We start from the raw sequence: 51,783 nt of genomic DNA, 5'->3' as shown, positions 1-51,783 counted from the left end.
CAGACTTATTTACACACTCGTTTACTTTAGAAAAACACTAGTTTTACAGGTGGTCTAAATTTGATAAATATTCAAGTGAAGTGGCACTATTGTACTTTGTACATTCCTTTACTTTCCATATATTTAAATATGGCTTCACCATGTTGTTGCTCTTCTTTTTGTATGTGATTTAATACATCACGAACCTGAGGATCTCTAAATTCAAAAATAGCAGTATTATATGCTCCTGATACATATTTTTCTGTCATTAATAAATCTGTACACATATCAGAATCAGTTAAATTAATTCCATTTGATTGAGTATTATTCATAACTTGATTTGAACTTTGGTTTCCTGTATTTTGTTGAGAACTTTGACTTTGCTGAGAGTTTTGATTTTGTTGTTGGTTCATTTGTGGAATCGTACCATTCAATAGTTGATTAATGCTATTAAGATGAGTTTTCTCAGCATTACCATTAGTATTAAATATTTCTTTTAACTGAGGATCTGTAGCTTGATTTGCATAGTTTGAATATTTTTCAATACAAATTTGTTCATGTGTTTTTTGGTCCTCTAATAACATTCTTTCTTTTTGCGATAGTGTTAAGCTCATAATAAATACCTCCAATAGAATTTTTATAATATAAATTTTAAAATACTATAAAATTAGCATGTGTAATATATTCAAATTTATACTTATAGTGGAATAAAGCTAATTTATTTATAAAATTATCATAAAAATTGTAACGAAACTAAAATTTTAGAGACTAATGATTTGGAAGGGGGAGAAGAATTGAAGGAATTTGATGCATTGTACAAACTTCATTCAAAGGAAATATTTAAATATCTATTCTATCTAACAAATGATAGTTCCTTAGCCGAGGAGTTAGTGCAAGAAACCTTTTTTCAGGCTTTTAAATCCATTCATCTATTTCAAGGTAAATCGAAAGTAAAAACCTGGTTATATCAAATAGCAAAGCATGTACATTATAAATATATTAAAAAGAATCCTTACACTAAGAGTGAAGAATTTAGTGAGAAGGGTGAATATGCAATAAATTACAAAACCCCTGAAATGATTTTAGAAAAGAAGGAGGAAGAAAAACTTTTGCGTAGCTTAATTATGAAGTTGAAAGAGCCCTATAAACAAGTGGTTATTCTTAGAGGTTTAAATGAACTAAGTTTTAAAGAAATAGGGGTAATTTTATCACAAAGTGAGAACTGGGCAAGGATTACCTTCTTCAGGGGAAAACAAAAACTTCAGGAAATTTTAAGAGGGGAGGAAGTAAAATGGCTATAAAATGTGATGTAATAGGAGACTTACTGCCATTATATATCGATAACCTGACAAGTGAAGGTAGCAATGAATTAATAGAAGAACATCTAAATAAATGTGAGCTATGTAAGGATTTATATGATGATATGATAATGGAACTACCACATGAATGCCAAAATAATAAAGATATTTCAGATATCAGTGAAATTAAACTGATGAAAAAAATAAAAAGTAAAATTTGTACGGTTATTACTACTATTATAGTAATTTTCTCTGTATTAGGATTTATTCTAGGGGTTTATGGAAGGGTTATATTCCAAGAAGGAAATCCGATACCTTTGATATCATCCATAATAAAGCTTGAATTTAGCAATGCCAAATACGTGAAATACTCTAATACACCTGATAGATACATTTCAGAAGTTAAATCAGATGTAGAAAGCTATAAAGTTATGAAAGAATTTATGAAGGAAAAAGGATGGACTTTTAAGGAACAAATGGGTTCAACCTTTAGTTTTGAAAAAGATGGAGAACTAATGACTATTGATACAAGACAATATACAAAAAAATATTTTCTTTGGCACATTCCTAAGGAAGAGAGCAACGTAAAGAAAACTGACAGGTAGGTTTTTATTGTAAATAAATCATGTATTATATATAAAAAATAACCTATAGCGTTTTGTAAAGCAGTAGACAAGGTAAAGACACATGAGAAGTTAATTGAAATTTTAATATGTTATAATTAAGAATGTTGTACAAATAATATATTAGGAGTTATAAATATGGATATAAGCACATTGAAGCGTAATCAATTTTTAAGAAGTGTTGAACTTAAAAGAGATAATGTAGAATCCTTTTCAAGGTACCCTTACTGTTTACCAGTAATAAAGAATCTAACAAGGTTAGAGTTTCATCCTAAAGTTACTTTTATTGTAGGGGAAAATGGAACAGGAAAGTCCACTATTTTAGAGGCTGTAGCCACTGCCTATGGATTCAATCCAGAAGGGGGAACCATTAATTTTAACTTCGCATCTATGGATACCCATTCAGAATTATATAATAATATAAAGTTAATTAAAGGGGTAAAAAAGCCTGAAAATGGATTCTTTCTAAGGGCGGAGAGTTTCTATAATCTTGCAACTAATATTGATGAACTTGATAGAGAAGTGCCGGGACTGATTTCTTCTTATGGAGGAAAGTCTCTTCATAACCAATCCCATGGAGAGTCCTTTTTTTCAGTTCTTATGAATAGATTTGGTAGCAAGGGTTTGTACATTCTAGACGAGCCAGAGGCAGCACTATCTCCTGCAAGACAGATGGCTATGATATCAAGGATACATAAATTAGTAGAAGAAAAATCTCAATTTATTATTACAACCCATTCTCCAATTATAATGGCTTATCCTGATTCAATTATATATGAAATTAAAGATAATATAGAAGTGAGAGAATATGAAGACACAGAACACTATCAGCTAATGAAGAGTTTTATTAATAATACAGATAAGATGATTGATATACTTATTAGTGATGAGGACTAGTATAAAACCTTTTATATAAGCGTAACAGAGTGTATTGTTAATTACATTTGTTGAAGGGTATAAAAGTTAAAATATTTAATAATAAATATAGTGTTATATAAATCCATTTAGAATATGACGCAACGGCATATTCTAAAATTTAAATATGAAATTAAAAAAACCTCCAAAGATTTAATTTTTATAAATCTTTGGAGGTTATGATATTTGTAGACTTTATGTTGTAATTTTATTTTACTTGGATTTGTCCATCTTCTATAAGTTCATTAGCAATCCATCTAGCAACTCTTCCAGTGATTGCAATACAATGTCTCTTTCTTTCAGGACTTGCAAAGTTATCGCCAGCCCATTCTTTTGTGATTACTCTACAGCAAGTTGATTTATACTCAGTTTTTATGTAATCATGAAGACCTTTAGCTTTTTCAAACATTTTGGCTTGCATAGGCTCTCCTTGAACTCTACCATATACCATACCTAAAGCCATTTGACCACCTGAAACTGCTCCACATAGACATCCAGCTTTACCCATTCCTATTGGAAAACCGCTAGCTAATTTAACTATATTCTCATCATAAGGTTTACCTAATAATTCGTTGATAGTTTGTACTACTGCTTCACTACAAAAAAATGTACCGCTTCTGAAAAGCTCCTCTGCATTAGCTTGAACTTTTTCAAGGATTTCTTCTTTTGTAAAGTCTTTTGTATTTATTAAATCCATTATTTATTCCCCCACTTTTAAAATTATCTTAAACTCATACATCTGTAATTATAATTTATAAGACTTAAGGATACAAATAGACAAATCCTATGATTGGAAGGTTATCTATCAGAAAAAACAATAAAATAATAGCAATTACATATGTTATACTATTGACGGAGTTTATGAAAACTTTGAAAACTTTTATTATAGGGGGAAGGCTTTAATGGGTCAAGTTTTAAAAAAATGTCCAGTTCCAATAGTGGGACTAATGCTAGGATTGGCAGCTACAGGCAACCTTGTACAATCCTATGGAGAAGTATATCGTAATATATTTGGACTAATATCAGCAATACTACTTATTTTAATCCTCGCAAAGATGATAAAGTATCCTAAGGGGGTAGCAGAAGCCATAGATAATCCAGTGGTTGGAAGTGTATTTCCGACTTTTTCAATGGCTATCATGATATTATCAACTTATGTTAAACCTTATGCTCTACAATTTGCTTTTGTTGTATGGATTATAGGATTAGCAATACATGTTATATTAATTTTATGGTTTACAAAGAAATTTGTACTAAGTTTTAAAGTTAAACAAGTATTTCCATCTTGGTTCATAGTTTATGTAGGTATAGTGGTAGCCAGTGTAACTGGCCCCGCATATGGTATGGCAACTGTAGGCAAATTATCCTTTTGGTTTGGATTTATAACTTATTTAGTACTTTTACCAATAGTTATTTATAGGGTTTTAAAAGTTAAAGAAATGCCAGAACCAACTTTACCTACCCTTGCTATATTTGCAGCACCAGCAAGTTTATTATTAGCTGGGTATATGAATTCTTTTCAAACTAAAACTATGGCATTGGTTTGGTTTTTAATGGTATTATCAATTTTCATGTACGTAGTAGTTATTGTTAAAATGTTTAGCCTTTTAAAATTAAAATTCTATCCAAGTTATTCTGGGTTTACATTTCCACTTATAATAAGTGGTATTGCAATGAAGTTAACTAATGGGTTTTTAAATAAGTCTGGCCAAGGCATTGGCTTTTTACAATATCTAATAAAGTTTCAAGAGGTAGTGGGAGTTATCATAGTATTGTATGTTTTACTTAGATACGTTCAATTTCTTCTACCAGAAAAAGTGGTTGTATCAGATTCAGCAAAAATTTCAAAGTAATTTCTATTTATAAATGCTCTAATAAGATTTGTAAATTTATAGTTAAGATTTTATTTAGATTAACTTATATCATGCTGAATATTAAATAATAAATCATATATACATTAAAAAACTAAAATGAAAAGAAGGAAGTTTCTTTCTCAGTTATTTTATGAAAATAGTAAGTTAAAAAAGCCGTGGTTAATGAGCCACGACTTTTTATTTACATTAAAAGGAATTATGTAGGTTTTTGTTATAAAAGGAGGAAAATAATACATTATGTGGAATACAATAACTATAAGTTAAAAATTAATAATCTATGAGAAGGTGAGAGTACAGTTTTTGGAATTTTTAAAAAACATTATATTTTGCACTAGGGAAGTAGTGCAATCCATAGAAAATGAAAATACAAAATTAAATAATGCATAAATAAAGAGGTGTAATCTAGCACAGGAATTTAATAGTTCTGTTAATATATTTGTAAAAAATGGGGGAAAGAGAATATGGGAGATGTTATAAGTTTTTACGATAGGTATGATGAGGATAATAGACTAGTTTTGGATAGTTCAAGGAAAATTGAGTTTCATGTTACAACAACTGTTTTAAATCAGTATATTTCTAAAGGCCATAAGATTCTTGAACTAGGTGCAGGGACGGGTGCTTATTCCTTTTATTATGGGGAAAGAGGAAATACCGTAGTTGCCACAGACTTAACACCAAAACATGTAGATATTATTGAGGAAAAAATTAAAGCAAGGAATTCTAAATTGGACATATTAACTGCTGTAGTGGATGCTACTGATTTAAGCAGATATGAATCGGAAACTTTTGATGTAGTAACTTGTCTTGGACCAATGTATCATCTTACAAATGAAGAGCAAAGAATAAAATGTATTGAGGAATCTTTAAGATCATTAAAACCAGGTGGAACTTTAGCAATTGCATATATTAATAAGCACTATATAGTTCATGTGGTAATGGCTTACCAAAGAGAATATTTTAGTTCTACTTTTGTGGAAGAAATATTGAGTAAGGGATATTGTAAAGAAGGTGGGGACCAATGTTTTTACACCGTAGGCTTTTTTACAACTCCTACAGAAATGGAGGAGTTTATGGGGAGGTTTAATGTTGATATTATAGATCATGTAGCTACTGATGGTATAAGCTCTTTATTAAGAAATTCTATTAATGAGCTCAGTGATGAAAATTATAAATTATGGAATGACTATAGTGTAACTATGAGCAGAGAAAAAAGCCTGTTAGGAATTAGTAATCATGGATTATTGATTTGTAGAAAGAAATAAACTATTTATATCTTTCATGCAATTCAATTTATAGGTGAATAGCTAAGTAACCTGTGATCTTTGTGGAGTGACATAAAAACAAACAATTAATGGGGAAGATTATGGTGATGATTAATTAAAACTCCTAACATAACTAATAGAGCTTAGTTAGGTAACTGGGGGAGAAAAAATGATTAAAGGTATATTTCTTGCTACTGGAAGCATTCCAACCAAGGAAAGAAGTTGTCAGGGAATTCTTTTAGAATTTGGAGATACTTCTGTGCTTGTGGATTGTGGAGAAGGAATCCAGTATCAACTTTTAAAATCAAATGCTGATTTATCCAAAGTAAGTTCAATTTTTCTTACACATGAACACATAGATCATATTTATGGTGTGGGTGGAGTGTTGGCTTTGTTGCTTAATAAATATAAAGAAAAAATTATTACAGTTTATGGTCCTAAGGAGGTAATATTAATCCTTAGGACCATAGTAAAACTGTTTATGCTTAAAAGTAGTTCTCGTATTGAATATGTGGAATTAAAGGAGGAACAAATTATAAAAAGGGATTCATATGTGTGTTCTACATTCAAAACTTATCATACGGAGTCCTCTTTGGGTTATTGCTTTCAGTTTGATGACAAAAAGCTTGTATTATTAGGGGATATGGCTTTACCAGACGATAAGGCACGAGAAAAAATTGTAAGTAAAGTTTCAGATGCTGATTTTGCAGTTATTGATGGGGTTCATATTGCTGCAGAACAGGCCGCAACAATAGTACGGGATGCTAATATTAAAAATCCTTATCTAATGCCTATATTGCTTAGCAAGACTGAAGAAGTAGTACTAAATGAAATATCATCAATTTTTTCAGGAGTTCGTATTCCTAGGGATTTGGAGGTATTTCAAGTTAAATAATATTATTTACTGAAAAGATTTTTCTCTTTCTCAATATATAATTTAAACTTTAGAAATGTAAGTCATACATAATTTAAATCAATACATTATATGTAAAAATAGTAAAATTATATTTATAATGTATATGGATTATGTTACAATTTAAATATAGTATCAATTGAAATTTCTAAGGGTATTAAGAGAATATTAAAAGGGAAGAGGTGAACAGTACTATGGATATAGGACTAATGGTTATCCTAATTGTTTTAATTTTGTACAATGGGTATCAATATGCAAAAAATAAGAAACAGATATATTTAATCAACATGTTATTTTTTAGTGCATGTGCTATCTATGGAACTAAGTACCCAATCTATAACTACTTACAGAAACCTGAGCAAAGAATTATAGATATAAGTTTTGGAATATTTATAATAACTTTATTTTCCATAGGTTTTGCAAATAGATTCAAGAAAAAGAATAAAGTAAAATTATAAAACTGATTAAGTTAAAAAGACTCAAGGATAGAACCTTGAGTTTTTCATTTTTGCATATTTAAGTAATTTCATTATAAAATTATCAATCAGATTAACTTATAATTTTTTAATAAAAGGTTAAAATTTTATCCATTAATGCAATATATTGTATAAGTAACCAGTATTTTATACAAAAATTTTGCATATAATAGAAAAATTAGACAAAATATGATAATATATTACTTAGTGTTATGGGAGGTGAGAGGTTTATGGGTAATAGAATAGAGGGCAGCAAAAAAGCAGAAATAAATATGAGATTTTCAGAATTTGAAATGCCGCCAATGCAGGATGTACTACTAGTTGGCAATAGAGCACCTATAGGACCAGAAGCAGTAAGAAGGATGGTAGATGTACTTTCACCAGAGCAATATGAGATAATTAAAGTTGAACATGAATTTATTGAAGCCATTGTTGTAAGAAAATCTTTACTAAATATGTTATCACAAGATACACTTGTTCCTATAATTATGGAAGAAGGAGGCATTATTGCTAACGAGTCAATGATTATAAGAGCTCAAGTAAATATAACTCTTAATGTTATCAAATCAATCGACTTATGATAAAAAAGGTTTTTGATATAATAGAAAAAAAATTAATGAAGATTGATGTGTTGAATGGAACTAAAAAAATTCAGGACATTTTTCATCAAGAATCTATAGAATGCTTTACTGTTTATGATGAATATATAATGGTAGGTGTAATTACAAAAGATGAATTAGTTGGCGCCCACCCAAATAGAATAGCAGAAGATGTAATGTCTCATAAATATATAGTAGTTAATTATGATATGTGCATATGGGAAGTAAAGCAAATCTTCGATTACAACAAAAAAGTTAGTATTGTACTAGTAGAAAAAGAAGGTCAGGTTATAGGGTATGTAACAAGATCAATTTTGGATATTGAATTAGGAAAACATTTAGATTCGCTTACTGGACTGTATAAGAAAGAATATATGTTTTATCATGCCTTTAATTTTATAAGACAAGGAAAGAATGCTACAATAATTTTTTTAGACCTAAATAATTTCGGATGCATTGATAAAAAGTATGGCCATATAGTTGGTGACATGATATTAAAAGGCGTAGCAGATATACTAAAGAATTGTCTAGAAGATGATAGTTATTTATGTAGGTACGCTGGAGATGAGTTTGCCATAGTATCATCTAACTCTTCAAATGATTGTAAACTATTAGCTGAGAACATAGTAAAAACTATAGAGGAATATCCTTTTTTCAATAATATTCCTGTTTCAGCTGCAGTGGGGATTACAGGAGGTAGAATGAAGTTTAAAGAGGTTGAAGAAATATTTGTATTTCTAAATGACTTAGTGAATGTTGCAAGTTTAGCATCTACAAAGGCTAAAAAAGACATTACTACTCCAGTTGTTATTAAAAACATAGATGAGACTGCATAGTTACAAGAATTAAACCCGGGTATGAATGCTTTTTAGCTACTGAGCTGAACCCATGAAAATTAAATACCATATAAACATTTAATTTCTTCAAAAATTAATATAGTTTATTATGAAAGAAAGACTCAAGGATAAAACCTTGAGTCTTTTTTTACTAATTATCATTACTCATCAATTAAGTAAGGTATTGTTACCATAGCTATATTACGTTTTTTAAGGAGCCTAGCCTTTATAAATAGGGAAGTTTGATTATGAAGCAGTTGATGCCACCATTTATCTACTACAAACTGGGGTAGTACTACAGTAATCATAGTATTTTTTCCTAGTTGTTTTTCTAAGGCACAAATATGCTTAAATAGTGTGCTTGTCAAAACTCTATAAGGAGATTTTTCTATAACAAGCAGGTTATTTAAATTAGCCGTTTTAAATTTATCCTGTAGTTTTTCGGTTTTTTCATCATCAATGGAGATGTGATAAGCCTCTATATGATCACTAATAGTTTTTCCATAGTTTAATGACTTTATAAAAGCTTTATTAAAGGTATCCACTGGAACTACTACATAGTTTTCTATTGGTTTATTGTTTAAACAAGGTGGCAAGCTATCAATACGTAATTGCTCTGCTACGCTGTTATAATGGAGTTTTACTCTGTACATTATAAGTACAAATAAAGGTATTAGGATAAAAACTATCCATGCTCCATGAAAAAACTTAGTTGAACCAATTATTGTAGCTGTAATAGCTGTAATTAAAGCACCAGTTCCATTGATTACTGCCTTGTGTTTCCAACCTTCAGATTTGGATGTTGTCCATCTTCTAAACATTCCAAACTGAGATAAAGTGAAGGAAATAAACACTCCAATAGCATATAGAGGCATTAGCAAATGTGTATTTCCGTGAAAACCTATAACTAGAAAAGAAGAAGCTAATGCTAAAAGAATTATTCCGTTAGAAAAGCTAAGCCTACTTCCGCGCTTTGATAGTTGTCTTGGTAAAAAGCCATCTCTAGCTATAAAGGAAAGTAGTAGTGGAAAATCTGCAAAAGCCGTATTGGCTGCCATAATTAGAATTAAGGCAGTAGTAAATTGAACCACCATAAACATAATTGAACCCTTACCAAAGACTTGCATAGCAATTTGAGCAATAACTGTAACCTCATGATTTGGTATAGCCTTATATAAGGTAGCTAGATAAGATAACCCACCAAAAATCATAAGAACTATTAAAGAAAGTAAAATTAAAACAGTTTTTGCTCTCTTTTGTGCTGGCGCCTTAAAGTTAGGAATTCCATCACTAACAGCTTCAACTCCTGTTAAAGCTGTACATCCAGAAGCAAAGGCTCTTAAAAATAGTAAAAGAGTGATATTTCCAGTAGCTTGTGGAATATCAATGACACTTGAAGGTGTTACTCCAAACACAAGAGTTTTTATAAGTCCGGTTACTATCATGATTAGGATAGTAAAAATAAATAAATAAGTTGGAATACCAAAAAGTTTAGAAGAATCTTTGATACCTCTTAAATTACCAATAGTTAAAATAACAATAAAAAATAGAGTTATTAAAACTTTATAGGGTAGCAGTGATGGGAATGCTGAAGTTATGGCTGATGAACCAGCACTAGTGCTAACTGCAACAGTAAGTATATAGTCAATAGTTAAAGCTGACGCTGCAACTAAAGAAGGAACAGTTCCTAGATTATCCTTTGAGACTATATAAGAACCACCACCATTTGGGTAGCTATTTATTGTTTGCATGTAAGAAAATACTAATATAAATAATAGAAGTACAATTGCTAATGCAGCATAGAACATATTCTTATAAGCTGCTAGTCCTAATATCGGCACTAACACCCACAATATTTCTTCCCCAGCATAAGCTACAGAAGATATAGCATCGCTTGAGAGTATAGGGAGTCCCCATAGTACGTTAAACTTTTCATGACTTAATTCTTCAGTTTTTAATGCTTTACCTATTAATAAAGCTTTTAATGCTTTAAGCATTTCAATCACCTCAATCTATATAAAAACCTAAAAGTTAAATTACATAGATGCTATTATATACAGTTGTTAAGGTATATTCAATTTCAGTTTATGGCTTATAAAGACAGTTTTAAGTGACAATTGGTAGTGGCACAATTATAGCTTTAATTATATAAGAGTTGCTCTTGTTTTCTCGAAAAAGATGCAGGAATTGCAGTTTTAAATTTCATATGAAGTTATTATTACCTTTTAATCTTATATGAAAAACTCATTTGATTTGTGAGAATATTTAGCTTTAGTGAAACTGGTTTATAAAAATCGAATTTTAAAAATGGAATTAAGTGAAATATTTAAAGTTTTTAATTGCAAAATAGAGAAAGGGAATTTAACTGTTTTAGCAATGCTATCACATAAAAGTGTTAAATAAAAAAATACTAACTACATATGTTTTTAGATTAGTTAATAGATACAACATTTTTTTATAAGTAAAATCCTAAATAATAGTTTAAGTTATGTGATACTATATAGTAAGATAGTGAATATTTAGAAGGGATTGCCCCTGTTTATTCAAGTATAATTTAAATAAATTAAGTAGGGTTAAAGAAACAAAGGATAAAGATAATTTAAGAAGTAGTAGTTATTAATATAAGTTAATGAGGAGAAAGAGCAATGAATATTGATTCAATTATTTTTGATTTAGACGGAACACTATGGGATTCCACTGAAGTAATCATGAAGGCTTGGAACAAGGTGGTTTCAACTAATGGACAATTTAGAGAACCAATAACCTTAAAAGAACTACAAGGCACCATGGGGCTTTTAATTAAGGATATTGGAAGGAAACTACTTCCACATGTAGATGAGTCAACTACAGAAGGTATTATGGAGCTTTGCTGTAAGGAAGAAAAGGAATTACTTCTTAAGGAAGGTGGGACACTTTATCCTAACCTTGAGGATACTTTAAAAGTCTTATCACAAAAGTATTCTTTATTTATAGTAAGCAATTGTCAGTGTGGATATATAGAAACTTTTTTAGAATACCACAATATGGGCAAGTATTTTAAAGATATTGAGTGTGCTGGCAACACTGGACTTGTAAAAGGAGAAAATATAAAAAAGATTATAGAGAGAAATAACCTGAAAGCTTCAGTGTATGTAGGAGATACTCAGGGAGATTGTGATGGAGCAGCACTGGCAAATATTCCTTTTGTGTATGCTAGTTATGGATTCGGAGAAGTTACAAATTATGATTATATCCTTGAAGAAGTAGCTGACTTAGTTAGTATATTTTAATTTTCATAAAAAACATTATTTATAGCTTTAATTAAAATTTAATCGAAAGCTGTATTAAATTAATTCCTCTTTACACAGGGATAGTTGAATAACTAGTGTGAGGAGGGATTTTTTTAATTATTATGTTTAAATATTATAAAAATTTTAATTTAAGTAAATTTTTCTAATAATTACCCCACAAACTGAAGCTATATATCCGTATATTTATATCAATAAAGTACAATAAAAATTAATATGTGGAGGATTTGAAATGAAAAAGAAAATAGTCGCATTATTACTAGCAACTTACGTAACGAGTATAGGGGGTAAGGTGTATGCAAGTGAAGCTACAAATATAAATACTAATGAGCAATCTAGTAATGAAGTAGTTACACAAACAGAAACTACTGAACCTTTAAATGCAGTTGTTACGGAAACAACTACACCGGAAACTAAGGTAGCTACAGAAGAGCAAGAGTCTATACCTATAAATGGACAAGCTACACAAACCCCTGCCCCAGTAAATGAAGAAGAAATTGAAGATTCAGCAGGAGTATTGCCAACTTCTATATTTTATAGATTAGAAGTTGCCCTAGAAAACCTTCAAATTGCAATTACCCAAAGCGAAGAAAAGTTAGCAGCTCTTCAAGCAAAATTAGCTACAGAAAGAGCAGCAGAGGCAGCAGTAATGATTAGCGAAGGTGAAGATGAGCTTGCAAATGAAGCAGCAACTGATTATATGGAGACATTAGCTGCAGCAGCACAGCATATAAATAATGCAATTGAAGCTAAAGATGAAGCTGTGAAGACCCTTGAAACTCTTAATGAAGCCTATAGTAAAAGTGAAGAAATACTAAAATCAATTCTTGAAAAAGCTCCAGAGGAGTCCAAAGCAGCTATAGAAAATGCACTGAATGAGCAAGATAAAACAATTACAGCTATTAATGGATTTTATGCAGCAAAAACAGCTTTCTTTGATGCGAAGGAACAATTTAAACTAGCGCAGGCAGAACTACAAGCTGCAAGAAAAAGTGGAGATGCTGAAGCAATTAGATTAGCGGAAGAAAAGGTAAAGGCTGCAGAAGCTTTAAAAAATGAGCTTGAAGAGTTAAAGGATCTTGCTGAGGCTGCAAAAGAAGAAGTAAAGCAGCTAGTTGAACAAGCGGAAAACTACATTAAGTCAGGTATGAAGCAGGTTGAACAGGCAAATGAAAGAATAGAAAAAGTAGAAGAAAAAGCTTTACAAGGCGAAGAAGCAACAAATACAGAGGAAACAAAAGTAGAAGAGAAGGCTAAGGACGAAACTAAAATTAAAGATGAAGTTAAAAATATAGAAAAGGAAGCAAAAGAAGAATATAAGGCATCTCAAGAGAAGGAAAGAGAAGAAGCAAAAAAAGAGGCCGAAAAAGCTAGGGAAGCAGAAAAGAAAGCTAAAGAAGAAGTTAAAAAAGCAGAAGAGAAGGCAAAAGAAGAGTCTAAAAAGGCTCAAGAGAAAGCCAAGGAAGATGCTAAAAAGTCAGAAGAAAAGAATAAAGATAAGGATAAAACAAGACCTTAAACATATAGCAAAGAGCAGCAATAAGTTATGTAAATTAACTATATTGCTGTTTTTTTTATTAAGTTGTTTAGTTGATGATTTTAGTAGAATGACACATGAGCTAAAAGAACTGAATATTTAAAAAAGTAAGTTTAATTATATTGACTTGTGGTAATATAATCAATATAATTAAATTATTGGAAGTGAAAGAGAGGGAAAGTAATGATTATGATGTTATTATTCTAGTAATTTTTAAAATCATATAAAATTTATAGCAGTATATTTTTAACCTTATTTTAAAATAGGTTTATTTGCTATGGATTTAAGATTTTAGTTATAAGGATGAACAACATCAATTACAATTCCTTGATTTTCAGTATATTAAAGTGAATTATAGTTTTAACAATAAATACTATAGGTTTTAATTTTCAAATATCATTTAAAAGTATAAAAGGTAACTCACTCAATGATATAACCTAAATTTATTACTATTTTACTATAGCTTACTTCAAAATAATTGAAATTGGAGCTGTGTTGGTTCGCATCACAGCTTTTTATTATATATTTTTAATGCAATGATTTCTAAACTTATCATGTAAACTGTGGTATAGTTTATGTAAAGCTATGGATTTTAAGGGCTAAATAGACTAAGATGTAAACTTATAAGTTATAGAACATGCTATACTTTTAGGTTACCCATAGATTTTATTAAAGTATATTTCACCTGTGAATTTATAATATGAGTTTATGGAATAAGTTTATTTACCATGCATTAAGTTTGTATAAATAAAAAAGGGTGTAGATGAAGAGTTGTTCATCTGCATCCTTAATTTTTTTGTGAAAGTGGTGGTGTATGGCTATAGGGGAAGAAGTTGTACCCATATGAATTTAGGGAAATAATTTTTTTAAGATAGGGGGAATTAAAATGAATACTGTAAAAGTAGAGAGTTCAAGGTTAAGAAAATTATATGAGGATATAAAAGTTAATAAAGAAGAATCACTTCAGTTATTTTGGGAGGAAGTTAAAGAAAAAGGTGCACCTCTTATAGAAAAAATAGAAGGGGATAATGAAAATTGCCTAGTTACTTTACTTTGGAGAGAGGTAGAGCCCATAGACAACATTAGAGTTATTGGTGAGATTTTTGGCATGGATCCTGATTTTACAAAATTCTATAAGATGGAGGGCACTGACCTGCACTTTAGATCATGGAAAGTAAATAAAGGGGCTCATGCAGTATATATTTTTGTACTCAATGGTGAAGATAACCAGGATTGGAGTGAGTTCAATTTTGTCATAGATCCTCTAAATCCACAAAAATATGTGTGCCTAGACTATGACAAGGATTCTGAACCTTACTTAATATGTAAGGAAGAGTCTTATATAGCATTGCCAGATTTCAAAGAAAATAGTTGGACAGTTGAAGAACCACAGGTAACCAAGGGGAAAGTAGCAGTTATTGAGGAGTTTGAAAGTAGCATTTTAAACAATAAAAGAAGAATATGGATGTATACACCAGCAGGTTATGATAAAAGTTCTAGCCCATGTCCATTAGCTATATTTACTGATGGGTGGCACTATGTTCACGTAACAAAAATCACAACAATTCTTGACAACTTAATTTCCAAAGAGGAAATTTCACCAGTATGTGTTGCCTTTATTGAAGCAGTAGATAGGGATACAGAGCTTACCTGCTGTCAGAAGTTTTCAGACCTTGTAGCGAAAGAGTTATTACCATTCATATATGAAAATTACAATGTAACTAGGAAGGCTGAAAACACACTTATTGGTGGCTTTAGTTATGGGGGACTTAATGCTTCATTTATAGGGGTAAAATATCCAGATATATTTGGAAAAGTATTTTGCCAATCAGGAGCAATGTATTGGACTTCTAAAGAAGGAGAAAACCAAAAGGGTGAAATCATAGAAATGTACCAACAGGCTGAAAAGTTACCATTAGACTTTTATATGACTTTTGGAGAGTATGAAAAAGATGCACAGATTCATTATAATGCAAACAAGGAATTTGCAAAATTGTTAGAAGATAAAGGATATACCTATAAGTATCAGGAGTTTTTGGGTTCACATACTTATATGGATCTTGATATGGAATTAGCAAATGGATTTAAATTTCTTTTAGGTAATAATATCATTTAAAGACATTCTGGAAGGAAAATTCTCTTATCTTCTTTAGGTAGGAGTTAACCCTCTTCCAAAGTCGCTCCACAGAATGAGGTTGATACTTATATAATCTATGGAAAAATAAGATGTAAAAAATATAAGGAGAAAATAAATAAAATAGTAAATAGGGGGAACTATCATGGAAAGTAAAAACAAGATTGTAGAAAACTTAGATAAAGTTATAAAGGATTTCATGGACAATGAGACAATTCCAGGGTTAGCAATAGGGGTAGTTTATAAGAATGAAGTGATTTACACAAAGGGCTTTGGTGTTAAAAATGTGGAAACAAAGGAGCTAGTTACAGAAAAGTCACTTTTCCACATGGCATCAGTATCAAAAACCTTTGTAGCCATTGGAATAATGCAGTTAGTTCAAAGGGGAAAAATAAACCTAGATGCACCTTTGGTGGATTATTTACCATACTTTAAGCTTCAAGATGAAAGATATAAGGAAATAACTATAAGACAATTGTTAAATCACATATCTGGAATGCCAGATGAACCAGATTATGAGTGGGATAAGCCTCAATATGATGAAGGGTCTTTAGAGAGATATGTTAGAGCACAAAAGGATAAAGCCCTTATGTGGAATCCAGGAGAAAAGTTTGCCTACAGTAACATTGCTTTTGAAATACTAGGAGATGTTATTGCAAAGATTTCAGGGGTGTCCTTTGAAGATTACATGAAAAAGAACATTTTAGATGTTTTAGATATGAAGGAAAGTGATTTTAATAAGCCACTAGTTTCAAGGGAATTAATAACAACTCCTCATGTTTTGGGAATTGAAGGAGGCTTTGGACCTAAAGTTAGTAAAATCTATCCTTATAACCGCTGTCATGGACCAAGTTCCACTCTTTGTTCAAATGTATTGGAAATGTGTAATTATGCTATTGCAAACATGAATTACGGAGAGTTTAACGGGAAAAGGATTTTAGAAAAGGAAAGTTATTTAGAACTTTGGAGAGAGCAAGCAGTTACTGGCTGGGAAGGTCATACTACAAAGGTTGGACTTTCGTGGTTTTTAGGAGAGCATAAAGGACATAAAGTTAAATCACATAGTGGTGGTGATACTGGATACTTGAGTAATTTAATACTTTTCCCTGAGAATAATTCAGCCTTAGTAGTTATGTCAAATTCAGATTATATGTCAATGAATAGCTTAACTACTGCACTTATGGATGTGGTTGTGGGGCTTAAACCTGAAAGAGTAAAAACTTCTCTTCCACAGCATATAACAAGGTTAATTATTGAACAAGGCTACCAGGGAGCATTAAAAGAATATTACTTAATAAAAGAACAGTCTATAGAAACATATCTTAGTAGTGAAAGAGGCTTTAATTCTATAGCTTATGGACTTTTAGCAGCAAAGGCAATTAAAGAAGCAATAGAAATATTAGAAATAGGTATTATAGAGTTTCCAGAGGCTTCAAATCTTTATGATAGTTTAGGGGAAATGTATTTAGCTCATGGAGATAAGAGAAAAGCCCTAGAAAATTATAAAAAATCAGTAGAATTAAATTCTAATAACTTAAGTGGAAAGAAAGTATTAGAAGAATTAGAAAAGGAATAAAATATTAAGCTATATTGGTTTGAGGAATTAAGATACTAAAAAAGTATATAAGGGGATAAAAATATGGGGATTGTAGAATTAACAAGTAAAAATCATGAAGAGGTTGTGGATCTCTTTGGGGAGGAAATCACAAATTATTATTTCATTGTCGAAGATTTAGTAAGAAATAATTATAGAAGAGAAGGCTTTCGTGTGTTTGGAGAGTATGAAGAAGGTGTATTGAAATCTATATTATTAAATAACTTTAACAACGTAACTTACTACTGCCAGAGGATAGAAGTATTGATGTTTATGAAGATGTATTGTGGAAATTAACCTTTTCAAAACTATCAGGTCCAGGTGATCTTATGAAAAAGTTTTTACCTTATGTGAAGGTTGAAGAAGATACCATATCTTATATGGGAGTTATAAAAAATATTAAAGCTAAAAGAAGATATGAGGATTTACCAATAGGTATTATTAAAACAGAAAAGGAAGTTGCAATGCAATATGACTTGCTTATGTCAACAGAGGAATACACGGACGTACTTCCAAGTGATAAAAGAGAATATATTGAAGCGGAGATTAATAGACTTAAAGACACCACTGACCGTACTGCTTATTTATCCATTAATGGGGAAATGGTTTCTTCCTGTTCAACGGTTAGGGAAGGAGAGAAAAGTGCTATAGTCATAGGGGTTGTAACTAATCCTAAACATAGAAACAAAGGCTATGGCAGCGAAGCTTTAGTAGGACTCTTTGAAATGATATTAAAAGAAGGAAAGTACCCATACTTATTTTATAATAATCCAATAGCTCGTGAGGTTTATAAAAAAATAGGCATTACAGAGGTATGTCCCTGGAGAGTCACCTATGTTAAGTAGGCAAAGTGGCTGAAATCTGAAGAAACACTATATCTTCTTATCTTCTAGGGTAAGCAGAAGTAGTAGATTTAAAAATCCATTATAGATAGTAAACATACATGATGTATAAGAAGTAGGATAAAAGATATGAAGCTTGAAAGTGATTTTAAAGGTATGCATTTTTCAAGTAGCAACAACATGGAGGGATATATAATGAAAGTTGAAGAAAGAATTAAACAAATAGTTGAAAGGTATGCAGTTGAGAAAGATTTTTCAGGAGCAATACTAGTCAAAAAAGCCAATGATATATTATTTAGTGGTGCATATGGATATGCCCATAAGGGATGGAAAATAAAAAATACAGTGGATACAAAGTTTGATACTGCTTCTGTAACTAAATTATTTACCACAGTTGGAGTACTACTATTAATTGAAAAAGGTGTTTTAAACTTTGAAGATAAAGTTTTAGAAATACTAGATATAAAGGACACATCAATTTCAAAGGAAGTTACTATTTATCAGCTGTTGACTCACACCTCAGGAATTGGTGATGATGCAGATGAAGAAGCAGGAGAAAGCTATGAGGATATTTGGAAGGTTAAACCAAACTATTCCATAAGAGAACTAGTTGATTTTTTACCTCAATTTATTCACAAAGCACCTAATTTTGCCCCAGGGGAAGGCTGTAGGTATAATAATGTGGCATTTATACTTCTTGGCTTAGTTATAGAAAAAGTTACAGGAAAGAAATATAGAGATTATATAAAAGAGGAAGTTTTTGAAAAAATAGGAATGGCAAACTCAGGGTTTTACAGTATGGATGGCATTAATGAAAAGGTAGCAGAAGGCTATGCTATGGTTTGTGATGACAAGGATGAATTCATTGAGTGGAGAAAAAATATATATTCTTATCCACCGATAGGATCTCCAGATGGAGGGGCTTTCACAACAGTTGAAGATTTAGATGTGTTTATCCGTAAGCTTTATAATGGGGAAGTTTTATCAAGGGAATTAACTGGGGATCTATTTACACCAAAGGAGGTTTATAGAGAATATGAAAAAGCCACTGTTAAAATGGGTTATGGTTTTGAATTCATCTTCAGAAAAGCTGAAGATGACATACTATTAATTACCAAGGATGGAGTAAATTCAGGAGTAGCTTGTAAATTTAATTACTATCCATCTGTGGATGCAACAGTTATAGTACTTGCTAACCAAGATTGTAATGTTTGGGCAATGGCAAGGGAAATTCAAGAATTACTAGTAGGTAAATTATAAGAGTAATGATTGTAAAGAAAAAAACCTATAGGTTAGACTTTTTTAATTGTCTACCCTATAGGGTGCATTTTATTTTGGTCTGTGAACGTTTTTTCAATAGAAAAGTTTCAGTTTAGGTGAAAAATTATTTTAGTAACTATAAACTCAACAAGTTGTGAGTAATTTTCATAAGATATGTGGATAGGTGCTTACTATTATAACTTTAAAAAGTTATAATATCCGTCTCTGTAATAACCCCATCAATTCTAACATCAAACTCATCCGTTGGCACTTTTTCATAAAGTTGAAAATCATATGCCAGTGCAATTTTAGGAACCTGCCTTTTAAGCTGAGAAAGAAACCTATCATAAAAACCAGCGCCATAGCCAATTCTATTCCCTTGTTTATCAAAAGCAACTCCTGGCATTAGGATAAAATCAATTTCCTCTGCAGAGGCTTTAATACAGCCTTCCAAAGGTTCGAGAATGTCAAAGTAACCTTTTTTTAAATCCTCAAAGCTATTTATAAAATAAACTTCCATGCCCTGCTTTTTGGAAGGAACTTTAGGTACACAAATTTTCTTGTCATCCTTTAAGGCATATTCAATAAACCTGTGGGTATCCACTTCATCCTTAAAGGATACAAAGGTAAAAATCACAGAGGACTTTTTATAGTAATCGCTACTGATTAATTTATTAAAAATAATTTCATTCCATTGTTCTCTAATTTCATTGGAAGTATCTGAACGCCTAGTTAGAACTTCTTCTCTATATTCTTTTTTTGAAGCAAAGATCATTGGTTTCACTCCTCATTGACATTATATAATATGATTATATAATATTTTTAATTAGGTTCATATAAAAAAATAACTTTAACATTTTAATTACTACCTATTGGAAAGTTGTTTAACTCTATGTATAGACAATTTATTTTCAGTGTAGTAAAATCGAATTACAAGTTAAAAGGTGATGGAGTTCACCAAAACCGCATTGTATCTGAAGATAAATAATGAGTCACTTTACTAACTTATTTATTTTTTGAAGATGCCTTATGCTAATGACTCCTACAGGTGATATTTTACGGTATACCTGTAGGATTTTTTGCGTTTAATGAAGAAGGAACTTTACAAAAAGGAAATTTTAATTAATTAATATTAAAGACAAGAGGGGAGATAAAACATGGCAACGAGTTTAGGAATTATAATAATGTTAGGACTTTTAGCTAATTTAATTTTTACAAAGATGAAACTACCAGGACTTTTAGGAATGTTAATTTTAGGGGTTATACTAGGGCCCTATGGGTTTAATTTACTGGAACCATCACTTTTAAGTGCTTCTGCTGATTTTCGTAAAATTGCACTTATAATCATTTTATTAAGAGCAGGTATTGGAATTAGTAGGGAAGATTTAAATAAGGTAGGAAAAACAGCAATTAAAATGAGTTGTATTCCTGGACTTGTAGAAGGATTTTTTATTGCTTTTGCTTCAATAAAGTTTCTAGGATTTACATTTATTCAAGGAGGAATATTAGGCTTTATCCTTGCAGCTGTATCTCCAGCAGTGGTAGTGCCACAAATGTTAAGTTTTATGGAGCGAAGAATAGGAACTAATAAGGGAATACCAACATTAATTTTAGCAGGAGCGTCAATTGATGATGTGTTTGCAATTACGATATTTAGTACTTTTTTAGGTTTATACAGTGGAAGTCATGTAAACATTGGGATAAAGTTACTTGGAATTCCAATTTCTATTGTACTAGGTATTGGAGCAGGAGCTGTTATAGGGTTCTTTATGGTTAGGGTATTTAAAAAGTATCATATAAGAGATACTAAAAAGGTATTACTCATCATAGGTGCTTCCATCTTACTCACTGCTTTAGAAAATTTATTAAAAAATAAAATTGAAATTGCAGGACTTTTAGGAGTTATGACTATAGGATTTATAATTTTAGAAAAAATGCCACAAGTAGGGAAAAGGCTAGGCTTGAAGCTAAATAAAATATGGATTTTTGCAGAAATACTTTTGTTTGTATTGGTAGGTGCACAGGTTAACATAGGTGTAGCCATTAATGCAGGGGTAGTAGGTATAGCAGTTATTCTTATTGGACTTATAGGAAGAAGTATAGGGGTTTTAATTTCCCTAGTAGGAACAAAGTTAAATTGGAGAGAAAGGGTGTTTTGTATTATTGCCTACCTTCCAAAGGCCACGGTGCAAGCAGCTATAGGAGCAATTCCACTATCTTTAGGGGTAGCTTCAGGAGAAATTATATTAGCTATAGCAGTGTTATCAATTTTAATTACAGCGCCACTTGGAGCAATAGCTATTAGTTTTTCTTCTACTAGATTATTAAAGATTGGAGAATAGTTGTAAATTTATAGATAATTAAAAAAAATTATACTAGGTAGTATTAAAATTAAAACTGTGGTATTATAATATAGGATTTTATGTCTATAAGATTTCAAAGATGAGTTTTACACTAATTATTACTAAAACCTTCAAGGAATTAAGAGTAGCTTTTGTAAATTAGGATTTAACTTTGGTTTCTTATATTATAATTTGGAGTGATAAAAATGAATAAAACAAAAAAGGTTATATTTGAAGCTGCTATAAAAACTTTTTCAAACTTTGGCTATAATGGAACTACCATGGACCAAGTTGCAGAGGCTGCAGGAGTAGCAAAAGGAACTTTATATTACCATTATAAGAGTAAGGAAGAAATTTTTAATTTCATCATAGAAGAAGGGCTTGGGTTAATGGTAGAGGAGCTAAAGGAACATATCAAAACAGTGACAAATCCTTTAGAAAAACTTAAAATAATATGCAAGGCACAACTTTCTATACTTTACAGAAATAAGGATTTTTTCAAAGTATTAATGAGTCAGTTATGGGGTCAAGAGATTAGGCAGGTAGAACTTAGAAATAAGTTAGGAACTTACATAGAAGAAATTAAAGACTTTTTTCAGGAAGCTATGGAAGCTGGAATTATAAGAAAAGGCAATGCTTACTTCATGGCTTATGCATTTTTCGGAACTCTATGTTCAGCAGCAGTTTATGAGGTTATTAACATAGATAGTATAAATTTGGATGATGTAGTGGATGAATTAATTGAATATAGCTTAAGAGGTCTAAAAGCATAATAAAAACTCTTTATAAATTGTAATTCTACGGGATTATAAGTTATAAAGAGTTTTTTTCGGTAATTATATAAAATTATTTTTAATCATATTTTTCTACGGAAGATTGCTTAAAGCTGTTAAGTGGGGATACTTTTATTAAAGGCGCAGCTTTAGTGTAATAATGTGAACTTTTATCACTTATATTAATTTCCGAAATTTTTAGAATAAATGAACTTATTTATTATTAAATAGCTAAAGAATATGAGACTTCAGGATATTCCTAAAAACTAAAAAATTCACAATTAAAAGTATCAAAAAATATATTGACTTCACTTTAAAAAAGGAGTATAACTAAACTGACCAGTCAGTACAAAAATAAATGAGGTGAGGATTATGAAATTTGCCAAGATTGCCTGGAAAGATATTTCAAGTATCTTTAGGAACAGGTTTATCAGAGTCTCAGTTGTAGCAATAATAATTGTACCGCTGCTGTACAGCTTACTTTATTTAGCTGCTTTCTGGGATCCTTACTCAAGACTTAATCAGCTACCTGTAGCTTTTGTAAATCTTGATAAGGGCGGAACAAAGGATGGAGAAGCAGTTAACTATGGACAGGATATAGTAAAAAACCTGAAGGAAAATACAGAAGTGAAGTGGCAATTTGTTAGTCTTGAAGAAGCAAATCAGGGATTAGATAAGGATGGATATTACTCCATGTTTGTAATTCCAGAAGATTTTTCACAGAAAGTTATGAGTGCTAAGGATGGAAAGCCACAGCAGCCATCTATAACTTACTCTTCTAATGACAAGAAAAACTTTCTTGCAGCACAAATAGGGGGAAGAGTTGAGGATAAGCTAAAAGCAGAGATAATAGAAAACATCAGCGAAGAATATACTAAAGTAACCTTTGACAGTTTGTATGAAGTTAAGGATGGTATGAGAAAAGCAGCTGATGGAAGTAAGGAACTTTCAGAGGGAATAAGCACTTTAAATGATAAAGTACCACAGCTAGCAGATGGTGTGACCAAGCTTTATGATGGCTCTACAAAACTATCTGAGGGACTTGGAAAACTAAAGGGCAGTTCTCCACAAATGGCAGATGGAGTAAATAAACTTTATGATGGTTCCTTACAGCTTAAGGATGGACTAAGTTCCTTAAATCAAAATACTCCTGCTTTGACTTCAGGAGTGAATTCTCTTTATGATGGAGCTAGTTCTATAGCTAATGGAATTAACTCTAAAGAGATAGATACTAATGGTAACCCAAAGGGATTAAAGGAAGCCGTGAACAGTATAAATGGAGGAATGACCCAAATTACTGAAAAGGTTCCTGAGTTATCAAAAGGAGCAACAGCTCTTTATGAGGGTGCAGATAAGTTAGCGCAGGGTATAAATACTACCGCAGTAGATGCTAATGGAAAGCCTTTAGGATTACAATATGGATTAAAAGGCTTACTACAAGGTATTAAACAAACTAAGGGTGGGGTAGACCAATTAGGCGCTTCACTAGAAGGTTTAAACAATGCAGTTAATGTAGGCACTAGTACTACACCAAGCTTAGTACAAGGTGTAGGAGGCATAAATAAAGGAGTTTCTTCTTTATCAACAGCATTAAGCACTTTTAATAATGTAGTAAATGGTGGAGCAGTACCTTCAGGAAATGGTATGACTCCAGAACAAGTAGTTGCAGCTTTAACTCAGCAGTATAATGCAGCAACTAATGATACACAAAGAGCTCAAATATTAGCTCAAATGGTTGGAGTTTTAAATGCTTCTGTTAACGTAGATAAGAGCGCGACCCAGCCATCACTTAAAACAGCAGTGTCTGCTTTAAATAACAGTGTTTCTGTAGATACTAAGGATAAGCCAAGCTTAAAGACAGCTGTGGCTGGATTAAATGCAGCAGTTAATACTGGTTATGATGGAAAACCAAGTTTAAAATCCGGTATGGATGCACTAGTTTCAGGAACTGAGGGATTAGTAAATGGAGCTGATAAATTAGGTCAAGGAGCTAATGAGCTAAAAGCAGGACTTGGATCACTAAATTCCAATATACCAACTTTAGCTAATGGAATATCAGCTCTTGAGCAAGGAACAGGCAAGGTTTATAAAGGTATAGATGCCTTAGGAACAGGTTCTATACAGTTAAGAGTAGGCTTAGAACAACTAAGAGAAAAAGTGCCACAACTAGCTGAAGGAACTAATAAACTTGCTGTAGGTTCAAATGCCTTAAATGGTGGGTTAGGAGAACTTAAAGGAAAGATGCCAGAACTTGTTTCAGGAGTTAATCAGTTAGCAGATGGTTCAGTTGCCTTAAATGATGGACTAAAAGAATTAAATGGAAAAATTCCAGAATTAACAGATGGAACTCAAAAGTTAAATGATGGTTCTAAGGAATTAGCAGAAAAGTTAAATGAAGGTGCAGATAAGTTAGATAAGAATCTTATAAATACCAGTGAAGATATGGCTAGCTTTGTATCTAAACCTGTAGTTATGAATGATGCAGCAGTAAATGCAGTTAAGGATTACGGAACAGGATTTACACCTTATTTTATCCCATTATCTTTATGGGTTGGAGCAATAATGATGTTCTTTGTAATATCTTCAAAGGTTGAAGATAGCATGGATGCAGGTCCAATTTCAACGGTTTTTGGTAAATACTTATCCTATGGATTTATAGGAACCCTACAAGCACTTCTTGTTAGTGCAGTAGTTCTAACTTTAGGTTTAAAACCACAAAACCTTCCACTATATTTCTTATTTAATGTATTAATGTCTTTATCTTTCATTGCAATAATTCAATGTTTAATCTTTATTCTAGGTGATGCGGGAAGATTACTTGCTATAGTTTTATTAATTCTACAGCTAACTTCTTGTGCAGGAACTTTCCCACTAGAAGTAGTACCAGATTTATTTAAAGTATTAAATCCTTATATGCCATTCACTTATTGCGTATCAGCTTTAAGAGAAATCATATCTGGAAGTAACCTAGGACTAATAGGACATGATATGTTTATTTTAACTTCAATTTTAGTAGTATTCCTTGCAATATCAATGATATTAAAGGAAAGAGGAGATTTACTACAGGCTAAAATGGAAGAAAGAAAAGAAATAGGAGCATAGTAAAAAGGCAAGAAAACTTAAGTTTTCTTGCCTTTGTTTTTTTATTAATCATTATTAATAGGCTTTATTCATCTAATTCTTCATCAGCAAGACAAGGTAGAAGAATGGTAAAGGTAGTACCTTCTTCCACTTGGCTTTCTACAAGAATTCTTCCTTTATGACTTTTTATAATTTGATAAGAAATATTTAACCCTAGGCCTGTACCAGTTTCCTTTGTGGTATAGAACATGGTTCCTATTTTTTCTAATTGTTCTTTAGACATCCCTTTTCCATTATCAGTAATCTCCATATACATTTCATTACTTTCTTCCATATAACCGGTTTTTATCTTTAGTGCCCGTTGAGGAACTCCATTCATAGCTTCTACTGCATTCTTGCAGATATTTAATACCACTTGCTTTATTTGGACTTCATCACAAAGTAAGTATCTTTCATGGTTAGAAATGTCTAATTCCAAATCTATACCTTTAGTTATTGAGGTATTTTCAATTGTGCTTATAATTGACTCAAATAGATCTATCATAGATATTTCTTCTAGTAGCACGTCTCTAGGTTTGGATAGGAATAAAAATTCACCTATTATTCTATTTACTTCATCAACATCCTTATTGATTTTTAATGCGTGATCCTTGATTTTTTCATCCTCTGCATTTACTTCAATTAATTGACAACGGCCTTTTATAGTAGTAAGGAAATTTCTTGTTTCGTGAACTATACCGGCTCCCATCTGACCTAATAAGGCTAGCTTTTCCTGTTGCTGTATAGCTTGTTCATGTTTTTTAATTTCTGTTACATCTGTATCTACACTTATTCCACCAATGATTTCACCATCAATATTCTTAATAGGTGCGGAGTAAATAATTAACTCAATGTTGTTTCCTTTATTAGTTTTAAGGGAAGCTTCGCATACATCAAAATCCTTTTTGCCAGACAAAATTTCATAAGGATTCTCCTTCTTCTGGAAGGTAAGTAACTCATTTAGCTTATCTATATCCATGCCTATAAGTTCTGATTTATCTATTTCGAAGATTCTTTCTGCAGCCTTATTACAAAGCACTATTTTTTTATCCATATCTATCATAATTATTGCATTATTAACAGCATTTAAGATGGTCTCTGTTTGAAGATGAAGATTCTTAATTTCCTGTTCTTCCTTTGCATCTCTTAGTAAAGATATAACCCCATTGTTAATTCTACTATTTTTTACTGATAGTTTTTTATATTCTCCATTTCCAACTCTATATGTATGAACAACACTTAATGCTGATTTATCTCCCGATAAAACCATGTCTGAAAGGAGCCTTTCATCCTCTTCAAGTCTTGGGAACTTATGAAGAAACTCCTTTGTTGAAAGCCCTAGTACTTCACTTCTATCACAGATGAAGATTTCTTCAAATTTTTTATTTAGATAATTTATCTTACTATTTTCATCATACATAAAAACACCAAGAGGTAATGAATCTAGTACATCGCTTAAAGTTTTAGAAAGACCAGTTATTTCTTCATTTGCTTTTGTTAGATTTTCATAGGCGTGTTCTAATTGTTTATGCTTATTTTCTAAGCTATCATATGGGTAAACAACTGCACTAGCGAAGACCCCTTTATAAATAAAGTAATAGGATACTGCCTTTAGAATATGGGCGAAAAGCCAAAAAATACCTTTTAAATCACCTGTAGTTAATAAAATCACTTCAGTAGTTATAATAGCTAACAAGGATAAAAAGATATATTGGTAGTTTAGCTCATCTTTTTTCTCAAACATATATGTTAGGTTTAGTGAAGTAAGAATTGCAAGATTAATTACGGCTGCTTTAATTGCTGTAAGTATATAGGTTGACCCAATGTAGGGTAAGGTTAAAGTAAGAAGCTGAGGAATTAAAACTGATACGCCTCCAAGCACTAACACGGTGATCCCTAACATAAGGGAATTAGCTATTTTAGTAATCTTAACTTTAAAGTTAAAAGTACCTATTAATATAACTGAAACTTGCATAAGCAATCCTATTTGATCTAAGAAGGTGGAAAGATTTAAGTGAACTGAATTTAAGAGGTTTGGACAAAAAAGATAATAGGTATGAACTAAATTGTAGATACCTATTAGTAGAAATCCAAAACCTAGTACAGAGAAGCTCATAGAATAATGGGTATAATTATGCCAATATAGGGAAAATATACCTAAGGCAAAAAAAATGCAAAATCCTTCAAATATTATATGGTAAGTAACTAAATTATTTTCCCAATGGTTTTGAGTTATATATATAAATATTACAGATGGTAGCAGAAATAATAAATATTTAATTAGAACCTTTACAATTAAGGATTTGGATAATTTTTTATTTTCTATAGCTACTTCCATGTTTAGCCTCCCTAAAGTTAATTCAAGTTTAATATAACATATATTTACAAAATGTTGGATAGTTTCACATAACAATTTTATACAAGTATAAGTATTTAATAATACAAGATATCAGGTGCTATATATTGTTGGATAATAATGCCTTTTGACTATATTATACCCTATAATTAGAAAGCAAGTATAGTGTTATATTTCTTTCTATATTGTTGACTTAATCAAAAGTTAAAGTTATAATCATAATGAAAACTAAATATCCAATTTAGGTGCTTTTGAAGATAGTTCAAAAGTGAAAAGGGAATGTGGTTAGATTCCACAGCAGCCCCCGCTACTGTAAATGAGGACGAACCTTGTAAACCACTCGCAAGAGGAAGGTAAGGTGTAGAAAGATTCATGAGCCAGGAGACCTGCCTGAGTTATAAAACAAGCTTTCGGAGGGAAAGAACTATTGTTATGGGAAATATAAATATTTTTGTATTTGTAATAGTAGGGTAAGTCCTTGGACTTACCTTTTTTATTTTTATAACCTTAAGAAAACTAGGTAATATGGTTAAATGAAATTTTTAAAGTCACTTTGAGAGATTCTAAAATTAAGCTACAATAGGGTATAAGTTAAGTTTCCTATAAAATAATATTGAAAGAGGGTTTACATAATGGCAAAGATTATGGTACAAGGTACTGCATCTTCAGTGGGAAAAAGTATTTTAGTTACAGCACTTTGTAGAATATTTAAACAGGATGGATACTCGGTTTGTCCTTATAAATCACAAAACATGTCACTTAATTCATATATAACACTAGATGGAAAGGAAATGGGTAGAGCACAAGTTCTTCAAGCCTATGCAGCAGGACTTGAACCACAGGTGTTTATGAATCCAATACTTTTAAAACCTACCTCTGATAAGAAGTGTCAAATTGTTTTTAATGGAGAAGTGTATAGAAATAGCGATGCAAAAGAATATCATAATTTAAAGGTTGAATTTAAGGAGGAACTGAAAAATCAATTTCAGGATCTTGAAAATAACTTTGATATTATTGTTATGGAAGGGGCAGGAAGCCCAGCAGAAATCAATTTAAGAGAAAATGACATTGTAAACATGGGAATGGCTGAGCTAGTAGATGCTCCAGTAATTCTAGTTGGAGATATAGATAAAGGAGGAGTATTTGCTTCTCTAGTTGGAACATTAATGCTTTTAAGTGAGGCTGAAAGAGAAAGAGTAAAAGGTACAATAATAAATAAATTTAGAGGAGATATAGGTCTTTTAGAGCCAGGAATTAAAATGCTTGAGGATATCTCTAAAAAGCAGTGTTTGGGGGTAGTACCCCATTTCACCTTAGCTTTAGAGGATGAAGATGGTGCAGTAGAGCTTAATAAACAGGTTACAAATAAAATTGATATTGCAGTAATAAAACTTCCTCATATATCAAATTTTACAGATTTTGATGCCTTAAGCTGTGAAGAAGATGTTTCACTTAGATATATAACAAATATAACAGAATTTAAAAATCCAGATCTACTTATAATTCCGGGAACTAAAAATACTCTAGGAGATCTAAGTGCTTTAAAAACCTCAGGTCTCTATGAAAAAGTTTTAGAGTATAGCACTGAGGGTGAAATTATAGGTATTTGTGGAGGTTATCAAATTCTTGGAAAAACTTTAGAAGATCCTCTAGGGGTGGAAACTGATTTAAAAGTTATGGAAGGGTTAGGCCTTTTAGATACTAAAACAGTATTTGAAGAAAAGAAGGTTACTACTAGGGTTGAAGGAACTATAGGTAGTAAAGTGCTTCCAGGGATAGAGAGAAGTATAGATCTTTATGGCTATGAAATTCATATGGGGAAAACAACCTTAGGTGAAGGAGCAACTCCTTTAGTTAAGATAAATAAGAAAAACAATGATTTTGAAGATTATTTTGATGGAGCAATTAACGAAAGAGGAAACATCCTGGGGACCTATATCCATGGAATTTTTGATGGAGTTAATTTTAGACAATATATAGTAAATAAGCTTAGAGCGAAAAAAGGTATAGAGAGTAAAAAATCTATGGAATACGAAAGTCTAAGGGATAAAGAATTAGATAGACTTGCAGATATTGTTAGAAAGTCTTTGGATATGAATAAAATATATGAGGCAATGGGGTTTAGAAAATAGCAAGTTTTGTTACTAAGGTATAAGGAGTATAGCATGTTTAACTTTAATATTAAACTCAATATAATTTATATGTTTTTTGCTGCCATTATAGATTTTATAATGGGTGACCCTTTATGGTTACCGCACCCTATAATTTATATTGGAAAGTTGATTAGCAAATTAGAAAAGATTTTTAGAGGAAAATGCAAGTCAGAAAAAATGCTTAAGCTTTGTGGGGGATTTATTGTGATTATTGTGGCAGTGAGTACCTACTTAATTCCTTACATGCTTCTTTATGTAGCTAGAATTAATATCTATGTTTTTCATGGATTAAATATATTACTGCTTTGGACAACTCTTGCTGCTAAGTCCTTATATAATGCAGGGGTTGATGTATATCGCCCTTTAATAAAGGGTGATATTGAAGAGGCTAGAGTTAAATTATCTTATATTGTAGGAAGAGATACAAAGGAGCTTAGTGAACATGAGATCATAAGAGCTACTGTTGAAACCATTAGCGAAAATACCTCCGATGGGATAATAGCACCTATTATTTATGGAATTGTTGGGGGAGCTCCTTTGGCTATGATGTATAAGGGCATAAATACCATGGACTCAATGCTAGGTTATATGAATGAAAAGTTCAGATATATTGGTTTCTTTCCAGCAAAGACTGATGATGTGTTTAACTTTATACCTGCTAGAATTACAGGAGTTTTAATGTGTATAGTGGCACCTTTATTAGGTGGAAATATAATAGGGACCTTTAAAATAATGATAAGGGATAGAAAAAATCATAAAAGCCCAAATTGTGCTTATCCTGAAGCAGCTACAGCAGGTGCTTTGAAAATACAACTTGGAGGAACTAACTCTTACTTTGGTGAAGTTATGTATAAACCAACCATAGGAGAACATATTAAGGAACTAGCAGTGGATCATATTTTTCAGACAGGAAAACTAATGTATTTAACGGAAGTACTACTATTAATATTGGCAATGTTATGGGTAATATAATTTTAGATTCCCAAATTAATTAATTTATTTAATAACATTTTTAAAGCTTAATGATTAACGGCTTCTATAGGTGATAGCTATCTTCCTAAAGAGTTACTTTGGTAGTAGTCCAAATCTGCTTCCAAAGTTGTTAAACAAAATGAACTTGTTCATTATTTAATAAACTATAAGGGAACTAAGATAAACTTATATAAGTTTATCTTAGTTCCCTATTAATATTAAGATATTATTAATATGATTGTCATGGGAGATAAAAGATTAGATTAACAAGTAGCTCCACCAACTAAATGATACTCACTATTTATTATTTCGTCTTTTCTATCTAAGAGGTCATTAGCAAGTAATTGGGCTTCAATATTTTTAAAGCCAATCCTTTCAATGGTTTGAGATAAACGTTCTCCAGTTTTTCCTTGTTCTCTATATAAAAGTATAACCTTTTCAATTAGATTAATAGCATCTTCTCTATTAGTGAATACCTTACTAAGAGGAATACCATGAGCTACACGCTTTCCCCATCTACCCCCAATATAGATTTTATAGCCTACTGTACCATTTTCAATAGCATCAAAGTGACATTTCCCAATGCAACGACCGCAGTTATTACATTCCTCTTCATTAATCTCTAATAATCCATCTACAACTTTAGCAGCATTTACTGGACAGACCTCTTCAATAGAGCACTTCTTACAGCCATTACAATAAGCTTCATCAAAGTTAGGAATTAACTGACCAATAATTCCTAAATCATTCAAATCAGGTTTAACACAGTTGTTTGGGCATCCGCCTACGGCAATTTTAAATTTATGAGGTAATTTAACACTAGCATATTCTTCATAGAATTTGTGATGAATTTCCTCAGATAAATCAAAGGTATCAATTAGACCATATTGACAGGTTGTACCTTTGCAAGAAACTATTGGTCGCACTTTAGAACCAGTTCCACCAGTAACAAGACCTTCTTTAGCAATATATGTTCTAAAATCTTCAATTTTATCGTAAGGAATACCTTGACATTCTATTGTTAGTCTTGTAGTTAAGGTTACAATACCATTTCCATAAAGTTCAGCAGCCTCTGCAATACATTTAAATTGAGCTGCTGTAATTTTACCATTAACAGTGATAACTCTTCCTGAAAAATTATCAGTTCCCTTATTGCTAAGAAAACCTAGAGCTTTTACTCTTTTTTCATCATTAGAATTAATAGTTAAAGTTGCCATAATTTTAGACCTCCTATTAAGCATTTTTAAAAGAAAATTTCTAGCATAATTGAACTATTTTTAAAAGTTTAAAAGGTAAAGTGACTTTTTAAAGTATAATTTCATTAAAAGTACTACCGCCTTCCAGAACTAAGGTATTAGTGTAACCAAAGTATTTCAAGCGATTCTGTAACATATATGCACGCTTACCTTTTGCACATACTAAAAGCAATTTTTCATGTCTCTTTAAATCAGGTAACTCTCCATTTACTTTTGTAAGATCTATATAGGAAGCACCATCTATACTTGGGTTAATAGATGCATCAACAATTTTATACCCTGTAGCGCCACCCTCTAGGTACTCCTTAGGAGTAAGGCTATTGAGTTCTCCACGGATCTTATTTAGTAGAATATTTACAGTATGGGTAAAGGGATGAATTGCAGTAGAAAATGGAGGGGCATATGCTAAGTCCATATTTTCAATATCTTCTAAAGTAGCATTCATAGATAGTGCGGTTACAGCAATATCTACTATTTTATCTACTGCTCCTTTTCCAAGAACCTGAAGACCTAGAAATTTTTTAGTTAACTTATCAGCTATCATCTTTATTATAAAAATTGAGGCATCAGGATAATAGTGAGCTTTATCATCTACTACTGTTACAACAGTTTCAATATTAAAACCTAAGGCCTTAGCAGCATTTTCTGTTAAACCAGTTCTTCCTATGTTAAGTTCAGGAAGTTTTGCCACTGCTGTCCCTAAAACTCCTTTGTAACTTATCTTTTTACCGTTGATGTTTTGGGCTAAAATACGACCTTCAATATTAGCGGAAGAGCCCATTGGAGACCAGGTAGGTGTTTGTGTAATTCTATTGGTTATGCAAGCACAATCTCCAACAGCATAAATATCAACTATGTTAGTTTGTAAGAATTCATTTACTTTAATGGTTCCATTAGGCATTAACTCAATGTCAGTATCATTCAGAAAAGCTGTATTAGCACGAATACCTAGAGAAAGGATAACAGCATCTGCTTTTATAGCACGCTTATCAGTTATAACTTTTTCAACTTTTTCTTCTCCAAGAATAGCTTGAAGTTTTGTTCCTGTTAATGTAATTATGCCATGATTAGCTAAGTGATTTTCAGTATAATGCGCAAATTCACTATCAAAGCCAGGCAATATATGATCTGCCATGTCAATTACAGAAACCTTAACACCCTGAGCAAGCAAGTTTTCAGCAACTTCAAGGCCAATAAAGCCACCACCAACTACCACAGCCCGTTTAGTTTCACCAGCTTCAATTGAGGAACGTAAGGAAATGGCATCTTCAGGAGTTCTCATAAAGAATACCCCTTTTAAACTTGCTCCTTCAATAGGTGGTTTCATTGGATCTGCACCAGAAGCAATAACTAACTTATCATACTCATGTGTATAAGTATCCTTTGTTTTTAAATTTAGTGCTTCAACAGTCTTATTCTTTGTGTTAACCCTTAATACTTCCACTTCTGTCAACACTTCAACTCCAGTTAAATTGGAAAAGCTTTCTGGTGTATTAACTATTAGTTTATTCTTTTCTTGAATTACATTACCCACATAATAAGGTAGTCCACACCCCGCATAGGAAATATCCTTACTTTTTGTGAGTATAGTAACCTGACAGCTACGATTTTCACGTTTTAGCTTTGCTGCTACCTTTGTACCAGCAGCTACACCACCAATAATAAGAACTTTCATGATTTCACACCCTTTGTACTTTTTTAACATTGTCATAATATTAGCATAACACTTGTTTAATTAATAAGAAAGTGATAATATCTTATGAAAGTCATAGGTAAAACCTATCAATAATTTCTATAAAGTTTAGATTTTTATAAAAAGGATGTGAAAGAAAATATGACAATAAGGCATCTAAGAATATTTGTTGAAGTAGCAGAAAGTGGGAAAATGAGTATAGCTGCATCAAAGTTTTTCATTTCTCAGCCTACAGTAAGTCAAGCAGTAAGGGAGTTGGAAGAACATTATGGAGTCCTTTTATTTGAACGCCTTTCTAAGAAACTTTATATAACAGAACAAGGTAAGAAACTGCTTTCTTATGCTAGGCAGGTCATAAACCAATTTGATGATTTAGAGGAAAGGATGTTTGAGGCAAAGCATAAAGAGAAAATTAGGCTTGGAGCAACAATTACAGTGGGAAATTGTATTCTTACTGATGTTATTAACGACTTTAAAGCTAGTAACCCTGAAGTTGAAACCTATGCCTATGTAAATAACACTCAGATAATAGAAGATAAACTACTAAAATCTGAACTTGATATTGGTATTGTAGAAGGAAATATAAAAAGTTCTGAACTTGTATGCATTCCTGCAGTAGATGATTATCTAGTTCTTGTTTGCAGTACTAAGCACCCTTTTGCTAAAAAGGTTAAAGTCACATTGAAAGAACTTCTTAATGTGAACTTTGTAATGAGGGAACAGGGAAGTGGAACTAGAGAGCTATTTGAAAATTATATGGCAGAGCATGGGTTAACAGTAAAAACCATATGGGAAAGCAATTGCCCAGGAGCCATTAAGCATGCAGTAATAGAAAATCAATGTTTAGCGGTTATATCAATTCGCTTAGTTGAGGATGAAATAAAAAATGGAGAAATTCATGTTATCCAAAATTCTCAGCGGGCATGGAACAGACATTTTAACATAGTATATCATAAGAATAAATTTATAAGTGATTCCATGGAAAGTCTTATAGAAGTAGTGAAGAATCATAAACATACAGATATTTTAATAGGAGCTAATCCAAGTCAATTAATAAATGATTGATATAAATCTACAATAAGGCCTGAGAAGAAATACTTTTAGCATATATAAGTTTTTTCACACCTACAAATTATAAGGGTGAAGTATGAAAGCACTTAGGTCATATAAGTATTAACCTATAAATTCCAAAACTAAAATTGTTGACTAAATTTTGCTTTAGGGCTATAATTACCTTGAAAACTAAATACAGTATTTTTAGGTGCTTTTAAATAAGTGAAAAGGGAATGTGGTTAAATTCCACAGCAGCCCCCGCTACTGTAAATGAGGACGAACCTTAATAGCCACTCGTAAGAGGAAGGTAAGGTGTAGATAGAGTCATAAGCCAGGAGACCTGCCTAAATTATAAACAATCTTTCGGAGGGAAAGAACTATTGTTATATAAAAAATTACTTTTTAGAATTTGTAATAGTAGGTGGACCTTTCAGGTTCACCTTTTTTATTTTTAACTCACATCACACTATTAGTGGAGTAATTTATGGTGTGAAGTATACAGTGACTTACAAGACAAAAAGTCATAATAAATAAATTATAACTATTGTAATTTATTTTATTGTGGTTATAGGGGGAATTGAGATTCTGGCACATATAGTAAGGTAAGGAAGTGAAGCTATGAAACATGGTGGAGATATATATAGTGATGGCTTATTAAAGGGAACAAAATTGTTAGACTATAGTTCAAATATAAATCCGCTGCCTATATCTAAAGCGTTTTCATCTCATATAGATGAAGCTTTAAATAATGTTATGTTATATCCAGATGTAAAATATAGAACTTTAAAGGATAATATAATTACATATCTTCAAGCTAGTGAAGAATATTTCTCTAAAGAAAATAAAGGAAACCATGAAAAGAATTATTTAGCTAATATAAGCAGAAGTAATATTCTTGTAGGAAATGGTGCCTCAGAAGTTCTAGATTTAATAATAAGTAGTTTAAAATCTATAACTATTGTAGTTCCTTCCTTTGTGGAGTATGAGGATTTTAGTAAAAAACATGGGGTGAAAATTAACTATGCTTATGTTAATGAAAATATGGAGTATAATTACAAGGAAATTCTTTTGGCTATAGAAAATACTGAGGCACTGATTATAGGTAATCCCAATAATCCCAATGGGTGCATTATTAATTTTAAAAACTTCGAAACTATATTGAGGAAGTGTGAAGAGCAACATAAGCTTGTTATTATAGATGAAGCCTTCATAGAGTTTGTATTAGATTATGATAAAAGTCTTATTAAATATATAGACAAATATAGCTCTTTAGTGATTATAAGAGCAATTACTAAGTTTTATGGTATGCCAGGAATAAGATTTGGATACGGTATAACTAGGAATAAAAATATACTTGAGTATTTTGAAAACAATCAAAATCCTTGGTCAGTAAATTGTTTTGCAGAGTTAGCTGTTAAGTATGCTCTAAAGGATAAAGGGTTTATAGAAGAATCTAAGCTATGGATAGAAGACGAAAGAAATTTTATGTACAATGCCCTTTCTACCATAGAATTTATTGAAAAAGTGTACATAAGTTACGGAAACTATTTTCTTTGTAAGTTAAAATATATTAGCAGTAGTGAATTTTATGAAAATATGCTAAGAAGAGGAATACTAATAAGAAACTGTAATAACTACGTAGGTTTAGATAATTCATATGTAAGGCTTGCAATAAAGGATAGAAAAGCTAATGAAATTTTAATTGAGGAATTAAAAGATATTGAAAGATCACTATAGTTTTAATTCATAAAAATCTGTAACAAGAAAGAAATATTAGCAGTGAGGAAGTACTATGAATAAAGAGAATAATTCTGAAGATTTTACTTTTCTTTGTTTAAATTCTGAGAAGGTAAAGGTACTAATAGTAGGTGGTGGAACATCAGCCTTAGTTAAAGCTAAATCCTTTTTAAAAAAGGGGTTTACAGTACACTGTATTGCACCAATCTTTAAGGAAGAACTTTTCAGTTTAAAGTCTGAAAAGTTAAAGATCACAATAGGGAATTTTGAGGATTATCTTATTAACACTTGCCACTTAGTTGTGATTTGCACTAGTGACAACAGGATAAATAAGCACATTAGAGAATTATGTGATAGCAATTGCAAGGTTTATATTGATACAACAATACCAGAAGAATCAATGGCAACCCTATGTGCAATGACCTCAAGTAAGGAAGTTAGGATAGGAGTAAGGCTTAAAGGTAAGAGTCCTAAAACTTCACAATTTTTAGCTAATAAAATAAAGGAGTACGTAGCTACCTATGATGCTTATGTTTCCTTTGTAACTGAGCTGAGAAGGAGTATGAAGGACTTTCCTAAAAGGTTAGAAGTTTTAAATTTTGTTTCTTCCGAAGACTTTTTATTTTTCTTTCAAAAGAGTTACGGTGAGCAGGTATTAGATTTATTTTACGGGGGTGAGAGTATTGAATTTGAAGATAGCTACAAGAAAGAGTAAGTTAGCCTTAGTGCAAACAGAGTATGTTATAGAGCTTGTTAAGAAGTTTCATAATATTACTTGCGAAAAAGTCTTAACAGATACTTTGGGAGATCAAAGATTAGATGTGACTCTTGATAAAATAGGTGGTAAGGGCTTATTTATTAAGGAACTAGAAAAAGCAATACTAGAAGGTCATGCTGATGCAGGAGTTCATAGCATGAAGGATGTGCCCTATGAAATGCCAGAGGGCTTTGAAATTGCAGCCATGCCTGTAAGGGAAGATGTGAGAGATGCTTTTGTTTCTATGAAGGGTGTAAAATTTAAGGATTTAAAACAAGGAGCAAGAGTAGGAACTAGTAGTAAAAGAAGAGCATCGCAACTTCAACTACTAAGACCAGATATTGAAATTGTTCCAATTAGAGGAAATGTACAAACTAGGATCGATAAGATAGAACGTGAGAATCTAGATGGAATTATTCTAGCAGCTGCAGGACTAAAAAGACTTGGTATGGAAAGCATCATTACAGATTATTTTGAGCCAAATGAAATGGTGCCAGCTATTGGTCAAGGAGCTCTTGGAATAGAAATTCATGAGAATTGCAAAAATAGTGAAGCTTTCAAGACTTTAGATAATCCAATAGTAAGGCTTTGTGTTGAAGCTGAAAGAAGCTTTATGAGAGAACTTAAGGGAGATTGCAATTGCACTATTGGAGCTTATGCAACTCTTCACGGGAATACACTAAATGTAGTAGGCATTTATGAGGTAGAAGGAAAGCTTATTAAGGATAGTGTAAGTGGGAATAAAGAAGACTATATAAATTTAGGTAAGGAACTTGCTGATAAAATACTTACCAGTGGGAGGAACTAATGGGTAAAGTATATTTAATTGGAGGTGGCCCTGGTAATGAAGACCTCATTACCTTAAAGGCAATAAAAGTGCTGAAAAAATGTACAGCCATAATGTATGATAGGCTTTCAGGGGAAGGTATTCTTAAGTATGTAAATAAAGATGCAGTTATTTATTATTGTGGTAAGGAACCAGGAAGCCACTATAAAACTCAAGATGAAATTAATGAAATGCTTATAACTCTAGCAAAACAAGGTCATACAGTAGGCAGGGTAAAAGGTGGGGATCCTTACATTTTTGGCCGTGGAGGAGAAGAAGCCTTAGCTCTTTTAGAAGAAAATATAGATTTTGAAGTAGTTCCAGGCATAACCTCACCAATTTCAGTTTTAAACTATGGTGGTATTCCTGTGACCCACAGAAAAATAGCTCAAGGTTTTCATGTGTTTACTGGAAAGAGTGTAGACAAACTGAATTTGGATTTTTCTATAATAGCGAAGCTTAAAGGCACTTTAATATTTATGATGAGCTTTGAAAGCTTAGAAAGAATAACCACAGAGCTAATTAGCAATGGAATGGATGAAAGTACTCCAGCTGCTGTAGTAATGAGAGGAACTACTTCTAAGCAAAAAAAGGCTACAGGAACTATAAAGGATATAGGAACTTTAGCTAAAGCTAAGGGCCTAGCAAATCCAGCTATTATTGTTATTGGGGAAGTAGTGAAATTTCATGATAAGCTTAACTGGTTTGAAAGGAAAGCTCTCTTTGGAAGAAATATTTGTATTACTAGAACAAAGGAACAAAGTGAGGAAATCAGTGAAAAGCTAAAGGAGTTAGGTGCTGAAGTTACTGAGATAAACTCAATTAAAATCAGTGAAACTAAATCTAATATAGAACCTTTTCTACATAAGTTAGAAGACTATCATTATATAGTTATAACCAGCGTTAATGCTGCAAATATATTTTTCGATGCATTAATGGAAAAAAATATAGACACAAGAACTATAAGGGCAAAGTTTGTAACCATAGGACCTTCCAGTGATAAGGCAGTAAGAATAAGAGGAATAGTACCTTACTTAACAGCTAATGAATATGTGAGTGAAAAGTTGTTTGAAGTCATGGAACCAATTTTAAAACTTGGAGATAAAGTGTTATTACCACGTTCTAAAAATGGAAGACCTTACATGGTAGAAGCATTAACTAAAGCAGGTTGTGAAGTTGATGATTGTCACATATATGAAACTGTTCTTGGAGAGAATAATAATCTTGGTCAGTTTAAAGAAGTTGATACCGTAATTTTCACTAGCCCTAGCACTGTAAAAAATATGATAACTTTAGTTGGCATAGAAGCCATAAAAGAAAAGAAGGTTATATCCATTGGACCTATAACCTCTAAAGAGTTAGACAAACAGGGAATACACTATGGACAGTGCAAGGAAAGCAGTCATGAAGGAGTTATAAAACACCTTTTAAATAATGAATAAGTTCAGTTTGTTCATAGACTTCTAAAGAAAATTAAATCTTCAAGCAAGTTTAATTTTATGAAGAGTTGCATCTTTGGCTGAAAAGCATTTTAACAATCTAAAGTGCTATTAAAGAGTGACAGTTATTCTAAAAGTTACAAAATTTATGCTGATATAAAATTAAATTATTGAAATAAAGGTGAAAACCAGATAAAGCAAATTATTTAGAAAAAAAGTTATTGTAGGAGGAAATATTATGTACAAAAGACATAGAAGATTAAGAGAGAATGCAGCAATAAGAAGTTTAGTGAGAGAAACTATACTAAACCCAAATGATTTTATATTACCAATTTTTGTGGTGGAAGGAGAAAATATTAAAGAAGAAATATCTTCTCTTAAAGGACAATATCATTGGTCAGTGGATAGATTAGGAGAATTAGTAGAGGAAGTTAAAAGAGCTAAGGTTAAAGGAATAATGGTTTTTGGACTACCAGATCATAAGGATGAAGTTGGAACTTCTGCTTTTGAAGAAATGGGTATAGTTCAAAGAGCAGTTAGAAAGATAAAAGAGCTAGACAAAGATATGTATGTAGTTACTGATGTTTGTTTGTGTCAATATACAAGCCATGGACATTGTGGAATTATAGTTGATGGAAAAGTTCACAATGATGAAAGCTTAAAATATATTGCAAAGGTTGCACTATCCCATGTAAAAGCTGGAGCAGATATGGTAGCACCTTCTGACATGATGGATGGAAGAGTAAGTGTTATAAGAGAAGTATTAGATGAAAATGGCTTTGAAAGTATACCTATTATGAGTTACAGTGCTAAATATAGCTCTGCAATGTATGGTCCATTTAGAGCAGCAGCGGATTCTGCACCACAATTTGGTGATAGAAAAACTTATCAAATGGATCCAGCAAACTATATGGAAGCTTTAAGAGAAGTTGAGTCAGATATAGAAGAAGGTGCAGATATTGTTATGGTAAAACCTGCAATATTCTACTTAGATATCATAAGAGCAGTTAAGGATAGATTCAATATGCCAATTGCAGCTTATAACGTAAGTGGAGAATATGCAATGCTTAAAGCCGCTGTAGAAAATGGGCTTTTAGATGAGAGAAATGCAACTCTTGAAATGCTTACCTCAATTAAGAGAGCAGGGGCAGACATTATAATAACTTATTGTGCCATTGATGCATGTAAATGGCTTAATGAAATGTAAGGAATGCAATATGAGAAGTATTATTGTTGCTTCTAACAGCAGTGGTGGTGGAAAAACCACCATAGCTGTTGGATTAATGAGAGCCCTTATAAAAATGGGCTATGAGGTACAAGGCTATAAGGTTGGTCCAGACTATATTGACCCGGCTTTTCATGGGGTTATAACTAAAAAACCTTCACGAAATTTGGATTTGTTTCTAATGGGAAAACAGGGGGTTTTAGAAGCCTACTCCAGAGGACAATGCACCTTAGGGGTAGTTGAAGGAGTAATGGGACTTTATGATGGTAAGGGAATTGACTCTCAGTACTCTACAGCTCATGTAGCAAAGGTCTTGAACTTACCAGTGATTTTAGTTCTAAGCCCCAAAGCACAAAGTGCAACTTTAGCTGCTGAGCTTCAAGGAATGATAAATTACTGTGATGAACATGTGAAAGATTCTCAGATTAAAGGGGTAATACTAAATAATATTTCAGGGGCTTATTATAAGCTTTTGAAAACTATTATAGAAAAAGCTACTTCCTTAAAGGTTTATGGATATATTCCAAAGGATGAAGCTTTAGCACTTGAGTCAAGACATTTAGGATTAGTACAAGCTTCTGAAATTGAGGATTTAGAGAAGAAGATAGAGCTTTGTAGTGAATATATTAGGGAAAATGTAGATATGGAAGCTCTTATAAAAGACTTTTCTAAAGAATCCAATGAAGGCACAAGAGGCACAGAGCAAAACAGTGAACAGAGTTTTATAAACTCCTCAAGTAATTTCTTTAACCATGGAAGTTCATTAGAATGCAAGGTTAATGATAATAAAGACAAGTTTACTATGGATAACCATAACCTTAAGATTGGTGTGGCAAGGGATAAAGCCTTTAGTTTTTATTATAAGGAAAATTTAGAGTTACTGGCTCAAACAGGAGAAATAGTTTACTTTAGCCCTCTAAAGGATAAGGAAATTCCAGAAGATTTGGACTTTTTATATATTGGAGGGGGATATCCAGAGGTTTTTGTAGAGGAGCTTAGTAAAAATAAGTCAATGATTAACTCAATAAAGAAAGCATTAGAGGAAGGATTACCTTGTTATGCAGAGTGTGGAGGACTTATGTATCTAACAGAAGGAATAATACCTTTTGATAAAGATAGCAAGTATGACACTGTAGGATTTTTTAAAGGTCACTCCTATTTGACAAAAACTTTGCAAAACTTTGGATATGCAAAGATAAAGGTTGAAAAAGAAAATCCATTAATAAAGCTTGGCACTAGTATTCATTGCCATGAATTTCATAAATCTAAAGTAAAGGTAGAAGAAAAGGAAGTCTATACACTAGAAAAAACTACTTATACTAATGAAGTTAAGCAGTGGAATTGTGGCTATGTTAAGAAAAATACCCTAGGGGCTTATGGACATGTGCATTTTTTTAATAATATAGATTTTTTACAACAGCTGATTAATAAGGCTATTGAATATAAGAAAAAGAAATAATTTAGTTATAAGGATTGATGATTATGGAATATATTAAAAACCCTATGGACATAGAAAGAGGAAGTTTTGAAATCATTGGGAAAGAAATGGCTCCACATAATTTCAGTGAGGAAGAGCTTTTAATTGTTAAAAGAACTATACATACAACAGGAGATTTTGATTATCAAAACATAGTCTATATAAGTGAGGATGCCATTGAAAGCGCAAAAACCTTACTTAAGGGTGGAATAACAATTTATACAGATACCAATATGGCTCTTTCTGGCATTAACAAAGCTGCACTAAAGAAGCTAGGGTGTGAAGTAAAGTGTTATGTTGCTCATGAAGAAGTTGCAAAAATAGCAAAGGAAAGAGGAATTACCCGGTCTATGGCTGGAGTTGAAAAAGCTGTGGAAGAGGGCGTAGAGTTATTTGTTTTTGGAAATGCACCAACAGCTATATTCAAGTTATTAGATTTAGTAAGAGAAGGAAAGGCAACTCCTAAATTTGTAGTAGGAGCTCCAGTTGGTTTTGTTGGAGCTAAGGAAAGTAAGGAAGAACTTTTAAAATATAATATACCAAACATAACTATAAGAGGTCGTAAAGGTGGAAGTAATGTGGCAGCAGCCATTGTGAACGCTATTATGTATATGTTAGTTCAAAGAGATTAAACATTGTTAAAGGAAGAGTAGGGCTAGTATAGGGGTACCTGGTAGAACTTTGGATTTAAAATAGAGATTTTTAAGTAAAATCTAAGGAAAGCAATGTAAAAAGTTGGTGAGAAAAATGCTAGATTTATATGTTGAAGCAAATGGAAAAAAATTAAGGTGTGGATTTACTACTGGGTCAGCAGCTACTGGTGCTGCAAAAGCAGCTACCATGATGCTTTATACAAATTTATTAGGAAAAAAAATAACGGACAAATACAATGGAGAACAGGTTTACAGCTTAAGAGATAGTAAACAGGTAATTACGAGTATAACCTTTAATACTCCAAAGAATATAGTATTAACCCTTTCAATAATTAATGTGGTATTTGGTGAGGATTATGTAGAATGCTCAATAATTAAAGATGGGGGCGATGACCCAGATAACACTCATGGATTAGAAATTAAAGCAAGAGCTACCCTTGGTAAAGAAGGATATGTACTAAAAGGGGGAACAGGAGTAGGAGTAGTTTGTGGAGAAGGCCTTTATATTAAAAAAGGAGAACCAGCTATAAATCCTGTTCCTAGAATAATGATAGAAAAAGGTGTTAGAGAAGTATTACCAAGGGGATATGGGGTAGAGATTACAATTATGGTACCTAAAGGAGAAGAGGTTGCAAAAAAGACTTTCAACCCAAGATTAAATATTTTAGGTGGAATTTCTATTTTAGGTACTACAGGAATTGTAATGCCCATGTCTGAGGAGTCTTTGACAGAATCTATTAAACTAGAAATAAGTCAAAAACTTGCCAGTGGACACAAGGAGTTAACCTTGCTTTTTGGAAACATGGGAGAGAATATGGCTAAGGAGCTAAGCCTAAAGGAAGAAAACATGGTAATCATATCAAATTACGTAGGTTTTGCCTTAGATACTTTAATGGCTAGAAAAGTTAAGAAAATTACTCTGGTAGGTCATATTGGTAAGGTTTGTAAAATTGCTAGTGGAGCCTTTAACACCCATAGTAGAGTTTGTGATGTAAGACTAGAAACCTTAGCTTTAGAGTTAGCACTTCTTGGATATCCAAATGATTTAGTTAGAAGAGTCTATGAAGAAAAAACCACAGAGGGTGCAGTTAACTTTCTTGGGGAGGGCTATGAAGAGTTATATGAATCCATTGGGAAAAAAGTAAAAAGGAAAATGGAACAATATTCTTATGAAAGCATTCAGGTTGAGGTCATAATGTACTCTATGAAGAAGGGAGTTCTATATGACTCAAGAAAGTGAGGAGTTACATGGTATACATAGTAGGTCTTGGACCAGGGCACAGAGATTATATCTTGCCCAAAGCCATAGAGGTAATGAAAAACTGTGATTTAATCCTTGGATTTAAAAGAGCATTGGAAAGCTTAGAGTTTATCGATAATAAAAAAGAAGCTAAAGCCACACTGAAGGATATCATAGAGATTTTAGAGAAAGACTCTAATAAGATCATAGCTCTTGTAGCCTCAGGGGACCCTAATTTTTATGGAATTACAGATTACATAAATAGAAATTATTCAGGAGAAGTTCAAGTTATTCCTGGAATTAGCTCTTACCAATATTTAATGAGTAAGATAAATAAAAGTTGGCAAAATGCTTACTTATCCAGTGTTCATGGTCGCGAAGAAGATTTTGTTACCAAGGTAAGAGAATATAAAAAATCTATTTGGCTTACGGATAAAGAGAGAAATCCAAAAGCACTATGCAAGCTTTTGATAGAAAATCAAGTAAGCTGTGAAGTAGTGGTGGGAGAAAATCTTTCCTACGAAAATGAAAAAATAACAGCGGGATGTCCTAAGGATATTGTTGAGGGTGATTATAGTAATTTATCTGTAATCTATATTGAAAGACACTAAATGGTAATTTTATTAATATATAAGCTCTAATTAACTTTCTACATCCAAGCAGTTGTCAAATACAGCTGACTCTAAAGGTTATAATGTAGGTTATTTATAGAACATATATATAAAGATTTAGTATAAAAGTGGAGTGATATTGTGAAGTTTATAAAAGATGAAGAATTCATTAGGGGCAATTGCCCTATGACTAAAGAAGAGGTTAGAATTTTAACCATTACAAAATTAGAGCTAGAAGAGAATTTTAACCTTCTTGATATAGGTGCTGGTACAGGTAGTGTTTCTATTCAAATGGCAAAGTGCTGCCCAGAGGGACTAGTTACTGCTATTGAAATGGATAGTGAAGCACTAGAGGTTATAAAGGTTAATAAGGAAAAGTTCAAGGCACAAAATGTAGAAATAATTCAAGGGGAAGCCTTAGAGGTATTACCCAAAATTAAAGGTGAGTTTCATGGAATATTCATAGGGGGTAGCGGTGGAAATATTGAAGCTATTATCAAGGAATATGGACGTATGTTAATGCCAGGAAGAAAAATGATTCTCAATTTTATAACTATTGATAATTTATACAAAGCTATGAATACCTTAAAAACACTGGGATATTCAGTAGAATGTATGCAAGTTGCAGTATCAAAAACCGTTGGAAGCAGCTATATGCTGAAGGCACAAAATCCTATTTTTATAGTTACGGCTACGAAGGCAAATTAAGGCATCTTCTTTGATTTGTTATTTATTATCAGATGCTTAGATATTGGAGGAAGAATATGAGTAAATTAGGAACATTATATGGAATTGGAGTTGGACCAGGGGGAGAGGATTTACTTACCCTTAAAGCAATAAAAGTAATAGAAAACTGTGAAATAATCATAGCACCAAGTGCCATGGGTGGGGGAGCAAGTATTGCCTATGAAACAGCAAAAAACTTTATAAAGCCACATCAAAAGGTGATAATAAGTCATTTCCCAATGGGAAAGCCTGATAAAGAAGAAAAGGTTTATGAAGCTTTTAAAACCATTGAAGAATATTTGCAACAAGGAAAAAATGTAGGGTTCTTAACAATAGGAGATCCATTTATTTATAGTACCTATATTTATCTTTTAAAATACATAAGAGAACAAAATTATACTACAGAAACAGTGCCAGGAATCACCTCTTTCTGTGCAAGTGCTAGCCTTGCAGGAGAGATTCTTGTAATTGGAGATGAACCACTTCTTATTGTACCAGGAAACCAAATAGAGAGAGTAAAAGATGAGAAGTATATAGTAGTTATGAAGTTTTATAACCAAGAAGAAAAAGTTTTAAACTACTTAGATAAAGAAGGTTTTAAATACTTTGCAGTAAAAAGAGCTTATAGAGAAGGGCAGGAAATCTTCCATACTAGAGAAGAAATACTAAACAATAAAGACTATATGACTTTAATAATAGCTCATAGGAATGAGGAAATATAAGAAGTAGCAACATAAGAATATAACAATATAAAAATATAAAAATATAAAAATATAAGAATACAGCAATGCAACAAGATAACATGATGACAATATAAGAAGATAAGAATATAAAAATAGCACGTATATAGGAAAGAGGTACAGAGATGGATAGTGGTAAGGTATATTTTATTGGTGCAGGACCTGGGGATCCAGATTTAATAACCGTAAAGGGAAGAAAACTTCTTGAAGAGGCGGAAGTAATTATTTATGCAGGATCCTTAGTTAGTAGAGAGCATTTTCAGGGTTGTAGGGAAGATGTAAAGCTTCATGATTCTGCTGCAATGACCTTGAATCAGGTTATAGAAACTATAGTTGAAGCAAAAGGGAAAAATAAAAAAATTGTAAGGCTACATACTGGAGATCCAGCTATATATGGGGCAATTAAAGAGCAAATGGATGAGTTAGATAAACTAAGCATTAACTATGAGGTAGTTCCAGGAGTAAGTTCCTTTACTGCAGCAGCAGCCTCTATTAATAGAGAGTTTACTCTTCCAAGTGTATCTCAAACTGTAATTTTAACTAGAATGGAAGGAAGAACTCCTGTCCCTGAAAAGGAAAACTTAGAAAGGTTAGCTTCAATAGGAGCATCCATGGCACTTTTCCTATCAGTTGGAATGATAGAAAAGGTAGTGGGGAAGTTAAGAAAGGGTTATGGAAGAAATGTACCTGTAGCTGTTATTCAAAGAGCTACTTGGAAAGATGAAAAGGTAGTAATAGGAACTTTAGATGATATAGCTGAAAAAGTTAAAGAAGCAAATATCACAAAGCAAGCTCAAATATTAGTTGGTGATTTTATAGATTGCAACTATGAAAAAAGCTTATTATACGATGAAAACTTCACCCATATGTTTAGGACGGGCAAAAATGAAAATAGCCATAATTAGTGTAACAGCATTAGGGGACAAAATAATAAACAGGCTTTCTTTGCAATTTGCAAATCAGTTTAAAAACCTAAGTCTTACGGTATTTAATAGTAAGGATAAAGAGTTTAATTTTAAACAGTGTTGTAAAGTTGCCTTCGAAAACAATGATGCAGTGATTTTCATTAGTTCTACAGGGATTGCAGTAAGGGGAATAGCTCCCCATGTGGTTAGTAAGAAAAGTGATCCTGCAGTAATAGTAATTGATAGCTGCTCTAAATACGCAATTTCTTTACTCAGTGGTCACCTTGGTGGAGCCAATAACCTTACAAAAGTAATTAGTGAAATATTAGGTTGTGAGGCAATTATAACTACAGCTACAGACAATTTAGATGTGGTGGCTCCAGATATGATAGCAGTGAACAATAATCTTTATATTGAGAATATGGATAAGGCCAAAGAAATTGCAGCACTGTTGGTAGAAGGTAAGGCAGTTGGATTTATAGATGAAGAAGAAGCAATAGGTTGCCCGAAAGGCTACTTAAGTATTCATAAGAATATTTTAGATCAGGAAAATACTTTGCAAGGAAATAAGGAAGTAAAGCAGGTAGAACTAGGGACACAAGGGGAGATTAGCAAAGGCAGTATTGAAGAGATACAAGGGCTTGTAGTTGTAACTTCAAAAAAAGTATTGCCCCTTGAAAAGGAAGTAAGAAATATGCCAGTTTTAAAACTTATAAGAAAACACATTATTCTAGGTATAGGGTGCAAGAAAAATTTTTCACCTGAAGAAATGAAACTGGCAGTTAAAACTTCCCTTGATGAAAAAAATATAAGTGAGAAAGCAGTAGCAGGTATTGCTACGGTTTCTATTAAAAAAGAAGAGGTTGCAATTTTAAACCTCAGCAAAAGTTTAGGGGTAGAAATAAGTACTTTTGCTCCAGAAGAAATTAGACCAATAGAACATAAATATAAAACTAGCGATTTTGTAAGAAAAACCCTTGGAGTTGGAGCGGTTTGTGAACCTGTTATTGAACTTGCACAGGGTAAGGTTATTCATGAAAAAGAAAGCTTTAAGGGGATGACCTTAGCAATTGGGAAAATAGATTAAGTTAGATATAAGCTAAGGCACTTTAACGTGATTCTTCAGGTTGGAACATGTTGGTAAGAAGAAAAGCGCTAAGTAAAAACTATTACTTATAATCATAATAGATGATAGATGTTATAAAGAAAATCGAATTAAAATCAATATAAAAAGGAGCAAGTTATGGGAAAGCTTTATGTAATTGGAATTGGTCCGGGTGGACAAGAACATATGACTTTAAGAGCTGTAGAATCTATAAAAGAGAGCAATATTATTGTTGGATATAGCAAATACATTGCTTATATCGAACATTTAATTGAAGGAAAAGAAGTTGTTTCTACTGGAATGAAGGGTGAAGAAGAAAGATGCAGACAAGCACTTCAGTTATGCAAAGATAACACTGTAGCAATTATCAGCACTGGTGAAGCAGGCATATATGGTATGGCAGGGTTAATTCTTGAAATGGCTAAGGGAGAGGATGTAGAAGTAGTACCAGGAGTAACGGCATCTTCAGCAGCAGCATCAGTTCTCGGAGCACCATTAATGCACGATAATTGCAACATAAGTCTTAGTGATTTATTAACTCCTTATGAATTAATAAAAAAACGTGTAAGGATGGCAGCAGATGGGGATTTTGTAATTTCTCTTTATAATCCGAAGAGTATTGGAAGACCTCATTACTTAATGGAATGTATAAATATCATAAAAGAATATAGAAATGAAAATACACCAGTTTCAGTAGTGAAAAATGCCTTAAGACCTGGACAAGAAGTACATAACTTTACATTGGAAACCTTTGATGATTCAGTGGTTGATATGATGTCCATAGTTATTATAGGAAATAGCAGCAGTTATTATAAAGAGGATAAATTTGTTACTCCAAGGGGTTACAAACTGTGATTGGATTAATTCTAGGAACTAGTGAGGGAAAATTAATACTAAATATGCTAAACAAATATACAGAGGATATTTTAGTATCAACTTCTAGTTCCTATGGGGGAAGCTTATTAAAGGATTATAAATTTAAATATCTTAATGATAAGCCTCTTGCAAAAGAAGAATTAAGGGCTTTGCTAAAAGAAAAGGGAGTACATACTCTTATTGATGGGTCTCATCCCTATGCAAAGGAAATAACTAAAAATGCATTAGAGGTTTGCAAAGACCTTTCTATTAAGTATATAAGATATGAAAGACCTTCTGTGGTGGAGGAATTTTTACAACATGAAAATCTTTATTATATAGAGGACTATAGTGATCTTCCTAAAGTGGTTTCCTTTAAGGGCAATTTGTTGAATACTACAGGAAGTAGAAATATTAAAACTCTAATAGGTTTAAACCTAGAAAATAGAATTATTCATAGAATACTGCCTACAGCCCAAGTGCTAAAGGAATGTGAAGAATTAGCAGTCCCAGTTGAGGATATTATTGCAATGAAGGGTCCTTTTTCAAAGGAATTAAACAAAGCAATTATATTAGATTATGATATTGAAGGGATTCTACTTAAGGATAGCGGAGTTGAAGGTGGAACATTAGAAAAGCTTCAAGGAGCTATTGAATGTAATATAAAGATAATTGTCATTGGAAGACCAAAGATAGAGTATCCTTTAATATTTAAGGATTTGAATTTACTAGAACAGTATGTTTTATCAGCTTTGTTTTAAACAAAACTTGAAATGTTAATGTATTGTGGATATCTACCATCTAAAAAAATAATGTGTGAGTAAAAAATTATTAGGGGGAAAAAATGAAATCTAATTTTAATATAAAAAAACTTGTGCTTTTATCACTTTTTGTTGCGTTGAGCTTTGTAGGAGCTAATATAAAAATTTTTGGAAGCATAGCTTTTGATGCAATGCCAGCATATTTTGCAACAATATTTATGGGACCTATAAGTGGAGCTATTGTAGCAGTAATAGGACATTTGTTTACTGCACTTTTAAGTGGTTTTCCTTTATCCCTACCAGTACACTTAATTATTTCAGTAAATATGGCAATAACTATGGTAGCAACTTTTTATGCTTATAAGTTGTTAAGAAAAAATAATTTCCTTATTGCAGCCTTTGTAGCTATAATTGTAGGAACATTATTTAATGGACCTATATCAACTTTAGTATTACTACCAATCTTAGGAGATATGGTTTACGGATTAATTCCAATTTTAACAGTGGTTTCAGCAATCAATGTACTATTAGCTTTTATGGTTTATTACTTTATACCAAAAGCAATAAAGGAAAAATATAAGGGCAATTTATAAGTGAAAAGAACTAAGGCTAAAGTTTAGTTTATTTGAAAAATACAATGTTGAGGAGAAAAACCTATGAATAAGAAAGCTATATTAGTAGTAAGTTTTGGAACATCCTATGAGGAGGCTTTGAAAAACTCTATCGAAGCAACAGAAAATGCAATTAAAGAAACCTTTATAGAATTTGAAGTAAGAAGAGCCTTCACTTCAAATATGATTATAAAAAAGCTTAAAAATAGGGACAATTATCATGTCGATAATGTGACAGAAGCACTTGAAAAATTGCGTAAGGATGGCTATGAAGAGGTTTATGTTCAGCCATTACACATTATATTTGGAGAAGAATATGATAAAATTCAACATGCAGTAAATGCCATGAAAGAGTTAAATTACTTTAAAGTTTTAGAACTTTCTACTCCACTACTTTACAAAAATGAGGATTATATTAATGCCTTTGAAGCTCTAAGAAAAGAAATAGCTCACTATAGTCAAGGGGAGGGAGTCATATTAATGGCTCATGGCACAGCTCATCAGGCTAATGCTTGCTATTTCCAATTACAAACTGTAGCACAAAATATGGGAGCTACCAATGTCCACATAGCTACAGTTGAAGGATATCCTACTATTGAAGAGATAATACCACTATTAAAGAGAAATAATTATACAATTTTAAACCTAATACCTTTTATGTTAGTTTGTGGTGATCACGCAAGAAATGATATGGCTTCAGATGAAGAAGATTCTTGGAAATCTATCTTAGAAGGAGAAGGCTTTAAGGTAAATTGTATTCTTAAAGGGCTTGGAGAGATAAAAGGTTTTCAACAGCTTTACGTTAAATTATTAGAGAAGATTATTAGTAATTAATGCATTAAGCATAAGGCATCTTCAAAAAATAATTAAGTCAGTATGAGTGTCTATTTTGCGTTATACTTCGTCAACAAAGCTTCCTAGATAGCTCTACTATCTAAGGAACCTTTTTGTGTAACGAATACCACGGG

46 protein-coding genes and 3 riboswitches are annotated in these 51,783 nt (G+C 31.9%); of the genes, 39 read left to right on the top strand and 7 right to left on the bottom strand.

Translation table 11 applies throughout. From position 1 onward, the window contains the following. Positions 1-86 precede the first annotated feature (86 nt). Positions 87-593, bottom strand: coding sequence for a spore coat protein (locus tag B3040_RS04055; protein WP_291570482.1), 507 nt, complete (start codon positions 591-593; stop codon positions 87-89). Positions 594-773: 180 nt separating this feature from the next. Between B3040_RS04055 and B3040_RS04050 the strand changes: the two genes are divergently transcribed. From B3040_RS04050 to B3040_RS04040, 3 genes are all read left to right on the top strand, one after another. Then, complete coding sequence (locus B3040_RS04050; protein ID WP_291570480.1) at positions 774-1,280, top strand: RNA polymerase sigma factor; 507 nt, start codon at positions 774-776, stop codon at positions 1,278-1,280. Further along, on the top strand, positions 1,271-1,882 hold the full coding sequence (locus tag B3040_RS04045) for a zf-HC2 domain-containing protein (RefSeq protein WP_291570479.1): 612 nt from the start codon (positions 1,271-1,273) through the stop codon (positions 1,880-1,882). The genes B3040_RS04050 and B3040_RS04045 overlap by 10 nt, the downstream gene beginning before the upstream one ends. A gap of 156 nt (positions 1,883-2,038) precedes the next feature. Then, entirely contained in the window at positions 2,039-2,797 is a 759-nt protein-coding gene (locus tag B3040_RS04040) for an AAA family ATPase (RefSeq protein WP_291570477.1), read from the top strand. A gap of 226 nt (positions 2,798-3,023) precedes the next feature. Here B3040_RS04040 and B3040_RS04035 read toward each other — a convergent pair whose 3' ends face one another. Then, the gene (locus B3040_RS04035) at positions 3,024-3,512 is read right to left on the bottom strand and encodes a C-GCAxxG-C-C family protein (protein ID WP_291570475.1); all 489 of its coding nucleotides are present in this window, start codon (positions 3,510-3,512) and stop codon (positions 3,024-3,026) included. 205 nt (positions 3,513-3,717) lie between these two features. Between B3040_RS04035 and B3040_RS04030 the strand changes: the two genes are divergently transcribed. The 6 genes from B3040_RS04030 (at position 3,718) to B3040_RS04005 (ending at position 8,775) form a co-directional block, all read left to right on the top strand. Then, positions 3,718-4,668 carry a TDT family transporter gene (locus tag B3040_RS04030; protein ID WP_291570473.1) on the top strand — a complete coding sequence of 317 codons (951 nt, stop codon included), beginning with the start codon at positions 3,718-3,720 and terminating at the stop codon, positions 4,666-4,668. Positions 4,669-5,150: 482 nt separating this feature from the next. Continuing rightward, the gene (locus B3040_RS04025; protein WP_291570471.1) at positions 5,151-5,951 is read left to right on the top strand and encodes a class I SAM-dependent methyltransferase; all 801 of its coding nucleotides are present in this window, start codon (positions 5,151-5,153) and stop codon (positions 5,949-5,951) included. Positions 5,952-6,120: 169 nt separating this feature from the next. Beyond that, the gene (locus B3040_RS04020; RefSeq protein ID WP_291570469.1) at positions 6,121-6,846 is read left to right on the top strand and encodes an MBL fold metallo-hydrolase; all 726 of its coding nucleotides are present in this window, start codon (positions 6,121-6,123) and stop codon (positions 6,844-6,846) included. A gap of 212 nt (positions 6,847-7,058) precedes the next feature. Next, positions 7,059-7,322 carry a hypothetical protein gene (locus B3040_RS04015; protein ID WP_291570467.1) on the top strand — a complete coding sequence of 88 codons (264 nt, stop codon included), beginning with the start codon at positions 7,059-7,061 and terminating at the stop codon, positions 7,320-7,322. Between the two features lie 248 nt (positions 7,323-7,570). After that, positions 7,571-7,921, top strand: a complete 351-nt coding sequence (locus B3040_RS04010) for a hypothetical protein (protein ID WP_291570464.1) — start codon at positions 7,571-7,573, stop codon at positions 7,919-7,921. Further along, positions 7,918-8,775 carry a GGDEF domain-containing protein gene (locus tag B3040_RS04005; protein WP_291570463.1) on the top strand — a complete coding sequence of 286 codons (858 nt, stop codon included), beginning with the start codon at positions 7,918-7,920 and terminating at the stop codon, positions 8,773-8,775. Before B3040_RS04010 ends, B3040_RS04005 begins: the two co-directional genes overlap by 4 nt. Positions 8,776-8,936: 161 nt before the next feature. On the opposite strand, the gene B3040_RS04000 is transcribed toward B3040_RS04005, so the two are convergent. Next, positions 8,937-10,772: an APC family permease gene (locus tag B3040_RS04000; protein WP_291570460.1), complete on the bottom strand. Its 1,836-nt coding sequence runs from the start codon at positions 10,770-10,772 to the stop codon at positions 8,937-8,939. A 648-nt stretch (positions 10,773-11,420) separates the two neighbouring features. Here B3040_RS04000 and B3040_RS03995 point away from each other — a divergent pair. From B3040_RS03995 to B3040_RS03965, 7 genes are all read left to right on the top strand, one after another. Then, entirely contained in the window at positions 11,421-12,044 is a 624-nt protein-coding gene (locus tag B3040_RS03995; protein ID WP_291570458.1) for an HAD family hydrolase, read from the top strand. 250 nt (positions 12,045-12,294) lie between these two features. Further along, positions 12,295-13,581, top strand: a complete 1,287-nt coding sequence (locus B3040_RS03990; RefSeq protein WP_291570457.1) for a DUF5667 domain-containing protein — start codon at positions 12,295-12,297, stop codon at positions 13,579-13,581. Between the two features lie 904 nt (positions 13,582-14,485). Further along, positions 14,486-15,715 (top strand): alpha/beta hydrolase, encoded by a 1,230-nt coding sequence (locus tag B3040_RS03985; RefSeq protein ID WP_291570455.1) that lies wholly within the window; start codon positions 14,486-14,488, stop codon positions 15,713-15,715. Between the two features lie 163 nt (positions 15,716-15,878). Next, complete coding sequence (locus tag B3040_RS03980) at positions 15,879-17,309, top strand: serine hydrolase (RefSeq protein WP_291570453.1); 1,431 nt, start codon at positions 15,879-15,881, stop codon at positions 17,307-17,309. A gap of 63 nt (positions 17,310-17,372) precedes the next feature. Beyond that, entirely contained in the window at positions 17,373-17,624 is a 252-nt protein-coding gene (locus B3040_RS03975) for a hypothetical protein (RefSeq protein ID WP_291570451.1), read from the top strand. Next, complete coding sequence (locus B3040_RS03970; RefSeq protein WP_291570448.1) at positions 17,612-18,172, top strand: GNAT family N-acetyltransferase; 561 nt, start codon at positions 17,612-17,614, stop codon at positions 18,170-18,172. Before B3040_RS03975 ends, B3040_RS03970 begins: the two co-directional genes overlap by 13 nt. 192 nt (positions 18,173-18,364) lie before the next feature. Beyond that, a complete protein-coding gene (locus B3040_RS03965; RefSeq protein WP_291570447.1) occupies positions 18,365-19,429 on the top strand; it encodes a serine hydrolase domain-containing protein in 1,065 nt (354 codons plus the stop codon). Positions 19,430-19,631: 202 nt separating this feature from the next. Here the strand turns inward: B3040_RS03965 and B3040_RS03960 are convergent, their stop codons facing one another. Then, positions 19,632-20,204, bottom strand: coding sequence for a 5-formyltetrahydrofolate cyclo-ligase (locus B3040_RS03960; protein WP_291570445.1), 573 nt, complete (start codon positions 20,202-20,204; stop codon positions 19,632-19,634). A gap of 159 nt (positions 20,205-20,363) precedes the next feature. Continuing rightward, positions 20,364-20,481, top strand: a riboswitch (Fluoride riboswitch). A 105-nt stretch (positions 20,482-20,586) separates the two neighbouring features. Here B3040_RS03960 and B3040_RS03955 point away from each other — a divergent pair. The 3 genes from B3040_RS03955 to B3040_RS03945 all read left to right on the top strand — a co-directional run bounded on the left by B3040_RS03955 (position 20,587) and on the right by B3040_RS03945 (position 25,646). Next, complete coding sequence (locus tag B3040_RS03955) at positions 20,587-21,771, top strand: cation:proton antiporter (RefSeq protein ID WP_291570443.1); 1,185 nt, start codon at positions 20,587-20,589, stop codon at positions 21,769-21,771. Positions 21,772-21,977: 206 nt separating this feature from the next. Beyond that, positions 21,978-22,544 carry a TetR/AcrR family transcriptional regulator gene (locus B3040_RS03950; RefSeq protein ID WP_291570441.1) on the top strand — a complete coding sequence of 189 codons (567 nt, stop codon included), beginning with the start codon at positions 21,978-21,980 and terminating at the stop codon, positions 22,542-22,544. 372 nt (positions 22,545-22,916) lie between these two features. Next, complete coding sequence (locus B3040_RS03945; protein WP_291570439.1) at positions 22,917-25,646, top strand: YhgE/Pip domain-containing protein; 2,730 nt, start codon at positions 22,917-22,919, stop codon at positions 25,644-25,646. Between the two features lie 64 nt (positions 25,647-25,710). On the opposite strand, the gene B3040_RS03940 is transcribed toward B3040_RS03945, so the two are convergent. Continuing rightward, positions 25,711-28,002, bottom strand: coding sequence for an ATP-binding protein (locus tag B3040_RS03940; protein WP_291570437.1), 2,292 nt, complete (start codon positions 28,000-28,002; stop codon positions 25,711-25,713). A gap of 244 nt (positions 28,003-28,246) precedes the next feature. Next, positions 28,247-28,428, top strand: a riboswitch (cobalamin riboswitch). Between the two features lie 224 nt (positions 28,429-28,652). Here B3040_RS03940 and B3040_RS03935 point away from each other — a divergent pair. Beyond that, positions 28,653-30,152, top strand: a complete 1,500-nt coding sequence (locus tag B3040_RS03935; RefSeq protein ID WP_291570435.1) for a cobyric acid synthase — start codon at positions 28,653-28,655, stop codon at positions 30,150-30,152. A 33-nt stretch (positions 30,153-30,185) separates the two neighbouring features. After that, entirely contained in the window at positions 30,186-31,145 is a 960-nt protein-coding gene (gene cbiB, locus B3040_RS03930; RefSeq protein WP_291570433.1) for an adenosylcobinamide-phosphate synthase CbiB, read from the top strand. 263 nt (positions 31,146-31,408) lie between these two features. Here cbiB and B3040_RS03925 read toward each other — a convergent pair whose 3' ends face one another. Then, complete coding sequence (locus B3040_RS03925; protein ID WP_291570431.1) at positions 31,409-32,362, bottom strand: 4Fe-4S dicluster domain-containing protein; 954 nt, start codon at positions 32,360-32,362, stop codon at positions 31,409-31,411. An 88-nt stretch (positions 32,363-32,450) separates the two neighbouring features. Continuing rightward, entirely contained in the window at positions 32,451-34,076 is a 1,626-nt protein-coding gene (locus B3040_RS03920; RefSeq protein WP_291570429.1) for an FAD-dependent oxidoreductase, read from the bottom strand. Positions 34,077-34,235: 159 nt separating this feature from the next. Here B3040_RS03920 and B3040_RS03915 point away from each other — a divergent pair, with 159 nt between their 5' ends. The 18 genes from B3040_RS03915 (at position 34,236) to B3040_RS03830 (ending at position 51,649) form a co-directional block, all read left to right on the top strand. Further along, a complete protein-coding gene (locus tag B3040_RS03915; RefSeq protein WP_291570427.1) occupies positions 34,236-35,159 on the top strand; it encodes a LysR family transcriptional regulator in 924 nt (307 codons plus the stop codon). 178 nt (positions 35,160-35,337) lie between these two features. Next, positions 35,338-35,509: riboswitch (cobalamin riboswitch) on the top strand. A 256-nt stretch (positions 35,510-35,765) separates the two neighbouring features. Beyond that, complete coding sequence (locus B3040_RS03910; RefSeq protein WP_291570425.1) at positions 35,766-36,884, top strand: pyridoxal phosphate-dependent aminotransferase; 1,119 nt, start codon at positions 35,766-35,768, stop codon at positions 36,882-36,884. 55 nt (positions 36,885-36,939) lie between these two features. Beyond that, positions 36,940-37,599 carry an NAD(P)-dependent oxidoreductase gene (locus B3040_RS03905; RefSeq protein ID WP_291570423.1) on the top strand — a complete coding sequence of 220 codons (660 nt, stop codon included), beginning with the start codon at positions 36,940-36,942 and terminating at the stop codon, positions 37,597-37,599. Continuing rightward, on the top strand, positions 37,568-38,449 hold the full coding sequence (gene hemC / locus B3040_RS03900) for a hydroxymethylbilane synthase (protein ID WP_291570421.1): 882 nt from the start codon (positions 37,568-37,570) through the stop codon (positions 38,447-38,449). The genes B3040_RS03905 and hemC overlap by 32 nt, the downstream gene beginning before the upstream one ends. Further along, complete coding sequence (gene cobA, locus B3040_RS03895) at positions 38,449-39,909, top strand: uroporphyrinogen-III C-methyltransferase (protein WP_291570419.1); 1,461 nt, start codon at positions 38,449-38,451, stop codon at positions 39,907-39,909. Before hemC ends, cobA begins: the two co-directional genes overlap by 1 nt. 235 nt (positions 39,910-40,144) lie before the next feature. After that, positions 40,145-41,113 (top strand): porphobilinogen synthase, encoded by a 969-nt coding sequence (hemB, locus tag B3040_RS03890; RefSeq protein WP_017417008.1) that lies wholly within the window; start codon positions 40,145-40,147, stop codon positions 41,111-41,113. A 10-nt stretch (positions 41,114-41,123) separates the two neighbouring features. After that, positions 41,124-42,590 carry a cobyrinate a,c-diamide synthase gene (locus tag B3040_RS03885; RefSeq protein WP_291570416.1) on the top strand — a complete coding sequence of 489 codons (1,467 nt, stop codon included), beginning with the start codon at positions 41,124-41,126 and terminating at the stop codon, positions 42,588-42,590. A 20-nt stretch (positions 42,591-42,610) separates the two neighbouring features. Further along, a complete protein-coding gene (locus B3040_RS03880) occupies positions 42,611-43,240 on the top strand; it encodes a precorrin-8X methylmutase (RefSeq protein ID WP_291570484.1) in 630 nt (209 codons plus the stop codon). Positions 43,241-43,355: 115 nt separating this feature from the next. Further along, positions 43,356-44,501, top strand: a complete 1,146-nt coding sequence (gene cbiD, locus B3040_RS03875; protein WP_291570414.1) for a cobalt-precorrin-5B (C(1))-methyltransferase CbiD — start codon at positions 43,356-43,358, stop codon at positions 44,499-44,501. Positions 44,502-44,509: 8 nt separating this feature from the next. Beyond that, positions 44,510-45,112 carry a precorrin-6y C5,15-methyltransferase (decarboxylating) subunit CbiE gene (gene cbiE / locus B3040_RS03870; protein WP_291570411.1) on the top strand — a complete coding sequence of 201 codons (603 nt, stop codon included), beginning with the start codon at positions 44,510-44,512 and terminating at the stop codon, positions 45,110-45,112. 141 nt (positions 45,113-45,253) lie between these two features. Then, complete coding sequence (cbiT, locus tag B3040_RS03865; protein ID WP_291570409.1) at positions 45,254-45,820, top strand: precorrin-6Y C5,15-methyltransferase (decarboxylating) subunit CbiT; 567 nt, start codon at positions 45,254-45,256, stop codon at positions 45,818-45,820. A 56-nt stretch (positions 45,821-45,876) separates the two neighbouring features. Further along, a complete protein-coding gene (locus B3040_RS03860; RefSeq protein WP_291570407.1) occupies positions 45,877-46,560 on the top strand; it encodes a cobalt-factor II C(20)-methyltransferase in 684 nt (227 codons plus the stop codon). Between the two features lie 143 nt (positions 46,561-46,703). Further along, a complete protein-coding gene (cobM, locus tag B3040_RS03855) occupies positions 46,704-47,483 on the top strand; it encodes a precorrin-4 C(11)-methyltransferase (protein WP_291570405.1) in 780 nt (259 codons plus the stop codon). After that, complete coding sequence (gene cbiG, locus B3040_RS03850) at positions 47,464-48,570, top strand: cobalt-precorrin 5A hydrolase (protein WP_291570402.1); 1,107 nt, start codon at positions 47,464-47,466, stop codon at positions 48,568-48,570. Before cobM ends, cbiG begins: the two co-directional genes overlap by 20 nt. Positions 48,571-48,726: 156 nt before the next feature. Then, positions 48,727-49,443: a precorrin-3B C(17)-methyltransferase gene (gene cobJ / locus B3040_RS03845; protein WP_291570400.1), complete on the top strand. Its 717-nt coding sequence runs from the start codon at positions 48,727-48,729 to the stop codon at positions 49,441-49,443. Continuing rightward, positions 49,440-50,204, top strand: a complete 765-nt coding sequence (locus B3040_RS03840; protein WP_291570398.1) for a cobalt-precorrin-6A reductase — start codon at positions 49,440-49,442, stop codon at positions 50,202-50,204. Before cobJ ends, B3040_RS03840 begins: the two co-directional genes overlap by 4 nt. Positions 50,205-50,287: 83 nt before the next feature. Beyond that, positions 50,288-50,797 carry an ECF transporter S component gene (locus B3040_RS03835; protein WP_291570396.1) on the top strand — a complete coding sequence of 170 codons (510 nt, stop codon included), beginning with the start codon at positions 50,288-50,290 and terminating at the stop codon, positions 50,795-50,797. A gap of 63 nt (positions 50,798-50,860) precedes the next feature. Further along, positions 50,861-51,649, top strand: coding sequence for a sirohydrochlorin cobaltochelatase (locus tag B3040_RS03830; RefSeq protein ID WP_291570394.1), 789 nt, complete (start codon positions 50,861-50,863; stop codon positions 51,647-51,649). Positions 51,650-51,783: the final 134 nt, after the last annotated feature.

Source organism: Clostridium sp. UBA4548 (assembly GCF_002387895.1).
Taxonomy (GTDB): Bacteria; Bacillota; Clostridia; order Clostridiales; family Clostridiaceae; genus Clostridium_J.
Note: the sequence above shows the minus strand (reverse complement) of the source record. Positions and strands in the feature narration are given on the sequence as shown.

Excerpts from the sequence above, each read along its gene's own strand:
- hemB (WP_017417008.1), top strand. The coding sequence starts at position 40,145 with ATGTACAAAAGACATAGAAGATTAAGAGAGAATGCAGCAATAAGAAGT.
- B3040_RS03990 (WP_291570457.1), top strand. The coding sequence starts at position 12,295 with ATGAAAAAGAAAATAGTCGCATTATTACTAGCAACTTACGTAACGAGT.
- cbiB (WP_291570433.1), top strand. The coding sequence starts at position 30,186 with ATGTTTAACTTTAATATTAAACTCAATATAATTTATATGTTTTTTGCT.
- B3040_RS03910 (WP_291570425.1), top strand. The coding sequence starts at position 35,766 with ATGAAACATGGTGGAGATATATATAGTGATGGCTTATTAAAGGGAACA.
- cobJ (WP_291570400.1), top strand. The coding sequence starts at position 48,727 with ATGGGAAAGCTTTATGTAATTGGAATTGGTCCGGGTGGACAAGAACAT.
- B3040_RS03955 (WP_291570443.1), top strand. The coding sequence starts at position 20,587 with ATGGCAACGAGTTTAGGAATTATAATAATGTTAGGACTTTTAGCTAAT.
- B3040_RS04025 (WP_291570471.1), top strand. The coding sequence starts at position 5,151 with ATGGGAGATGTTATAAGTTTTTACGATAGGTATGATGAGGATAATAGA.
- B3040_RS03985 (WP_291570455.1), top strand. The coding sequence starts at position 14,486 with ATGAATACTGTAAAAGTAGAGAGTTCAAGGTTAAGAAAATTATATGAG.
- cobA (WP_291570419.1), top strand. The coding sequence starts at position 38,449 with ATGGGTAAAGTATATTTAATTGGAGGTGGCCCTGGTAATGAAGACCTC.
- B3040_RS04055 (WP_291570482.1), bottom strand. The coding sequence starts at position 593 with ATGAGCTTAACACTATCGCAAAAAGAAAGAATGTTATTAGAGGACCAA.
- cobM (WP_291570405.1), top strand. The coding sequence starts at position 46,704 with ATGGATAGTGGTAAGGTATATTTTATTGGTGCAGGACCTGGGGATCCA.
- B3040_RS03835 (WP_291570396.1), top strand. The coding sequence starts at position 50,288 with ATGAAATCTAATTTTAATATAAAAAAACTTGTGCTTTTATCACTTTTT.
- B3040_RS03920 (WP_291570429.1), bottom strand. The coding sequence starts at position 34,076 with ATGAAAGTTCTTATTATTGGTGGTGTAGCTGCTGGTACAAAGGTAGCA.
- B3040_RS04010 (WP_291570464.1), top strand. The coding sequence starts at position 7,571 with ATGGGTAATAGAATAGAGGGCAGCAAAAAAGCAGAAATAAATATGAGA.
- B3040_RS03950 (WP_291570441.1), top strand. The coding sequence starts at position 21,978 with ATGAATAAAACAAAAAAGGTTATATTTGAAGCTGCTATAAAAACTTTT.
- B3040_RS04005 (WP_291570463.1), top strand. The coding sequence starts at position 7,918 with ATGATAAAAAAGGTTTTTGATATAATAGAAAAAAAATTAATGAAGATT.
- B3040_RS03885 (WP_291570416.1), top strand. The coding sequence starts at position 41,124 with ATGAGAAGTATTATTGTTGCTTCTAACAGCAGTGGTGGTGGAAAAACC.
- cbiD (WP_291570414.1), top strand. The coding sequence starts at position 43,356 with ATGCTAGATTTATATGTTGAAGCAAATGGAAAAAAATTAAGGTGTGGA.
- B3040_RS03965 (WP_291570447.1), top strand. The coding sequence starts at position 18,365 with ATGAAAGTTGAAGAAAGAATTAAACAAATAGTTGAAAGGTATGCAGTT.
- cbiE (WP_291570411.1), top strand. The coding sequence starts at position 44,510 with ATGGTATACATAGTAGGTCTTGGACCAGGGCACAGAGATTATATCTTG.
- B3040_RS03940 (WP_291570437.1), bottom strand. The coding sequence starts at position 28,002 with ATGGAAGTAGCTATAGAAAATAAAAAATTATCCAAATCCTTAATTGTA.
- B3040_RS04000 (WP_291570460.1), bottom strand. The coding sequence starts at position 10,772 with ATGCTTAAAGCATTAAAAGCTTTATTAATAGGTAAAGCATTAAAAACT.
- B3040_RS04040 (WP_291570477.1), top strand. The coding sequence starts at position 2,039 with ATGGATATAAGCACATTGAAGCGTAATCAATTTTTAAGAAGTGTTGAA.
- B3040_RS03935 (WP_291570435.1), top strand. The coding sequence starts at position 28,653 with ATGGCAAAGATTATGGTACAAGGTACTGCATCTTCAGTGGGAAAAAGT.
- B3040_RS03975 (WP_291570451.1), top strand. The coding sequence starts at position 17,373 with ATGGGGATTGTAGAATTAACAAGTAAAAATCATGAAGAGGTTGTGGAT.
- B3040_RS04045 (WP_291570479.1), top strand. The coding sequence starts at position 1,271 with ATGGCTATAAAATGTGATGTAATAGGAGACTTACTGCCATTATATATC.
- B3040_RS03925 (WP_291570431.1), bottom strand. The coding sequence starts at position 32,362 with ATGGCAACTTTAACTATTAATTCTAATGATGAAAAAAGAGTAAAAGCT.
- B3040_RS03995 (WP_291570458.1), top strand. The coding sequence starts at position 11,421 with ATGAATATTGATTCAATTATTTTTGATTTAGACGGAACACTATGGGAT.
- B3040_RS04035 (WP_291570475.1), bottom strand. The coding sequence starts at position 3,512 with ATGGATTTAATAAATACAAAAGACTTTACAAAAGAAGAAATCCTTGAA.
- B3040_RS03915 (WP_291570427.1), top strand. The coding sequence starts at position 34,236 with ATGACAATAAGGCATCTAAGAATATTTGTTGAAGTAGCAGAAAGTGGG.
- B3040_RS03905 (WP_291570423.1), top strand. The coding sequence starts at position 36,940 with ATGAATAAAGAGAATAATTCTGAAGATTTTACTTTTCTTTGTTTAAAT.
- B3040_RS03945 (WP_291570439.1), top strand. The coding sequence starts at position 22,917 with ATGAAATTTGCCAAGATTGCCTGGAAAGATATTTCAAGTATCTTTAGG.
- B3040_RS04030 (WP_291570473.1), top strand. The coding sequence starts at position 3,718 with ATGGGTCAAGTTTTAAAAAAATGTCCAGTTCCAATAGTGGGACTAATG.
- cbiG (WP_291570402.1), top strand. The coding sequence starts at position 47,464 with ATGAAAATAGCCATAATTAGTGTAACAGCATTAGGGGACAAAATAATA.
- B3040_RS04015 (WP_291570467.1), top strand. The coding sequence starts at position 7,059 with ATGGATATAGGACTAATGGTTATCCTAATTGTTTTAATTTTGTACAAT.
- B3040_RS03830 (WP_291570394.1), top strand. The coding sequence starts at position 50,861 with ATGAATAAGAAAGCTATATTAGTAGTAAGTTTTGGAACATCCTATGAG.
- B3040_RS03860 (WP_291570407.1), top strand. The coding sequence starts at position 45,877 with ATGAGTAAATTAGGAACATTATATGGAATTGGAGTTGGACCAGGGGGA.
- B3040_RS03960 (WP_291570445.1), bottom strand. The coding sequence starts at position 20,204 with ATGATCTTTGCTTCAAAAAAAGAATATAGAGAAGAAGTTCTAACTAGG.
- B3040_RS04020 (WP_291570469.1), top strand. The coding sequence starts at position 6,121 with ATGATTAAAGGTATATTTCTTGCTACTGGAAGCATTCCAACCAAGGAA.
- B3040_RS03980 (WP_291570453.1), top strand. The coding sequence starts at position 15,879 with ATGGAAAGTAAAAACAAGATTGTAGAAAACTTAGATAAAGTTATAAAG.